General features: G+C 68.3%; 31 protein-coding genes, 3 tRNA genes and 2 pseudogenes. 14 read left to right on the top strand and 22 right to left on the bottom strand.

The window, feature by feature from the left end; translation table 11 throughout:
* The first annotated feature begins 248 nt into the window (after positions 1–248).
* From FG154_RS17005 to FG154_RS16970, 8 genes are all read left to right on the top strand, one after another.
* On the top strand, positions 249–950 hold the full coding sequence (locus FG154_RS17005; RefSeq protein WP_145110470.1) for an autoinducer binding domain-containing protein: 702 nt from the start codon (positions 249–251) through the stop codon (positions 948–950).
* 174 nt (positions 951–1124) lie between these two features.
* Positions 1125–1757, top strand: coding sequence for an acyl-homoserine-lactone synthase (locus FG154_RS17000; RefSeq protein ID WP_145110467.1), 633 nt, complete (start codon positions 1125–1127; stop codon positions 1755–1757).
* Between the two features lie 113 nt (positions 1758–1870).
* Positions 1871–2140 carry a hypothetical protein gene (locus FG154_RS16995; protein ID WP_145110464.1) on the top strand — a complete coding sequence of 90 codons (270 nt, stop codon included), beginning with the start codon at positions 1871–1873 and terminating at the stop codon, positions 2138–2140.
* A gap of 314 nt (positions 2141–2454) precedes the next feature.
* Positions 2455–4077, top strand: coding sequence for an OpgD/OpgG family glucan biosynthesis protein (locus FG154_RS16990; RefSeq protein ID WP_186312418.1), 1623 nt, complete (start codon positions 2455–2457; stop codon positions 4075–4077).
* On the top strand, positions 4077–4277 hold the full coding sequence (locus tag FG154_RS16985) for a hypothetical protein (RefSeq protein ID WP_145110460.1): 201 nt from the start codon (positions 4077–4079) through the stop codon (positions 4275–4277). Before FG154_RS16990 ends, FG154_RS16985 begins: the two co-directional genes overlap by 1 nt.
* 3 nt (positions 4278–4280) lie before the next feature.
* Positions 4281–6068, top strand: a complete 1788-nt coding sequence (gene mdoH, locus FG154_RS16980) for a glucans biosynthesis glucosyltransferase MdoH (protein ID WP_145110457.1) — start codon at positions 4281–4283, stop codon at positions 6066–6068.
* Positions 6061–7290 (top strand): OpgC family protein, encoded by a 1230-nt coding sequence (locus FG154_RS16975; RefSeq protein WP_145110453.1) that lies wholly within the window; start codon positions 6061–6063, stop codon positions 7288–7290. Before mdoH ends, FG154_RS16975 begins: the two co-directional genes overlap by 8 nt.
* A 17-nt stretch (positions 7291–7307) precedes the next feature.
* A tRNA-Gly gene (locus FG154_RS16970) sits at positions 7308–7382 on the top strand.
* Positions 7383–7726: 344 nt separating this feature from the next.
* Here FG154_RS16970 and FG154_RS16965 read toward each other — a convergent pair.
* The 5 genes from FG154_RS16965 to FG154_RS16945 form a co-directional block, all read right to left on the bottom strand.
* On the bottom strand, positions 7727–9268 hold the full coding sequence (locus FG154_RS16965; protein ID WP_145110450.1) for a trimethylamine methyltransferase family protein: 1542 nt from the start codon (positions 9266–9268) through the stop codon (positions 7727–7729).
* Positions 9269–9382: 114 nt separating this feature from the next.
* The gene (locus tag FG154_RS16960; RefSeq protein WP_145110447.1) at positions 9383–9988 is read right to left on the bottom strand and encodes an ABC-type transport auxiliary lipoprotein family protein; all 606 of its coding nucleotides are present in this window, start codon (positions 9986–9988) and stop codon (positions 9383–9385) included.
* 2 nt (positions 9989–9990) lie between these two features.
* Complete coding sequence (locus tag FG154_RS16955; RefSeq protein WP_145110444.1) at positions 9991–10956, bottom strand: MlaD family protein; 966 nt, start codon at positions 10954–10956, stop codon at positions 9991–9993.
* 3 nt (positions 10957–10959) lie between these two features.
* On the bottom strand, positions 10960–11733 hold the full coding sequence (locus tag FG154_RS16950; RefSeq protein WP_145110441.1) for an ABC transporter ATP-binding protein: 774 nt from the start codon (positions 11731–11733) through the stop codon (positions 10960–10962).
* Entirely contained in the window at positions 11733–12833 is a 1101-nt protein-coding gene (locus FG154_RS16945; protein ID WP_186312417.1) for an ABC transporter permease, read from the bottom strand. Before FG154_RS16945 ends, FG154_RS16950 begins: the two co-directional genes overlap by 1 nt.
* Before the next feature lie 389 nt (positions 12834–13222).
* Here FG154_RS16945 and FG154_RS16940 point away from each other — a divergent pair.
* Positions 13223–13298 (top strand) — tRNA-Val (locus FG154_RS16940).
* Positions 13299–13421: 123 nt separating this feature from the next.
* Positions 13422–13757 carry a hypothetical protein gene (locus tag FG154_RS16935; RefSeq protein ID WP_246100374.1) on the top strand — a complete coding sequence of 112 codons (336 nt, stop codon included), beginning with the start codon at positions 13422–13424 and terminating at the stop codon, positions 13755–13757.
* Between the two features lie 8 nt (positions 13758–13765).
* Here the strand turns inward: FG154_RS16935 and FG154_RS16930 are convergent, their stop codons facing one another.
* The 5 genes from FG154_RS16930 to FG154_RS16910 all read right to left on the bottom strand — a co-directional run bounded on the left by FG154_RS16930 (position 13766) and on the right by FG154_RS16910 (position 18117).
* Positions 13766–14353: a c-type cytochrome gene (locus tag FG154_RS16930; RefSeq protein ID WP_145110435.1), complete on the bottom strand. Its 588-nt coding sequence runs from the start codon at positions 14351–14353 to the stop codon at positions 13766–13768.
* Positions 14350–15606, bottom strand: a complete 1257-nt coding sequence (locus tag FG154_RS16925) for a PQQ-dependent sugar dehydrogenase (protein ID WP_145110432.1) — start codon at positions 15604–15606, stop codon at positions 14350–14352. Before FG154_RS16925 ends, FG154_RS16930 begins: the two co-directional genes overlap by 4 nt.
* A gap of 261 nt (positions 15607–15867) precedes the next feature.
* Positions 15868–16035, bottom strand: coding sequence for a hypothetical protein (locus FG154_RS16920; RefSeq protein ID WP_011908794.1), 168 nt, complete (start codon positions 16033–16035; stop codon positions 15868–15870).
* Entirely contained in the window at positions 16032–17159 is a 1128-nt protein-coding gene (locus FG154_RS16915; protein ID WP_145110429.1) for a YeeE/YedE thiosulfate transporter family protein, read from the bottom strand. The genes FG154_RS16920 and FG154_RS16915 overlap by 4 nt, the downstream gene beginning before the upstream one ends.
* Positions 17160–17169: 10 nt before the next feature.
* Entirely contained in the window at positions 17170–18117 is a 948-nt protein-coding gene (locus FG154_RS16910; RefSeq protein WP_145110426.1) for a sulfurtransferase, read from the bottom strand.
* A 343-nt stretch (positions 18118–18460) separates the two neighbouring features.
* Between FG154_RS16910 and FG154_RS16905 the strand changes: the two genes are divergently transcribed.
* Positions 18461–18808: a RidA family protein gene (locus FG154_RS16905; protein ID WP_145110423.1), complete on the top strand. Its 348-nt coding sequence runs from the start codon at positions 18461–18463 to the stop codon at positions 18806–18808.
* Between the two features lie 87 nt (positions 18809–18895).
* Here the strand turns inward: FG154_RS16905 and pgi are convergent, their stop codons facing one another.
* From pgi to FG154_RS16855, 10 genes are all read right to left on the bottom strand, one after another.
* On the bottom strand, positions 18896–20497 hold the full coding sequence (gene pgi, locus FG154_RS16900) for a glucose-6-phosphate isomerase (RefSeq protein WP_145110420.1): 1602 nt from the start codon (positions 20495–20497) through the stop codon (positions 18896–18898).
* An 11-nt stretch (positions 20498–20508) separates the two neighbouring features.
* Complete coding sequence (gene pgl, locus FG154_RS16895; RefSeq protein ID WP_145110418.1) at positions 20509–21180, bottom strand: 6-phosphogluconolactonase; 672 nt, start codon at positions 21178–21180, stop codon at positions 20509–20511.
* A 34-nt stretch (positions 21181–21214) separates the two neighbouring features.
* Positions 21215–22666 carry a glucose-6-phosphate dehydrogenase gene (gene zwf / locus FG154_RS16890; protein ID WP_145110415.1) on the bottom strand — a complete coding sequence of 484 codons (1452 nt, stop codon included), beginning with the start codon at positions 22664–22666 and terminating at the stop codon, positions 21215–21217.
* 78 nt (positions 22667–22744) lie between these two features.
* Positions 22745–25366 carry a malto-oligosyltrehalose synthase gene (locus tag FG154_RS16885; protein ID WP_145110412.1) on the bottom strand — a complete coding sequence of 874 codons (2622 nt, stop codon included), beginning with the start codon at positions 25364–25366 and terminating at the stop codon, positions 22745–22747.
* Positions 25363–27180: a 4-alpha-glucanotransferase gene (gene malQ / locus FG154_RS16880; RefSeq protein ID WP_145110409.1), complete on the bottom strand. Its 1818-nt coding sequence runs from the start codon at positions 27178–27180 to the stop codon at positions 25363–25365. Before malQ ends, FG154_RS16885 begins: the two co-directional genes overlap by 4 nt.
* The gene (treZ, locus tag FG154_RS16875; protein ID WP_145110406.1) at positions 27177–28955 is read right to left on the bottom strand and encodes a malto-oligosyltrehalose trehalohydrolase; all 1779 of its coding nucleotides are present in this window, start codon (positions 28953–28955) and stop codon (positions 27177–27179) included. The genes malQ and treZ overlap by 4 nt, the downstream gene beginning before the upstream one ends.
* Positions 28952–31018: a glycogen debranching protein GlgX gene (glgX, locus tag FG154_RS16870; RefSeq protein WP_145110402.1), complete on the bottom strand. Its 2067-nt coding sequence runs from the start codon at positions 31016–31018 to the stop codon at positions 28952–28954. The genes treZ and glgX overlap by 4 nt, the downstream gene beginning before the upstream one ends.
* On the bottom strand, positions 31015–33201 hold the full coding sequence (gene glgB, locus FG154_RS16865; RefSeq protein ID WP_145110399.1) for a 1,4-alpha-glucan branching protein GlgB: 2187 nt from the start codon (positions 33199–33201) through the stop codon (positions 31015–31017). The genes glgX and glgB overlap by 4 nt, the downstream gene beginning before the upstream one ends.
* On the bottom strand, positions 33198–36506 hold the full coding sequence (gene treS / locus FG154_RS16860; RefSeq protein ID WP_145110397.1) for a maltose alpha-D-glucosyltransferase: 3309 nt from the start codon (positions 36504–36506) through the stop codon (positions 33198–33200). The genes glgB and treS overlap by 4 nt, the downstream gene beginning before the upstream one ends.
* Complete coding sequence (locus FG154_RS16855) at positions 36503–38680, bottom strand: alpha-1,4-glucan--maltose-1-phosphate maltosyltransferase (RefSeq protein WP_425456858.1); 2178 nt, start codon at positions 38678–38680, stop codon at positions 36503–36505. Before FG154_RS16855 ends, treS begins: the two co-directional genes overlap by 4 nt.
* A gap of 138 nt (positions 38681–38818) precedes the next feature.
* Here FG154_RS16855 and FG154_RS16850 point away from each other — a divergent pair, with 138 nt between their 5' ends.
* Positions 38819–39151, top strand: a complete 333-nt coding sequence (locus FG154_RS16850) for an STAS domain-containing protein (protein WP_145110393.1) — start codon at positions 38819–38821, stop codon at positions 39149–39151.
* A pseudogene (locus FG154_RS16845) lies at positions 39148–39417 on the top strand (response regulator); the annotation flags it as partial. The gene FG154_RS16850 and the pseudogene FG154_RS16845, both read left to right, overlap by 4 nt.
* Positions 39418–39755: 338 nt before the next feature.
* Here FG154_RS16845 and FG154_RS16840 read toward each other — a convergent pair.
* Positions 39756–40039, bottom strand: a pseudogene (locus FG154_RS16840) (transposase); the annotation flags it as partial.
* 299 nt (positions 40040–40338) lie between these two features.
* The gene (locus FG154_RS16835) at positions 40339–41517 is read right to left on the bottom strand and encodes a BaiN/RdsA family NAD(P)/FAD-dependent oxidoreductase (protein ID WP_145110391.1); all 1179 of its coding nucleotides are present in this window, start codon (positions 41515–41517) and stop codon (positions 40339–40341) included.
* 97 nt (positions 41518–41614) lie between these two features.
* On the opposite strand from FG154_RS16835, the gene FG154_RS16830 reads away from it, so the two are divergent.
* Positions 41615–41689, top strand: a tRNA-Gln gene (locus FG154_RS16830).
* Positions 41690–41830 lie beyond the last annotated feature (141 nt).

The raw sequence follows: 41830 nt of genomic DNA, 5'->3' as shown, positions 1-41830 counted from the left end.
TCGCAGCCCAAACCGCAAACGCCTGAGTGTCCGGTGAAACGGGGGCAAAACCAAGGCCCGCCTGAAGGGCGCGGCGCAGCGGATGAACGCCAAGACGGCGGCGCAGGCCGCCTCGGTGGCCGCGAGCCGGGGCATCCTGTGAGACATTCGCGGATCTTGTGACGCAACGTCAGGCGCACCTCCCAAAGGCTGAAGGATCGTGCTAGATACTAAGGACGGCTGCGAGGACGGCCGGGGGGAGCCGGCTCATGGATATCATCGACCTCAGCGTGGTCGCTTCGGACGATGCGAATTTTCTGGAATATCTCGACCAGCTCTGCGCGCAGCTGGGGTTCGACTATGCCTCCTACGCCACGACAAGCCCGATGACCGGGGCCGTGCAGGGCTATGCGAACTATCCCGACAGCTGGAAGATGCACTACATGCGGCGCAACCTGCACCGTGTGGATCCCACCATCCACAAGTCCGCGCTGAGCATCGCGCCCGTGGACTGGGCCCGTTTCGAGCGGGACGAACGTTTCCGGGCGGTCTTCTTCGCGGCCGAGGATTTCGGCATCACGCCCCAGGGCCTGACAGTGCCGGTGCGGGGGCCCTACGGCGACCGGGGCCTCCTGTCGGTCACGCGGAGCTGCGCCCGCAGCGAGTGGGACAAGCTCAAGCGGGCGGCGATCGGCGATCTTCAGGTGGCCGCGGTCCATCTGCATGATGCCGTCATGCGATCGGACGTGATCTCGCGCGCGCTGCGCCAGCCGCGCCTGTCCACGCGCGAGATCGAGGTGCTGCAGTGGGTGGCGGCCGGCAAGTCGCAGATGGATATCGGCGACATCCTCGGGATCTCGCACCGCACCGTCGAGGTGCACCTGCGTTCGGCGCGGGAAAAATTGGGGACGCTCTCGACCGTGCAGGCGGTCGGCCGCGCGATCGGGCTCGGCCTCGTTTACCCAAGATGACAGGTTCTTCTCGCTGAGCGCATGACGCGGCGGAAATCCCGCGGCCCACAGGCCAGCGGATTTGCATCAAAAATGTCCAAGGCATGGCTATCGGCTACGGGATTTCCCCGATAGCCGAAACGGGTCGATGTGCGCAACTATAGCCGTATGTTACGCAACCTAAAGGACTGAAGAATGATCTTCATCGTCGACTCACTCAACCTACACGAGCATGCGGAGATCGTGAAGGACATGTTTCGGTTGCGCAAGCGGGTTTTTGCCGACCGTCTGGGCTGGGACGTTCAGGTCTCGCAGGGGATGGAGCGCGACCGCTTCGACGAGCTGGACCCGGCCCATGTCATCAGCGTCGATGACGAGGGGCGCGTGGTCGGCTGCATGCGGCTGCTGCAGACGACCGGTCCGCACATGCTGTCGGACGTGTTCAGCTCGATCCTGAACGGCGAACCCCCGCTGCGCAGCGCCACCTGCTGGGAAGCCACGCGCTTCTGCGTGGATACCGAGCGGCTGGTCAGCGGCCGGGCCCGGAACTCGATTTCCTATGTCACGAGCGAGGTGATGATCGGCGCGTTCGAGTTCGCCATGGCCTCGGGCGTCAGCGATGCGGTGGCCGTCATCGACCCGGTCATGGACCGCGTGCTGAAGCGGTCGGGCAACGCCCCGCACGGATACCTCGGCACGCCCAAGCCGATGGGCAAGGTCACGGCGCTCGCCGCCCTGATGGATTGTTCGGAGGACCGGGTGAAGCGGATTCGCGACTTTGCCGGGATTTACCATGACGTGACGCAACCACAGACTGTAATGGCCTGAAAACCGGCGGATATTCGCCGCTCAGGGCATTCTTCCGCTTGCAGGACAAGCATCTTGCAGGCAGTTCGGACGGGCGGCCCGTGCGGGCCGCCCGCCGCACCGGAGGGATGAGGATGGCGCAACCGGACCCGAGCAGGACCAATGTGACGGAATTTTCCGTCCGCCGGGCTCCGCGCGAGCCGAAGGGCGATCACGCGTGGCTGGTGGCGCACCTGATCTCGCTGATCGGCTATGCGGAACGTCACGGTCTGACCGAGGTGGAAGAGGCGCTGGCGCAAGCCGCAGAGCGCGTCGCTCCGGCCGTGAAGCCCGCCGCCGACGCCGAGCGGCGGCCCGATCCGCTGGTCTATCTCCGCCGCCCCTACCCCGAAAAGCGCGACTGAATCCGCCCAGGGTGCGATCGCGAACGGCTGGATGGCACTTTGGTTTCCCGCGTTGCCACCCTTCGCCGGATGCCTGTCTGCACCGCAGCATCGCAGGCGTTCTGCCCCCAGGAAGGCAGGGGTGAAGAACCACGCCACCGCTGCGCGGGAGAGTGCGTTCTTCTGCACACAAGTTCGGCGAATCCGCGCTCAGCCCGCCGGCTGCGGCATCGACCGACCTTGCAAGTCCGTCTGCCCCGACCATATTGCTGGACGGTGCGAATCCTGCATTTGCACCCCACAAGCCATTGAAAAACGGACGTCGTCTCTCCCTTATGCACGCACATTCCGCACCCTCTGCCCGTCTGAACCGCCGGCTGCTGCTTTCTGCGGCAAGTTCGACCCTTGCCCTTGCCGCCATGGGTCTCGTCGGGCTTCCCCTGCGCGCGCAGGAGGCGCCTGCGGAAGAGCCGCCGGCCTCGGTGCCGAGTGCTGCGCCGCAGCAGTTCAGCTTCGACTGGCTGACGGAAGAGATGCGGGTTGCCGCCACCCAGCCGCATGTCGAGCCGGCGAACCTGACCGGCTTCCTCGGCGATCTGCACTATGATGACTACCGCCTGATCAACTTCCGCAACGACCGCTCCCGCTGGGCGGATACGGACAGCATGTTCCGCATCCAGGCCTTCCATCTGGGCTGGCTGTTCGGCGCGCCCGTGCGGCTCTTCGACGTGACGGATGGCTTCATCCACGAGGTCCAGTTCTCGACCGACGACTTCGAATACCGCAACGAGCTTGCGACGCGGGTGGCGGCCCATGTGGATCTGCCCGGCGTGGCGGGCTTCCGGCTGAATTTCCCGCTCAACCGGCCCGACATCTACGACGAGCTGGTGGCCTTCCTCGGGGCGAGCTACTTCCGCGCCCTGGGCCGGGGCAACGCCTACGGGATCTCGGCGCGCGGGCTGGCCATCAACACCGCGACCTCCTCGCCCGAGGAGTTTCCGCGCTTCTCGCGCTTCTATCTCGAGCGTCCGCAGGCCGGCGGCCTCTCGACCGTCCTCTATGCCGCGATGGAGAGCCCGAGCGTCACCGGCGCCTATCGCTTCGTCATCACGCCGGGCATCGATACGGTGATGGATGTCACCGCGCGGCTCTTCTTCCGCAACGCCGTCACGCAGCTTGGCGTGGCGCCGCTGACCTCGATGTTCCTTTATGGCGAGAAGAACCGCGCCAGCTACGACGACTTCCGTCCGAACGTGCACGACAGCGACGGCCTGACCATCCGGCGGCGCGACGGGGATCTTCTGTGGCGCCCGCTGAACAATCCGCCCCGGCTGGCGAGCAGCTATTTCGGCGAGGAGAACCCGCAGTCCTTCGGGCTTCACCAGCGCAAGCGGGCGTTCGAGGATTACCAGGACGCCGAGGCGCACTACGAATTGCGTCCTTCGGTCGATGTCGAGCCGGTCGGCGACTGGGGCAAGGGGGTCGTCCGGCTGGTCGAGATCCCGACGCGCTACGAGACGAACGACAACATCGTGGCTTTCTGGGTGCCCGAAGGGAAGATCGCCGCCGGAGATGCGCGCGAATTCGCCTACCGGCTCCGGTGGGGCGCCCTGCCCGTCGAGGCGCCCTCGGACATGGCCCATGTGTGGGAGACACGGGCGGGTCACGGCGGCGTCTCCGGGGTGGAGAACACCGCGGGAACGCGCAAGTTCGTGGTTGATTTCAAGGGCGGACTGCTGGGCAACCTGCCGCGCAACGCCAAGGTCGAAGCCATCACGTCGGTGCAGCATGGCAAAATCGTCATGCAGACCCTTGAACGACTCGACGGGATGGACATATGGCGTCTCGTCCTGGACGTGGCCGCAGCCGAGGGGGCCACGGTGGAACTGGCAAGTCATATCGCCGGTTATGGACGCAAACTCTCGGAAACTTGGCTCTACCAGTGGATCAAAGCCTGATGCTGCACTCTGCCGACTCCCTGCGGACCGAGCCCCTTGAGGGTGCGCCGCTCCAGGATACCGCGGCTCTTGTCGACCGGCTTGGCGCGCCTCCGGCCGCGCCCTGTGCCATGCCCAAGCAGCAGCTCGAACCGGTGGCCGTGGGCCTCCTGTCGGTGCTGCGGCTGTTCGGGGTCCGCGCCCCGAGGCCGGGGCTCTGAGCCATGTCCGCGGAACGGCGCCTGCGCGCCGTCACGTTGGCCTCGCGTCTCGTTGCGGCGGCAATCAGCCTCACCGCGGCAGCCGGGGCCTTCTTTCTTTTCCTGCAGTTCGGTTCGTCGGACGGGCTCGACGCGATGGACATCACGCGCAGCGTGCTGATCCTCGTCTCGACGTCCTGGCTCGGCTGGGGTGCCGCCCATGCGGTGCTCGGCCTGTTCACGCGCCCCCGGCGTCCGGCCAACGTCGATCCCGACGCCCCGATCACGGGCCGCACGGTCATCCTCGTTCCGGTCTATAACGAGGATCCCGTCGCAACCTTCTCGCGCATCGCCGCGATGGATGCCTCGCTGGCGGCCACGCCCTGGCACCGGATGTTCGACTTTGCCATTCTGTCGGATACGCGCGACGAGGGCATCGCCGCGCGCGAGCGGTTCTGGTTCCTTCGCCTCCTGCGCGAGCGCGACGCCGAGGGGCGCATCTTCTACCGCCGCCGTGCGGTGAACCGCGGCCGCAAGGCGGGCAACATCGAGGATTTCTTCCAGAAGTCCGGCGCCGCCTACGACTTTGCCGTGATCCTCGATGCGGACAGCCTGATGGAAGGCGAGACGCTGGTCGAAATGGTCCGCCGTATGGAGGCCGAGCCGCGGCTGGGCCTTTTGCAGACGCTGCCCGTCGTGACCAAGGCGCGGGCCCGTTTCGGCCGGTCGATGCAGTTTTCGGCCGCGCTCCACGCGCCCGTCTTCGCCCGCGGTCTGGCCATGATGCAGGGCGAGACCGGGCCGTTCTGGGGCCACAACGCCATCGTCCGGGTGCGCGCCTTTGCCGAAAGCTGCGGCCTGCCCGAACTGTCGGGTCCGCCACCCTTCGGCGGGCCGGTCATGAGCCACGATTACGTCGAGGCGGCGCTGCTGGCGCGGGCCGGCTGGATCGTCCGGTTCGACGACGACATCCGGGGATCCTACGAGGAAGGGCCGGAGAATCTGGTCGATCACGCCAAGCGGGACCGTCGCTGGTGCCAGGGCAACCTGCAGCACGGGCGCATCCTGATGGCGCCGGGCCTGCGGGCGTGGAACCGCTTCGTCTTCGTCCAGGGCATCATGTCCTACATCGCCCCGCTCTTCTGGCTGGGGTTCATCGCGGCCTCGATCGCCGCGCCGTTCTTTGCGCCCCCGCTCGACTACTTCCCCGTGCCCTACTGGCCGTTCCCGGTCTTTCCGTCGGACGAGACCTGGAAGGCGATCGGTCTCGCCGTCGGCATCTTCGGGCTTCTGTTGCTGCCCAAGCTGATGATCGCCATCGAGGCGATCGCCTCGGGCCGCGCCGCCGGCTTCGGGGGGTCTGTCCGGGTGCTGGTCTCGACCCTGGCCGAGCTGGTCTTCTCCAGCGTCATCGCGCCGATTCTCATGGCCTTCCAGACCCGCTCGGTGCTGCAGGTGCTGCTTGGCCGCGACGGCGGCTGGCCCACGAACAACCGGGGCGACGGCAGCCTCTCGTTCGGACAGGCCTGGATGGCAAGCCACTGGATCGTGACCTGGGGCGTCGTCGGCCTTGGAGCCACCTATTACTTCGCACCCGGCCTCGTGCCCTGGCTGCTTCCGGTCGCCATTCCCATGATCCTGTCTCCTCTCGTGATCTCGGTCACTTCCAGACGCAGCCGCTCGGCGCTGTTCACCATGCCGCTCGAGCTGGCTCCGACGCCTGTGTTGCTGGCGCACCAGACGATCTTCGCCGACTGGGAGCAGGACCCTGCGCCGGAAGCCTCATCCTCGATGGCGGTGATCCATGCCTGACCAGCCACATGCCGCCCCGGGACGGGACAAGCGGCTCGACATGTTCCGAGGCCTCGCGCTGGTGATGATCTTCATCAACCATGTGCCGGGAACGGTGTGGGAGAAGTTCACCAACCGGAACTTCGGCTTCTCGGACGCCGCCGAGGGGTTCGTCCTGATGTCGGGCATTGCGGCGGGCCTCGCCTACTCCAAGGGGCTGCACCGGGCCAACTGGGCCGGGGCGCGCAGGATCTGGCGGCGGAGCTGGACCCTCTACCTCGTTCACCTGCTGACGACCGCCTGGGCGATCGCCATATCGGCGGCCTTTGCCCTCTGGTTCGCCGCCCCGCAGCTTCTGCATGAGAATCAGGTCTGGGTGCTGTTCCAGAAGCCTCTGGGCTTCCTGATCGGCGTGCCGGCGCTGACGCACCAGCTCGGCTACACCAACATCCTGCCGCTTTATGCGGTGCTGCTGCTGGCCACGCCGCTCCTCATCATCGGCGCGTTGCGCTGGCCGCGGGTCCTGCTGGCAGGCTCGATTCTCTTCTGGATCGTGACAGGGCAGTTCCGGCTGAACCTTCCCAACTTCCCGAACCCCGGCGGCTGGTTCTTCAATCCGCTGGCCTGGCAGGTGATCTTCGTTTTTGGCCTGCTGACAGGGGTGGCCATGAAGCAGGGCCGCCGGTTCGTTCCGATCCTGCCGTGGCTGCAGGCGCTTGCGGCGGGGTATCTGATCCTCGCGCTGCTCTGGCTGAAGGTGCCGGTCATCAAGGAGACGATGAACCACTTCATGTGGATCCTGAACCGGCAGGTCGGCCTGCCCTTCTACATCACGGCCTTCGACAAGACCTTTGCAAGCCTTCCGCGCCTGCTGCACGTTCTGGCGCTCGCCTACCTGTTGAGCACGCTGGTCTGGGTGCGGCGGGTCTCGGCGTCCAGCTGGGCCGAGCCCTTCGCGCTCCTGGGCCGGCACGCCCTGCAGGTCTTTGCCACCGGCACGATCCTGTGCTTCGTGCTGCAGGGGGTGAAGGATGTGGCGGGCAACCGCTTCCTTCTCGACACGTTCCTTCTGTCGGCCGGGCTCTCGATCCAGTTCTGCGTGGCGTGGCTCGCCGATCGCTGGAAGGGCCATGGGCGTCCCCATCCTGATTCGGACGCTGTGTCCCGAGCCTCCGGGATTTCCTCGCAAGGCGCGCTGCAGACACAGGAAAAACCTCTTGCAGCCGCCATGCCGCTCCGCTAATACCTGCCCCACGGAGCGCGGGCGTAGCTCAGGGGTAGAGCATTACCTTGCCAAGGTAAGGGTCGTGAGTTCGAATCTCATCGCCCGCTCCAGTAAATCGAAGGTCATGGTGTTGTCCGTACGACGCGCCAGACCTAGGGAAGAGTAGCCGACGCTCGCCTCGACTTCTTTACTATCTCGACATACTGGACTGGAAAAACAGCCCAGAGGATTGCTCGATACGGAGCCGCTGCCAATGCCCTTTGGCGTGGTCGGCCGGCGCTCGAGTTCGTGCCGAACAGGTGCCCATCGCAACAGGGTCCGGCAGCTGACGGGCGGCTGCGCCGAGGAGCCTCACGTCCCCTGCTCAGTCGGGACGCACGCACCGGCAAACCTCGCTCACGGGCTCTGCCCGACCCTGAGGCCGGGCAGAACCGTCAGCACCCGCCAGCGGGCGTCAGATGAAGGCGTCGGGCGTCGCTTCCTTCTTGCGCGCCACATAGGCGGAGAGGGATTCGGCCACCGCCTCGTCGAGCGCGGGCTTCTGGTAGTCGGCCAGAAGCTTCTTCACCCGGGCGGCCGCAAGCACTTCGGTGTCGCGCGCGCCCTCTTCCTCCCACGTCTCGAAGGGCTTGTAGTCGAACAGGTCCGAGCGCCAGAAGGCCGACTTGAAGTTGGCCTGCGTGTGGGCGCAGCCGAGATAGTGCCCGCCGGGGCCCACTTCGCGGATCGCATCCATCCCCTGCCCGTTCTCATCCATCGCGACGCCCTGCGCCAGGTGATGAAGCGTGCCCAGCTGGTCGGAGTCCATGACGAACTTCTCGTAGGACGAGACGAGCCCGCCCTCGAGCCACCCGCAGGCGTGGAGCATGAAGTTCACGCCCGACATCAGCGCCACGTTGAGCGAGTTGGCCGTCTCATAGGCGGCCTGCGCATCCGGCAGCTTCGAGCCGCAGAACGAGCCGCCCGAGCGGTAGGGCAGACCCAGCCGGCGGGCGAGCTGGCCGGCGCCGTAGGTGATGTGGGCGGCCTCGGGCGTGCCGAAGGTGGGGGCACCCGAGTTCATGTCGATCGAGGTGACGAAGGCGCCGAAGATCACCGGGGCACCGGGCCGGATGAGCTGGCTGTAGGCCACGCCGGCCAGCACCTCGGCCAACACCTGGGTCAGCGTCCCCGCCACCGTCACCGGGGCCATGGCACCGCCCACGATGAAGGGCGAGACGATGGCCGCCTGGTTGGCCGCCGCATAGACCTCGAGCGCGCCCATCATCGTCGCGTCGAAGGTAAGCGGCGAGTTGATGTTCACGAGCGAGGTCATCACCGTGTTCTGATCGACGAACTCCGCGCCGAACAGGAGCTTGGCCATCTCGACCGAGTCCTCGGCCCGCGACGGCTCGGTGACAGAGCCCATGAAAGGCTTGTCCGAGAGCGTCATGTGGGCGTGGAGCATGTCGAGGTGACGCTTGTTCACCGGCACGTCGGTCGGCTCGCAGACCGTGCCGCCGGAATGGTGCAGCCACTTCGACATGTAGCCGAGCTTCACGAAATTGCGGAAGTCCTCCATCGTGGCGTAGCGCCGCCCGCCCTCGTGGTCGCGCACGAAGGGCGGGCCGTAGACCGGCGCCAGCACGAGATTGCGCCCGCCGATCTCGACATTGCGGGCGGGGTTGCGGGCGTGCTGGGTAAAGCTCGACGGCGCCGTCGCGCAGAGCTTGCGCGCGAGCCCGCGGGGAATATGCACCCGCTCGCCGCGCACATCGGCGCCGGCGTCGCGCCACCGCTGCAAAGCCGCCGGATTTTCAAGGAAGTTGACGCCGATCTCCTCGAGGACCGTCTCGGCGTTCCACTCGATGATCTGGAGCGCCTCTTCGTTCAGGATCTCGAAGTTCGGGATGTTGCGGGTGATGAACTTCGCCGTCTCGAGGCTGACAGCCGTCCGCTCCGCCCGCCGCGCCGATCCGCCGCCACCCCGCGCCCTGCGTGCCGTGACCTCGTTCATCGCCCATCCTCCAAAAGCCGGCTGCCCTTTTGCGTCCTTATGACGCTTTTCGAGGCCGAGTCCGGCATCGATTCCGGCGCTTGCCGCCAGAAAACGACATGCGCCGGCGTGGGCTCAGCGCGCCTGCGCCCGCGCCCAGCCGATCGCCTGCCCCAGCGCCTGCGTCACCGCCGCCTCGAAGGCAACGACGACATCGCCCGTCGTGTCGGAGGCGGCTGGCGCAACGGCCTCGACGCGCCGGCTGGAGGCCACGCTCCGGTCGGATTCGCGGATCAGCGTCAGGACCATCGCCACCCTGACCACCGGCGTCGCTCCGGGAGGGGCCTCGGCCTGAAAGTCGCGCAGTTCGGTCATCAGCGTGTAGTCGGGCACCAGCCCCGCGGCCTCGCGCGCCACCAGCCGGAAGCCGCCGGCATTCTGGAGCGACCCCACCAGCAGCGTCTGCACCAGCGCCGGAGCCGGGTCCGACCAGCGCGCGTCGGGCAGATACTGGGCCTGCACGCGCGAGGGCTTGATCAGGATCCGGTCTGTCGCCAAGGCCCCGCCGGCCGTCACCGGCTCGACCACCACATGACGCGCGCCGCCGCCTCCCGGTCCGGGCAGGGGCGACAGGGTGTAGGTGTCAAGCTGCTCGGAGGCGCGCGAGAGCGACGAGACGGCACCGCAGCCCGCCAGCATCAGGGCCGCGACGAGGAGTGTGGAACGGGTCAGGGCGCGCATCGTCATCTCCTGTAGGATGGGGTCTGGTTGCCGAGGAAGAACCGTGCCGGATCGCGCGAGATCTGGGCGATCAGCGAGTTGAAGTTCGTGACCGTCCGGCGGGTCTCGGCGGCGAGGCTGGCGTATTGCGGCAGCCCGTTGTCGGCGAAGTTGCGGATGCCCGCAACGGATTGTTCGATCCCGGCAACGGCGCTGCGGATCTGGGCGAGCATTGGCGGCACGTCCTGACCCACGACCCGGTTGACCGATTCGAACGTGTCGCGGGCCGCCGAGGCCGCCCCTTGCCCTTCCTCGAGCGCGGTCTCGAGCGTGGCAAGCGCCCCCTCGGCGCGATCCGCCATCGTGTCGAGCCGGGCGGTGAAGTCGTTCAGCCGCGCGGTGGCCTCGGCCGCGTCGCGCGTGATGGCCGCGATGTTCTGCACCGAGGCGTCGGCGTTGGTCAGGATGCTTTCGACAGCGGCCCGGTTCTCGGGGCCGGTGAAGGTCTGGATGTCCTTCAGAAGCGCGATCGCCTCGGCCAGCAGCGTGGGCGCATCGGCGGTCAGCGCCTGCACGGCCGATCGTTCCGAGGGGATCACCGGAGGCCACTGGCCCTCTTCGGCCCGAAGCGGCTCCGGGGCCGCGCCGCCCGAGAGCGCGACATAGGAGACGCCCGTCACCCCCTGCGAAGCCACCTGCGCCCGCGTGTCGATCCGCACCGGGGTGGTGGCCGCGATCTGGATCCCCACCCGGACGAGAGAGGGATCCTCCTCGTCCACCTCGATCGTCAGCACCTCGCCCACATCCACACCGTTGTAGCGCACCGGGCTGGCACGCCCCAGACCCTCGACGCTGGTGAAGAGGATGTCGTATTCGGCGTAGGTGCGGTCCAGTTCGACCTTGGCAAGCCACAGCAGGAAGCCCAGCGTGGCGAGAATGCTCAGCAGCGTGAAGATCCCGATCAGCACATAGCGCGCGCGCGTCTCCATCGCTCAGCCCTCCGCCGCCAGCAGCGCCGCATGGGCGCGCGGCCCGTGGAAATAGTCGCGCACCCAGGGGTGGTCCACCTCCATCAGCTCGCGGATGGTTCCCGTCACCAGAACTTTCCTTTCTGCCAGAACCGCGATGCGGTCGCAGGTTGCATGCAGCGTATCGAGATCGTGCGTCACGAGAAACACCGTCAGTCCAAGGGATGTCTGCAGGTTGCGGATCAGCGCGTCGAACTCCGAGGCGCCGATCGGATCGAGGCCGGCCGTCGGCTCGTCGAGAAAGAGGATGTCGGGATCGAGCGCGAGCGCCCGCGCCAGCCCGGCCCGCTTGCGCATCCCCCCCGACAATTCGGACGGAAAGAGGGTGCGTGCCTTGGGCGGCAGCCCCACCATGGCGATCTTGAGGTCGGCGAGCGCCCGGCGGGTCTCGGGATCGAGGTCCGTCCGCTCGCGCATCGGCGCCTCGACATTCTCGCGCACCGTGAGCGAGGAGAAGAGAGCCCCGTCCTGGAACATCACGCCCCAGCGGTTCTCGACCCGCGCCATCTCGGCCCGCGGCGCCTGGCGCACATCCACGCCAAAGACCCGGACGCTGCCCGCCCGCGGCGCCTGCAGGCCCACGATCGAGCGCAGCAGCACCGACTTGCCCGTGCCCGAGCCGCCGACGATACCCAGCACCTCGCCCCGGTAGATGTCGAGATCCAGATCCTCGTGGATCACGTTCGGGCCGAACTGGTTCTTGAGCCCGCGCACCTCGATCACGACCTCCCGTTCCATCAGAGCCCCCAGACCGCGAAGAAGATCGAGAAGAGCGCGTCCACCACGATCACGAGGAAGATCGCCTGCACCACCGAGCGCGAGGTGTGGCTGCCGAGCGACTCGGCGTTGCCCGAGACCTGCATCCCCTGATGGCAGCCGATCACGGCGATGATCAGGGCGAAGAAGGGCGCCTTGACGAGGCCGATGATCGCGTGGCTCACGTCCGTGTCGGCCAGAAGCTGCGTGCGGAACATCCCCGGCGTGATGCCGAGGTCGATCCAGGCCATCAGCGCGCCCCCGACCAGCCCGGCCATCGAGGCGATGAAGCCGAGCACGGGCAGCAGGATCACCAGCGCGATCAGCCGCGGCAGCACCAGCCGGTCGATCGGATCGAGCCCGAGCACGCGCATCGCGTCGATCTCCTCGCGCATCTTCATCGAGCCGATGGCGGCGGTGAAGGCCGAGCCCGACCGGCCCGCCACGATGATCGCCGTCAGCAGGATCCCCAGCTCGCGCAGGATCGAGATGGCCACGAGATCCACGACATAGACCTCGGCCCCGAAGGGCTTGAGCTGGGTCGAGCCCTGGAAGGCCAGGACGATGCCGATCAGGAAGCCCATCAGCGTGACGATCGGCACGGCGTTCCAGCCCGCCTCCTGCATGTGATGCACGAGCGGCGTAAGGCGCAGCCGCCGCGGATGGATCAGAAGGGCTCCCAGATGAGCCACGACCTGGCCGAAGAAGGCCACGGAATCGAGGCTGCCCCGCAGCCCTCCGGCCACCTCCTGCCCGAGCTGCGCCAGCCCGTCCCCCGGCCGGCCCGGGATCGTCCGACGCCGCGGCTCGGGCTCGGGCATGGCGTCGGCAACGGTGGCCAGCAGGTGGCGGTGGGCCTCGCTCAGGTTCACGATCTCGAACGAACGCCCGCTGGCCTCGGCGCGCTTCTGCGCGCTGAGGATGGCCCAGGCGCCGGCCGTGTCGAGCGCCTCGACGGCCCCCATGTCGAGCCGCCCTTCCCGCTCGGCGGACGCGAGGTTGTGCCGCGTCCGGGCCAGAGTCTCGATGGTCAGCCGTCCGCTGATCCGCGCCGCCGACGGGGTGGTTCCTGTTGCGCCCAATGTCCTGTCAGCCCTGCTCCGACTCGCCTGTCACCTGCGCGATCCGGCCGAAGCGCCCGGCATTGCGCGATGGAACGCACCGCCGCAGCCTCCTGTTCCGCGCCGGGAGGTGCGGCCGCCGCCCGGCCCCTTCCCGATCCGTCCTCCCGCGACCGCCTGCCAACGCAGACAGGACGCCGCGACGGTTCGGCTCCGCCCCTTCAGCTTTCCCCAGTGCCTTCCGGGATACAACCGTTTTCCGTCCCCCGCGCGACGCAAGGCAGGCAGCACCGTTGCGCGTGTGCCGATCCGAGACCGCATCGGCCGCGTCTACGGACCGCGCAGATGCCACATCGCGCCGTTTGCGGACTTGCGGAACCGCCCCTGCCCGAGGTAGAGGGCGATCCGCGGGGTGGTTAGCTCAGTTGGTAGAGCGTCTCGTTTACACCGAGAATGTCGGGGGTTCGAGTCCCTCACCACCCACCAGACGTCTCGCAGCGGCCCGGCAGCGGCGGTCATCTCGCCTCATTGTGCGGTGACGGTTCCGGCGCTACGAGGGGCCTGCACCGGGGCGCGACCGGCGCCCCGGTGCGGGCAGAACGAAAGGATATGCGAGTGTTCCTCTTCATCACCCTCTCGCTGGCCGCCTCGCTGGCCCTTCTCTTCGGCGCGACCGAGATCGAGCGCCGCGCCATCGTCGGACGCTATACGGGCGTCAACGGCGCGGCGATCCTGATCACCTTCGTGGTCTCGTTCGTGGGCTCGCTCGTGGTGGTTGCGCTGGCCACGATCTGGGGCGGCTGGATCTATCTGTTCCACCTGCTGCCGATGACGGTCCTCTACCACTTCTTCATGGGCGTCTTCCTCGTCCACGGGCTGCAGAAGACGTCCGAGCGCGTGGCGCTCGAGGATCAGGCCGCGCGGCAACGGATGGCCGTGGCCTGATCGCGGGCTCAGGGCGGCGGCGCGATCTCGATCTCGACCGCCGCATACCAGTCCGCGGCGGCACGGATCTCGTCGTCGGTCAGCTCCGCGGCGATGGGCGACATGATCTCATGCACCCGCCGGCCGGTCCGAAAGGCCTTGAGCTGCGTCTCGATATAGATCGAGTTCTCGCCGGCGAGGTTCGGCGCATCCTCCAGCACCGCCAGCCCGTCGGCGCCGTGACAGAGCGCGCAAGCCTCGGGCGCGGCATGCGGATCGACCCCCGGCTTCAGCTCGGCCCGAATCCGCTGGATGGCGAACCAGGCGGCGAGATCGGCGATCTGGACATCGGTGAGCGAGGCGGCCACCACCGACATGATCTCATGCTCGCGCGCGCCCGAGCGGAAGGCCTCGAGCTGATGGCGGATGTAGGAAGGATGCTCGCCCCCGATATGGGGGGCGATGGGGATGCGGGCGAACCCGTTCAGCCCGTGGCAGGTGCGGCAGAGCCCGGCCGCCACCTTGCCCGCGGCGGGATTGCCGGCCGGCTCCTCGGCGGGCGCGGCCTGGGCGAGGAGAACCCCGCCCAGACCGGCCACAAGCGCAAACCGCCTCATTCCGGCTGATACCAGATGCGGTAGATCGCCCCCACGAGATCGTCCGACACGAGGATCGAGCCGTCGCGCAGCTGCGCCACATCCACGGGCCGGCCGAGATATTCGCCGTTCTCGTCGATCCAGCCTTCGGCGAAGGGTTTCGTCGTGGCGCTGCCATCCTCGGCGAGGGTGGTGACCATGACGCGCGCGCCGACCGGCGTCGTCCGGTTCCACGAGCCGTGCTGCGCCGAGAAGATGGCCCCGCGGTATTCCTCGGGGAACATCGAGCCGGTGTAGAACATCATGCCGAGATCGGCGGCATGGGCTTCCATCTCGACCACGGGCATCACCGCATCCGCAGGCGGCTCGTCGTCCTTGTATTCGACGGTGCGGACGCTGCCGCCGCCATACCAGGGGAAGCCGAAGTTCTGCCCCGGACCCGTCGCGCGGTTCAGTTCGCCCGGCGGGATGTCGTCGCCCATCCCGTCCACCTGATTGTCGGTGAACCAGACCTCGCCCGTCTCGGGGTGGATGTCCATGCCCACCGAGTTGCGGATGCCGCGGGCAAAGACCTCGCGGCCGCTGCCGTCCGTCTTCATGCGGATGATGCCGCCGATGCCCCACTTGTCGTAAAGTTCGCGCTTTTCGGGCGCCGGCACGTTGAAGGGCTGGCCGAGCGCGATGTAGATCATCCCGTCCGGCCCGATGTCGCAGACCCGCGCCGTGTGGTTGAAGCTCTCCTCCTCGACCGGGATCAGCTCGCCCTGCTTGACGAGGTTGAAGGCCGCCACGTCGCCCGACTCGTAGAAGAACTCGGCCGCGGGGAACAGGAGCACCCGGTTCTGCTCGGCGATGTAGAGGAAGCCGTCCTTCGAGAAGCAGGGCCCGTTCGGGATGGCAAAGCGCAGCGAGGGGGCGAAGTCCTTCACCTCGTCGGCGACCCGGTCCTTGTTGCGGTCGGTGACGGCCCAGACCTTGTCCTTGCGGGTGCCGACGAAGGTCACGATGCCCTGCGGCCCCACCGCCATGTGCCGCGCGTCGGGCACGACCGCGTAAAGGCCGATGCGGAAGCCCGGCGGCAGCGTGATCCGCTCGAGCGTGCGCTTGATGCCTTCGGCGAAGTCCCCGCCCTGCTCGATGAAGGTGAAGTCGGTCTTGCCCGTGCTCTGGAAATTCGAGAGCCTCTCGAGGTTGTCGGGCACGTCGGCACCCTGCGCATGGGCAAGTCCCGCGGTCAGGGAAAGTGCCGCGAGGGACGCTGTCAGTCGCTTCATGTCTTCCTCCCGTGTTGAACCGTCACGCCGGACTGGCCGCGGGCCAGAGACGCCGCGGAAGGGGTCCGGTCTGTCGTGCAGAAGCGGCCCGCCTCCCAACGGCGCCGCGCGGTCAGAATAGCTGACCAGTTCACGGTTCTGTCAACGAAAATCCTGAAGCGTTCCGCCCTGCGCCCTCCCGCGCGCGGGATGCTTGCGGCCGCCCGCGGCGGACCGTCCGGCAGCCGAAACGGAAAACGGCGCCCCGAGGGGCGCCGCGTGTCAGGAACCGGCCGCCGAGCAGTGCGCCCCGCCCGGCGCGAGCCCCGACCCGAGGGCGAGGATTGGCGGCGCCTGGTAGGGGTTGGGCGGCTCGCTGACCGCCGCATCGAGGGCCAGCACCCCCGCCACCGCCAACAGGACGAGGAGAGCCACGGGTTTCCTGGTCATCGCGGTCCCTCCAGCCCCAGGCCGGGCCGCATGCGGATGCCGACCCAGGAGCCTGCGAAGGCCGCCACGAACCAGACCCAGCCGTGCAGGCTGCCCGTCGAGATGCCGCTGAAGAAGGCGCCCACGTTGCAGCCAAAGGCCAGCCGCGACGAGTAGCCCAGAAGCAGCCCCGAGATCACGGCCGCAACCCAGGCCTTGGCCGGCAGGCCCGGAACCGCGGTGCCGAGGCCCCCCCGCCAGAGGCTCACCCCCACCGCCCCCGCGATCATCCCGATGTTGGTGAGCGAGGTCACGTCGGTCAGCACGCTCTCACGCAGCCGTTCGACCTGCGCGGGCGCGCTCCAGAAGGCGGAGGCCGAGAGGTCCGCGCCCATCGCGACGGCCCCCTTGGCGGCCCAGAGCCCGAGGCCATAGACCACGCCCCAGGGCTGCCCCGCCACCACAAGGTTGAGCAGCGCCAGCACCGCCAGCGCCGCCGCCGCCAGCCAGAGCCGCCGCGGAAGCCGCGCCCCGCCCGGCACGCCGAGCCAGATCGCCACCAGCGCCACGGCCGCAAGGGCCGCCAGCGTCACGCCCAGCCCCGAGAGGCCGTCGAGCACCACCACCGGCGCGAGACCGAACCCGTTCCACCAGTCGATGTGATAGGCCCCGAGGAAGCTGCCCACGGCAAAGAACGGCAGGGCCAGCGCCGCCACCGCGTTGCCGCTTCCGGCATTCACAAGCGTGCCAGAGCCGCAGCCCAGCACCAGCTGCATGCAGATGCCGAAGACGAAGGCTCCGCCCACCATGGCCCAGCCGACCGGCGCGTGCGCGCCGATCAGTTCCGAGGGATTGGCCCCGATGAGGGGGATCGCCACCACCGCGACCAGCGCGATGGCCAGCAGTTGCGCCAGAAGGCCCGCGGGCTCTCTGCGCAGGATCATCGCGCGCCACGGCCCGGCAAAGCCGAAGCGCAAGCCTTCCAGCGTGATCCCGAAGCCGAGCCCGATTGCAAGCAGCAGGCCGTAGCGTCCGCCCACCAGCGTCGCCACGGCCAGCACCGCAAGAAGGCCCGCCGCCATGAGGAGGCTCCGGCCCCCGAGGCCCGCCGGGACCGGCCCGGCGGTCGCCATCCTGTCCATCATCGTCCGATCCTCAGAAGACGCCGCTGATCTGGTTCCAGAGGTTCTGGAGCGGCCCCGGAACATTCTCCATCGGCAGGCCGGCGTTCGACCAGCCCACCATCGATTCGGGGTAGAGCTTGACGTTCTCGACGCCCGCCAGCTCGCTCAGCGCGAACCAGTTGGTCGCCGCCCAGTGGCCGGTGTTGCAGAAGGAGATAAGTTCTTCGCCGCCGGTGTAGCCCGCCTCGGCCGCAAGGCTCCGGGCGCGGTCCGCATCCATCACCGCAGGGTTCGAGCCGAACCAGCGGTCATGTGTGAAATATTCCGACTGCGGCAGCGTGCCGGGACGGGCGGCGGCCGGAGCGGCCTTCTTGCCTTCCCAGAACTCCTGCGGGCGCGCATCGACCAGCGTCGCCTGCCCTTCGCCCTCGACAACCTTCCGCACGTCCTGCTCGGTGGCCAGCCAGGCGTCCGAGAAGGCCACGGTGAAGTCGCTGGGGCTGGGGGTCACGGCCTCGGTGCTCAGCGGAAGACCCGCCTCCTGCCAGCCGCGCATGCCCCCGTTGATGATGGCCAGCTGGCTCACGCCGCTCGATTTCAGCGTCCAGTAAACCCGGGCGGCGGCGCCGAAGTCGGTGGCGTCCTTGCCCTCATGGACGATGACGGTCGGACGATCCGCCGTAACGCCGAGGCCCTGCAGGATCTCGGTCAGCCGGTCGGCCTCGGGCACCTTGCCGGGATTGTCGGCAGGCCCGCGGAACAGGCCGTAGGGAGCGGAAACGGCGCCCGCGATGTGACCCTCGGCGTAGGGCGAGGGCTTGCCCTCCTCACCGGCGCGGATGTCGATGAAGAGCGCCTTGCCCGACGCCTGCGCTGCGGCGGCCTGCTCGGGGGTCAGAAGCGGACCGAAGCCCTGCTGGGCGACGGCGGGCGCGGAGATGGCCATCAGAGCCGCGGTGGCAAGCGGAATCAGTCGCATGGCGTCACATGTCCTCAGGTTTGGATTGGGCTTCAGATCGAGCGTCGGGCGGGGAAAATCAAGAGAGGATATTCCTGCGGGCCCGCCCCCGAAGCCGCCGCAGCCGCCCCGATTTCCACGGGCATGCCGCCGCCGGGGACGAATTTCCCGATTTCGAGCCGAAGGACGAACAGGCGCACCGGCGGGGCACGCAGGGCGGAACGGACATGCTTATCGCCGAGGCCGGATCGGAGTAGCGGGTCACGGGCCGGTCCACGCGTCGCCAGGGACCGGCCCCCGCGCGGGGCGGCTTTTCCGCAGGATGCCGCTCGGTTAACAAGAGGCATCATTCAAGGAGACCTTCATGACCGAGATCACCCGATACGAAACCGGCGCACGCATGAGCCAGGCCGTCAGGGCCAATGGCCTGGTCTGGCTTGCGGGTCAGGTCGGCCATCCGGGCGAGTCCGTGGCCGCGCAGACCCGCACCTGTCTCGCCGAAGTGGACCGCCTGCTCGCGCTGGCCGGCAGCGACAAGACCCGCATCGTCTCGGCCCAGATCTGGCTGGCCGACATGGCCGATTTCGCCGAGATGAACGCGGTCTGGGACGAATGGGTGCCGCAGGGGCATTGCCCGGCCCGCGCGACCGGCGAGGCGAAGCTCGCAGCGCCGGGCTACCGGGTCGAGGTCATCGTGACCGCCGTGATCTGACCCGCGGCGGCGGCGGCCGAAGGCCGGGGGCTCTGCCCCCGGACCCCCGGGATATTTGGACAAGAGTGAAGGTGGGGGTGCCCCGCCTCAGCGGCGCAGGAAGTCGATGAGCTGGCGGGTGGAGCCGTCCTTGCCCTCGGTGCCGGCCCGGCCCTCGAGCATCGGCTGCAGCGCGAGCGCCAGTTCCTTGCCGAGTTCCACGCCCCACTGGTCGTAGGAGTTGATGCCGAGAATCACGCCCTCGACAAAGACCCTATGTTCGTAGAGCGCAATGATGCGGCCGAGCATCGCGGGCGTGAGCTTCGGATAGGCGAGCGTCGTGGAGGGGCGGTTGCCGGGGAAGACCCGGTGGCGCGCCTGCCGCTCGAGTTCGGTGCCGGTCAGGCCCTTCTTCGCCAGGATCGCGCGGGCCTCGTCGAGCGAGCGGCCGCGCAGGAGCGCCTCGGACTGGGCGAGGCAGTTCGAGACGAGAAGCAGGTGCTGGTGGGCCAGATCCGGCTCGTGGCCCTCGCGTGCGACGAGAAACTCGCACGGCACCACCCGCGTGCCCTGGTGGATCAGCTGGTAGAAGGCGTGCTGGCCGTTCGTGCCGGGCTCGCCCCAGACGATCGGGCCGGAGTGAAGCGCAAGCTCGTGCCCGTCCATGGCCACGCGCTTGCCGTTCGATTCCATCTCGAGCTGCTGGAGGTAGGCGGGCAGCCGGGCGAGCCGCTGGTCGTAGGGCAGCACGGCGCGGGTGGCATGGCCGCAGATCTGGTTGTGCCAGATGCCCACCAGCGCGAGCAGCACCGGCAGGTTCCCGGCGAAGGGCGCCTCGCGGAAGTGGCGGTCCATGGCGGCGCCACCCGAGAGGAAGGCGTCGAAATCCTCGGGGCCGATCGCGATCATCAGCGAAAGGCCGATGGGCCCCCACATCGAATAGCGCCCGCCGACCCAGTCCTCGAAGCCGAAGACGCGGGACGGGTCGATCCCGAAGGCCGCCGTCCGGTCGGCCGCGGTCGAGACGGCGGCGAACTGCGCCCCGGGATGGACGACGCGGCCCTCCATCCAGCGCCGTGCCGTCTCGGCGTTGGTCATGGTCTCGATGGTGGTGAAGGTCTTGGAGGCGACGATCACCAGCGTCGTGGCGGGATCGAGATCCTTCAGCGTGTCGTGAATATGGGCCCCATCGACGTTCGAGACGAAATGGCAGCGCGGCCCGTCGGCGTAGGGCGCCAGCGCAAGGCAGGCCATTGCGGGGCCAAGGTCCGAGCCGCCGATGCCGATATTGACCACGTCGGTGATGCGCCCGCCCTGCCCCGTGACGCGCCCCTCGCGCAGGTCGCGCGCGAAGGCCTGCATCCGGGCGTGCGTCTCACGCAAGCCCGCCGTCACGTCCTGCCCCTCGACCAGAACCGGCCGGTCCATGTTGCGCAGCGCGGTGTGGAGCACCGCGCGCCCCTCGGTCTCGTTGATCTTCCGGCCCGCAAACATCGCGTCGCGTTTCTCGGAGAGGCCCGCCGCGCCAGCCAGATCGATCAGAAGGTCGCGCGCCGTATGGTCGATGTTGGTCTTCGACCAGTCGAACAGCATATCGTCCATGCCGGTCGAAAAGCTCTCTGCCCGCCGCGGGTCCGCGAAAAGGTCGAGGATCGGGCGATGCTCGACCGCCTGTTGATGCGCCTTCAGCGCCTGCCAGATCTGCTTCATTCCAATGGTGCCTATTCCGCCCAATGCACGGTTGCGTTTGCCAGCAAAGCCTTGATCGGAGCCTCTCGGGGCGTCAACCCCTGGGCCCGTTCGAGCGCCGCGCGCTTCGCCGCGCCGGTGATGAGGACATGGATCGCCAGCGCCCCCTTGAGGGCGGGCGCGGTGAGCGTGATGCGCGGCTCGCCCGCGGCCTCGGCCCGCAGCGCCATGAGCAGGGGCGCGCTGTCGGACAGGGCCTCGTCGAGCCGGTCGGCGCCCGGAAAGAGCGAGGCGGTGTGCATGTCCTCGCCCATGCCCAGAAGCAGCACCGAAATCGGCAGATGCGGCTCGATGGCGGCGGCGAGGCCCTCGAGCGCCTCCTCGGGGGTCTCGGTGTCGGCCCGCAGCGGCAGGAACCCGGCGGCCGCGGCGCGTCCGGTCAGCAGCCGTTCGCGCAGAAGCCGGGTGTTCGAGCGCGGGCTCGTCTCGGGCACCCAGCGTTCGTCGTTGAGAAAGACCGTGATCCGCGGCCAGTCGATGTCCACGCCCGACAGGGTGTCGAACACCGGCCCCGGCGTGGTGCCGCCGGGAACGCAGAGGCTTGCGTGATCCTCGCGGCGCAGGAAGTCGGCCAGTTCGCCCGCGATCCGGTTCGCGAGCGACAGCATCAGGAACTCGCGATCGGGATATTCGACGAATTGCATGGTCATTCTCCTCGCAGGCAGGGCCTTGCGGCCGTCAGCGGATCTCGCGCCAGCGCCGGCCGTCGCGATGCATGAGCATCAGCGCATCCTCGGGGCCGGAGGTTCCGGGCTCGTAGCTCTTTGGCCGGTCGCCGCGACGCTCCCAGGCGGCGATGATCGGATCGACCCAGGCCCAGGCGGCCTCGACCTCGTCGCCGCGCATGAAGAGGGTCTGGTTGCCGCGGATCACATCCATGATCAGCCGCTCGTAGGCGTCGGGGATGTCCTCGCCGTCGGGCCCGAGTGCCTCGGCAAAGGACATGTCGAGCGGAACCTGCGTGAGACGCATCCCCCCCGGCCCCGGCTCCTTGATCATCACCTTGAGATTGATGCCCTCGTCCGGCTGCAACCGGATCACGAGGACGTTCTCGCGCCAGTCCTCGGCGTCGTCGAAGATCGAGTGCGGCGGCTCGCGGAAGGTGATGGCGATCTCGGAGGCGCGGCCGCGCAGCCGCTTGCCGGTGCGCAGGTAGAAGGGCGTGCCCTTCCAGCGCCAGTTGGAGATATGCACCTTCATGGCGATGTAGCTCTCGGTCCGGCTGCGTGGGTTGCCGGCATGGTCGAGATAGCCTTCCTGCCCGCCGCCCGCGAGATACTGGCCCCGCACGATGTCCTCGGGGGGCACCGGGTCGAGCGCGCGGATCACCTTGAGCTTCTCGTCGCGGACCGCGTTCGGATCGAAATGATACGGAGGCTCCATCGCGATCAGGCAGAGGAGTTGCATGAGGTGGTTCTGCACCATGTCCCGCATGGCGCCCGAGGTGTCGTAATAGGCCCCGCGCCCGCCCACGCCCACGGTTTCGGCCACCGTGATCTGCACGTGATCGATATATTGCGCCTTCCACAGCGGCTCGAACAGGATGTTGGCGAAGCGCACCGCCATCAGGTTCTGGACCGTCTCCTTGCCGAGATAGTGATCGATCCGGTAGATCTGCTCCTCGGCAAAATGCAGCGCCAGAACGCGGTTGAGCGCGCGGGCGGATTCGAGGTCGCGGCCGAAGGGCTTCTCGACGACGATGCGGCTCTGCGCGCCCGCGATGTCGTTCTCGTGCAGCCGTTCGGCCAGCGCGCCGAACAGCGAAGGCGCCACCGAGAAATAGAAGGCCCGCACGACGTCGGGGCGCATCATCTCCTTCAGCCGCGCCCAGCCCGAGGTGCCGGTCGCGTCGATGGCGACATAGTGGATGCGCTCGAGAAAGCCCTCGATCGCCTGATCGTCCCGTCGGGCCGGTGGCACGAACTCCTCGAGCGCGGCGCGGACCTGCGCCCGGAATGCCTCATCCTCCATCTCCGAGCGCGCCGCGGCGATGATCCGGCTTTCAAGCGGCATCTGCCCGGCGAGGAAGCGCCGGTAGAGGCCGGGCAGGATCTTGCGCCGGGCGAGGTCGCCCGTGCCGCCAAAGATGACCAGATCGAAGATATCCACGGGAATGACTCTCGAAACCATCGACCGTCCTGCTGTCTGTTAGCGCTAACGGCGTTCTAGCCACTGCCAGGGTCCATGTCCAGCGCGTCGCCTGCCCGGTCACTCGCCGTCGTCCACGAGAACCGCCACGGGAAGCCGGCCGAGGGTCAGGTCGCCCGACAGCGTCTCACCTGTCACCAGATCGCGCCAGCGGCCTGCTGGCAAGACGGCTTTTGCATTGCGCCCCTGCGAACGGTTCAGCCGGCAGGCCACCAGCATCCGGCGGCCCTCTGCCGCGCGCAGGAAGGCGCAGATCCCCTCCGGCATCTCCAACGGCTCGTAGCTGCCGCGGGCGAAGAGCGCGGGCGCCTCGGCCCGCAGCCGCAGGAGCCGCGCGGTCAGCGCCATCTTCACCGCCCCTCCCTGCGATGTGGCCTCGGCCGGCGGCTTGTCCACCAGTTCGGCCAGCAGCCGTTCACGAAGCGTGAAATCCACGTGCCGGCGGTTGTCGGGATCGACCAGGCTCTGCTCCCAGAGTTCGGCCCCCTGATAGATGTCCGGCATCCCCGGAACCGTCAGCTTCAGCACGGTCTGGGCGAGGATGTTGGCCGCGGCCTCAGGCCGGATCCGCGCGTGAAACTCCAGGAACGAGCGCAGGAAGGCGCTGTCGGGCGCGCCCAGCGCGCGGCCGATGAAGGCGCAGAAGGCCGCCTCATACTCCTCGTTGCCAAAGACCCAGCGGCTGTTCACCGCGGCCTCGCGGATCGACTTGAGCATCCCCGCCTCGACCCGCTCGCGCAGGGCGGCCAGATCCTCGGCCGGGGGCGGCCCGGCCCAATCCATCGGCCAGACCCCCAGAAGCAACTGGTAGAAGAAATATTCCTCGTTGCGGTCCACGGGCGCGTCTCCGGAGGCCAGCAGGCCGTGCCACTCCTCGACCTTCCTTGCCCATTCCCCGACATGACCGCTGATGGCGGCGATCCGCATCCGCGCATCCTCGCCGCGCTTGGTGTCGTGGGTCGAGGTGGTGAGCATGGCGCCCGGCTCACGCTCCAGCCGGTCGCGGTTGGCGCGGTGAAAGGTCTCGAGGCTCACGCCGAAATGGCCGGGCTCGCTGCCGACCTCGTTGAGCGCGATGAAGCGCGCATAGCGGTAGAGCGCCCGGTCCTCGAGCCCCTTGGCCATCACCGGCCCCGTGAACTGCTGAAGGCGCAGGACGAGGGCCAGGATCTCGTCGCGCTTGTCGGGCTGCTCCTCGCCGAGGTCGAGCGTCATCACATCGGCGATGAAGTCGTAGATGCCCGGATCGATCTCGGGCGCGCGGGCCCGTGCCCGTTCCACCGCCCCTTCGATCCGGGCCCGGTCGCTTGGCGACAGCCCGTCCTGATCGGCATAGGTGCGGTAGACGTCGAGCGCGGCCACCACCTGCGACAGGCCCGACCGCACCGCCGCCCGGCCGAAGTCGCGCCGCCTCGGATCGTCGGCCACCAGCGCCAGAAGCCGGTCCGACAGGCTCTCCAGCTCGGCCGCCATCGGCTGGGCCATGATCTCGAGCTTGGCCTGATGGACCAAGTCCTCGGGCGCGGTTGTGTGGCCGGTGAAGTCGGTGTGAACCTGCGTGAGCGCCTCGCATCCCGCGGGATCGGCCAGCAGCCCCACGGCCAGATTGGCAAACTCGTAGCCCGTGGTCCCGTCCGCCTGCCAGCTTTCCGGCAGGATCTCGTCCGGGGCGAGGATCTTCTCGACATAGAGCGGGAACGGCCGGTCGAGCGAGCCGCGCAGGCGCAGGCAATAGCCCTTGGGATCGACCAGCCCGTCGATATGGTCGATGCGGATGCCCTCGACGACGCCCTCTTCCATCAGCCGCAGGACCAGCCGGTGCACGCCCGCGAAGACCTCGGCCTTCTCGACCCGCACACCGGCCAGGTCGCTCATGGTGAAGAAGCGCCGGTAGTTGATCGCGTCGCTGTCCATCGAGAACTTGGCCGCGCGCCAGTTCTGCGCCTCGGCCAGCCGGTCGAGCGCGGCCCAGCTTTCGAGATCGCCGGTGGTGCCGCGGAAGGCGGCCAGCGCGGGCGTCGGGTCGGTCTGGCGCAGGCGCCGGCGCAGATCGGCCCAGACGGGATCGGAGGGCCCGGCGTCGCCCGCCGCCTCGAACTCGGCGGCCAGCTCCTCAAAGCCGGGGGCCGCCTGCAGGATCATAGCATAGGTCTGCGGGCAGACCGGCAGCTTGTGCGTGTCGTGCGCCCAGACCGCGAAGGCGCCGCGATCGGCGTCGTAGCGCAGCTCCAGCTCGCCCCGCGCCAGCACCTCGCCATACTGATCCCCAAGGAACGGCATCAGCACCTTGCCGGCAAGGCCCGGTGTCGGGCTCTCCCAGTCGATGTCGAACCAGCCCGCGACCGGGCTCTGCCGGCCCCATTCCAGCACCGAGAGCCAGAAGACATTGTCCGCGCCCCCTACCCCCATGTGGTTCGGCACGAAATCGACGATCACCCCCATCCCGTGCTGCCGGAAGGTCGCGGCCATGGCGCGGAACTCGTCCTCGCCGCCCAGCTCGGGGCTGATGAGGCTGTAGTGAACCCCGTCATAGCCGTGGGTCGAGCCCTCGCGCGCGGCAAGGATGGGCGAGGCGTAGAGGTGGCTGATCCCCAGCCGGGCGAGGTAGGGCGCAAGCCGCGCCGCATCCGCAAACCGGAAGTCGGAGGTGAACTGGATGCGGTAGGTCGCGCGGACGCTCATGTGGGCTCCCTGGGTCTCTCGGCGGCAACGGCCCCGGCGATGCCGCGGAAGAGCGCGGTGTCGGCGAGAGCCTCCAGCGGCACGCCGAGCCTGCGCCGCCAGTTGGGATGTTCGTCCACGGTCGAGGGCACGTTCACCGGCGCGACCTCACCCGCCATGTCCTCGATCCGCACGGCAAAGAGCCGCGAGGGCGTGCGCGCAAGATGGCGGTGCACCGCCACCACCAGCGCCTCGGGCGGATCCTCGGGGCCGATCCGGTCGATCTCGTCCCAGCCCATCAGGCGCGCCCGCGCCAGATCCTCGAGCAGCTGGCGCCGCTCGGTCCAGCGGAACTCACCCTGCTGGCGGGCGGCCTCATCCGAGATCAGGTGGAAGTCGCGCCGGATCGCCACGTCGTCGCCCCGCCACCAGCCGCGGAAGGTGGGCAGGTCATGGGTCGAGAGGCAGACGAGCGCCTCACGCGGATAATGCTCGGGGGCGATGTAGCCGTGGTCGTGCCGCTCGAAGAGCAGGATGCGGTAGGAGAGGATGTTCATCCGCGCCATCACCTCGCGGAACCCCTCGGGCACGTTGCCCAGATCCTCGCCGATCACGATCGTCCGGTTGCGGCGCGAGGCCTCGGCCAGGGCGCGGAGCATGTCCTCGATCGGGTAGCGGACGTAGGTGCCCTGCGGCGCGCCCATCCCGTCGGGGATGAGGAAAAGCTGCCAGACCCCCATCGCATGGTCGATCCGCAGCGCGCCCGCCCGCCGCGTCGCATCCTGCATCAGCGCCCCGAAGGGGGCCGCATGGAGATCGGCGAGCTTGACGGGCGACAGCGGCGCAAGGCCCCAGTCCTGCCCCTGCGCGTTGAACCAGTCGGGCGAGGCGCCGATGCGCAGGCCCGGCACGGCAAGACTCGGGTCCGACCAGGTGCTCGATCCGTCCGGCACCTCGCCCACGGCGAAGTCGAGATAGAGGCCGATCTTCATGCCCTCCGCCCGGCAGGCATCGCGCGCCTCGCCGAGCTGCCGGTCGGCGATCCATTGCAGCCAGAGGTGGAACCCCACCTCATCGGCCCGCGCGTCCGCGAACTCCGCCACCTCGGGGCTTTCGGCGTCATGGAAGCCCTCGGGCCAGCCGCGCCAGCCGGCCCCGTGCCCGTCGGCCACCATCTGCGCCGAGATGACCTCGAACAGCGCGTGCCGCCGCAGAAGCTCGCCGCCTTCGGTGCAGAAGCGCATGAAGGCCAGCGGATCGTCCGGCCCTTCGCGCCAGAGGATCCGCAGGGCATCCAGCTTGGCCGCGGCCACAGCCGGATAATCCACCAGATCGGGCGCGCGCAGTTGGTCGAGCCCCTCGGGCGCAAGCTCGTCGCGGTAGCCCGGCACGCGGTCCACCGCGATGTAGAGCGGGTTCAGGAAGCGCCGGTTCGAGGGCGAGAAGGGGCTCGTGTGAGCGGGATTGGCCAGAAAGAGCGCGTGCAGAGGGTTCAGCCCGATGAAGTCCGCCCCCGCGGCGCCCGCGATCCGCGCCAGCGCGCAGAGGTCGGCAAAGTCGCCGATCCCCCAGTTGCGCCCGGAGCGCAGCTGGTAGAGTTGCGCCGCGATCCCCCAGAGCCGCATCTCGCCCTCAGGCAGGAAGCAGGCTTCGCCCTCGGGCGCGCGCATCTCGGGCGGGGCGCGGTCGGGCGGCGGACCCTCCGGCGGGATGCCGAAGGCGTCCAGCAGCGCGCGCAGGGTCTCGACCGGCGGGCGGACAAACTCGCCCCCGAGCGCGTGGTAGCTGGGCTGGATGGCGAACTCTGCCGCCCTTTCTTCAATGGTCTGGCTCATGCGGGCTCCTCGAGCGTGACCAGCACCGAACAGGCCGGCAGCGGAGCGCCGGGCGCGGCGCCGGGTGAGGCATGGATCACACGCCCCTCCGCGTGGGGCAAGTCCTGCGGCCGGTCGTCGAGGTTGGCACGCAGCCGCAGCACCGCCCCCTCGAGCTGCCAGTCCACCGCCACCCGATCGTCCGCAACGGCGACCACGCGGCCGCCGTTGCCCGGCGCGCGCTCAAGCCGCGGGGCGATCTCTCGCGCGCGGGTGGCCAGCAAAGCGCGGACAAACGCCATCCAGGACCGGCCGCGCCCGGTGTCGCGGTGGTCCCAGTCGAGCCTGGAGGAGAGGAAGGTGCCTTCGGCGTTCGGGTCGGGCACGGTCCGTTCAAGGTCGAGCCCCTGAAAGGCCGAGAAATGCGCGAACTCCTTGCGCCGCCCCTCGCGCACCGCATCGGCCAGCTCTCCGGTGAAGTCGGTGAAGAAGGTGAAGGGGCGCGTCTCGCCCCATTCCTCGCCCATGAACAGGAGCGGCACATGCGGCGAGAGCAGCAGGATCGCCATCATGGCCCGCAGCCGCGCCTCGGGCGCCAGCGTCGTCAGCCGCTCGCCGAAGGCGCGGTTGCCGATCTGGTCGTGGTTCTGGAGGAAATCGACGAAGGCCAGCGGCGGCAGATGGCCCGAAGGCACCCCGCGCGGCGCCCCCTCATGCTCGGACTGTTCGCCCTGATAGACGAAGCCCTCGGCCAGCGCGCGGGCGTATTTGCGCCAGTGATCCTTCACGAAGTCGCAGTAATAGCCCTCGGTCTCGCCCGTCAGCAGGACATGCGCGACATTGTGCAGGTCGTCGTTCCACTCGGCCGTATGCAGCACCACCTCGCCCTGCGGGCCCCGTTCATGGAGGCGGGTGATGTTGCGGTTGTCCTCGGTCGTGAGATGGATGGGCCGGTCCGGGATCGCCTGCCGGATGGAGCGGGCCAGATCCACCAGCACCTCGGGATCGGATTCGGGATCGCGGATATGGTCGGCCGCGTCGATCCGAAGCCCGTCGAAGCGGAATTCGGTCAGCCAGTAGAGCGCGTTCTCGATGAAGAAGCTGCGCACGGCCGGCAGGTGATAGGCGATGGCGCTGCCCCAGGGGGTGTGCCGCTCGGGGTCGAAGAACTCGGCCGCATAGGCGCCGAGATAATTCCCTTCGGGCCCGAAGTGGTTGTAGACCACGTCGAGCACCACGCTCATCCCCAGCCCGTGCGCGGCATCGACCAGCGCCTTCAGATCATCGGGCGTGCCGTAGGCGGGATGCGGCGCATAGAGCAGGACGCCGTCATAGCCCCAGCCCCGGTTGCCGGCGAACTGCGCCACGGGCATCAGCTCGATCATGGTGATGCCGATCTCGGCCAGATGCGGCAGGCGTTCAATGGCCGCGCGGAAGGTGCCCTCCGGGGTGAAGGTGCCGATGTGCAGCTCCATCACGACGGTCTCGGCCCAGGGGCGGCCCGTCCAGTCGGTCTTCCAGTCGTAGCTGTCCGCGACCAGCCGTGAGAGGCCATGGACATCGCCCGCCTGCGCGCGGGCCGCGGGATCGGGCACCACCTGCCCGCTGGCCAGCACGAAGCCGTAGTCCATGCCCACCTGCGCCGGAAGCCGGACCTCGAACCAGCCGCCCTCCTGCCGCTCCATCGGGTGATCCTGCCCGTCCAGCCGCAGCCCGAGCCGCTCTTCGGACGGCGCCCACAGGCGGAAGCGGACGGAGCCATCCTCGATCCGCGGTCCCCAGGTCCAATCGCTCATTCATGCTCCTCCAGCACCATCAGTCCCCGCGGCGGCACGGCAAAGCCCGCCGCCCGGATGGGCACCGGCCGCTCGCGCACCCGTCCGGCCGCCGTGTCGAGGATCATCCGCCACCAGCCGCCGCAGTGCGGCAACGTGAACGGCACCTCCTCGTAGTGGCTGTCGAAAAGCGCGAGCACCGCCGGCTTGTTCCGGATCAACAGGCCCAAGGTGCGCGCGGCCGGGTTGTGCCAGTCCTCGGGCATCATCTCCTCGCCGTCGGGGCGCAACCAGCAGACCTCGACCGGCCGCTGCCCCACGGCCGCCTTGTGCAGGAAGGACGGGTGCCGGAAGAACGGCCGCCCCTTCCGCAGGGCGATCAGCCGCCGGGTGAAGTCGAGAAAGGCCGCGTCCCGCGCCGACAGATCGTCGAGCTTCAGCCAGTTCATCTCGTTGTCCTGGCAATAGGCGTTGTTGTTGCCGCCCTGGCTGCGGCCCACCTCGTCGCCCATCAGGATCATCGGCGTGCCCTGCGAGATCAGGAGCGTGCCCATCATCGCCCGGCGCATCCGGTCGCGAAGATCGAGCACCTCCTCGTCCTCGGAGGGCCCCTCCTCGCCGCAGTTCCAGCTGCGATTGTCGGAATGGCCGTCGCGGTTGTCCTCCTGGTTCGCCGCATTGTGCTTGTCGTTGTAGGAGACCGTGTCGGACAGGGTGAAACCGTCATGGGCCGTGACGAAATTTATGCTGGCCCAGGGCCGCCTCCCCCGCCGGTCGAAGAGGCCCGCCGTGCCCAGAAGGTGCGAGGCCAGGCCCGGCAGCTCGCCCTCGTCGCCCTTCCAGTAGGAGCGCACGGTGTCGCGGTACTGGTCGTTCCACTCGGCCCAGCCCGGAGGGAAATTGCCCAGCTGGTAGCCGACGTGGCCGGTGTCCCACGGCTCGGCGATCAGCTTGACCCGGCCCAGCACCGGGTCCTGCCGCACGGCATCGAGAAAGACCGCGTTCGCGTTGAACCCCTGTCGGTCGCGCCCGAGCGAGGTCGCCAGATCGAAGCGGAAGCCATCGACGTGGCAGGCCTCGACCCAGTAGCGCAAGCTGTCCATCACCATCTGCAGCACCCGCTGGTGCCCGAGGTTCACCGTGTTCCCGCAACCCGTGGTGTCGTAGTAATAGCGCGGATCGTCGCCGAGCATGTAGTAGCTGGCGTTGTCGATGCCCTTGAAGGACAGCGTGGGCCCCAGATGGTTGCCCTCGGCCGTGTGGTTGTAGACCACGTCGAGGATCACCTCGATCCCGGCCTCGTGCAGGCGGCGCACCATCAGCTTGAACTCATGCACGCCGCCGCCGGGCGAGATGTAGCGGGTGGCCGGCGCGAAGAAGCCGATGGTGTTGTAGCCCCAGTAGTTCGTGAGCCCCTTCTCGATCAGGTAGCGGTCGTCGAAGAAGGCCTGCGTGGGCATCAGCTCGACCGCCGTCACGCCGAGCTTCACCAGATGGTCGATGGCGCGCGGATCGGCGAGCGCGGCAAAGCTGCCGCGCACCCGGTCCGGGATCTCGGGGTTGAGCGCCGTCATCCCCTTCACATGCGCCTCGTAGATGATCGTCTCGGACCAGGGCGTCCGCGGGGAATAGTCCGGCCCCCAGGTCACCGCGGGATCGACCACCACGCATTTCGGCATCACGAAGGCCGAGTCCCGCCGGTCGAACGAGAGGTCGGCGCGGGCGTTGCCCATCCGGTAGCCGAAGACCGCGTCATGCCAGACGATCTCGCCCTGCAGCATCAGCGCATAGGGGTCGATCAGCAGCTTGTTGGGGTTGAAGCGCAGGCCGTTGTGCGGCTCGTAGGGGCCATGCACGCGGTAGCCGTAAAGCTGCCCCGGCCGCACCTCGGGCAGGTAACCGTGCCAGACCTCGTGCGTATATTCCGGCAGGGCCACGCGGGCGATCTCGCGCCGCCCGCGCGCGTCGAAGAGGCAAAGTTCGACCTTGCTCGCATTGGCCGAGAAGATCGCGAAATTGGTGCCCGACCCGTCCCAGGTGGCCCCGAGCGGGAACGGGCTGCCCTCGCGGAGCGCAAAGCTCATGCAGGCATGACCAGGATGGTGGCGAGCGGCGGCAATGTCAGGCGGAGCGAGAACGGACGCCCGTGCCATGAGACCTCCTCGGCCTGCAACGAGCCGGGATTTCCCACGTCCGACCCGCCGTAGATCGCCGCGTCGGAATTGAGGATCTCGCGCCACTCGCCGCCCTGCGGCACCCCGATGCGGTAGTCGGAGCGCACGACGGGCGTCAGGTTGCAGACCGCCAGAACCGGCTTTTCCCCCGGCGCCTTGCGCAGGAAGCTGAGCACGCTGTTCTCGGTGTCGCCCGCGTCGATCCACTCGAAGCCCTCGGGGTCGCAATCCATCCGGTGCAGCGCCGGCAGCCGGCGGTATTCGCGGTTCAGGTCAGCCACCAGCCGCTTCATGCCCGAATGGGCCGGATCGTCGAGCAGGTGCCAGTCCAGCGAGGCGTCGTGGTTCCACTCGCGCTCCTGCGCGAACTCGCCGCCCATGAAGAGCAGCTTCTTGCCGGGATGGGCCCACATGAAGCCGAAATAGGCCCGGAGGTTCGCGAACTTCTGCCAGCGGTCGCCCGCCATCTGCCCGATGAGCGAGCCCTTGCCGTGCACCACCTCGTCGTGGGAGAGCGGCAGCACGAAATCCTCGGAAAAGGCATAGACCATGCCGAAGGTCAGGTCGTTCTGGTGGTGCCTGCGGTGGATCGGATCGCGCCGGAAATAACCCAGCGTATCGTGCATCCAGCCCATGTTCCACTTGAAGCCGAAGCCGAGCCCGCCCTCCTCCACCGGGCGGCTGACCTGCGGGAACGCCGTGGATTCCTCGGCGATGGTGATGCAGCCGGGATGGTCGATCCGCACCCGCTCGTTCACGGCGCGCAGGAAGTCGATCGCCTCGAGATTTTCGCGGCCGCCGTGGCGGTTGGGCACCCATTCGCCCGCGTTGCGCGAATAGTCGAGGTAGAGCATCGAGGCCACCGCATCGACCCGCAGCGCATCGACATGGTAGCGGTCAAGCCAGAAGAGCGCCGAGGCCTGAAGGAAGTTCGCCACCTCCTGCCGGCCGAAATTGTAGATCTGGGTGTTCCAGTCGCGGTGGAAGCCCTGCCGCGGGTCGGCGTGGTCGTAAAGGTGGGTGCCGTCGAAATTGGCCAGCCCGTGCGCGTCCGAGGGGAAATGCGCCGGCACCCAGTCGAGGATGACGCCGATCCCCTCGCGGTGCAGCCGGTCCACCAGCCGCGCAAAGCCCTCTGGCGGACCGAAGCGCGCGGTGGGGGCAAAGAGGCCGATGGGCTGGTATCCCCACGAGCCGGTAAAGGGATGTTCGCTGATCGGCAGGAACTCGACATGGGTGAAGCCCATCTCGCGCACATAAGCTGCCAGCTCCTCGGCCAGCGCGTCGTAGTCGAGACCAAGCTTCCACGAGCCCGCATGGACCTCGTAGATCGAGATCGGCGCGCTGCGGTCCTGCCGGCTCGCGCGCTCCTGCATCCAGCCGGCGTCGTGCCAGTCGGGTTCGGGCAGGCCGTGGACCAGCGAGGCCGTCGCGGGCGGCGCCTCCTGCGCGAAGGAAAGCGGGTCGGACTTGAGCGGCAGCCGCTCGCCCGACGGCCCGAGGATCTCGTACTTGTAGAGATCCCCGACCTGCAGGCCGGGAATGAACAGTTCCCACACGCCGACGCCGATCCGCTTGCGCATCGGGTGGCGGCGGCCGTCCCAGGCGTTGAAGGCCCCCACGACCGACACACGCCGGGCGCTCGGGGCCCAGACGGCAAAGCTGACGCCCTCGACCCCCTCCAGCGTCACGGGATGGGCGCCGAGCCGGGTGTAGAGCTGGTAGTGCCGCCCCTCGCCCATGAGATATTCATCCAGCTCGCCCAGCACGGCCGGGAAGCGGTAGGGATCCTCGGCCTCCCACTCGTGCGGGCCCGAGCAGAAGCGGAGCCGGTAGGCGAAGGGCTCGTCCCCCGGCACGACGCCGGCAAAGAAGCCCTCGGCGCCGATCCGCTCGAGCGTGGCGACAGGCTGGCCCGCGCCGTCCAGCACCCGGACCTCGGCCGCCTGCGGGGCAAAGACCCGCACCGAGAGGGGCGTCCCCCCTCCGCCATGCATCCCCAGCACGCCGAACGGGTCGCCGTGCGTGCCGCGCATGATGGCGGCCACGTCGCTTTCGGGAACGAGATCCTCGGGCTTCGGTGTCGGGTTCATGCAGGCTCCCTGTCCAGCAGTTCCAGAAGGCCGCGCAGCGGGATGCCGACCCAGGCCGGCCGGCTGCCCAGTTCGTAGGAGGTCTCGTAGACCGCCTTCTGCACGAGGAAGAGGTCGAGCAGCGCGCCGCGCAGGCCGGCATCCTCCGGCAGACTCGCCACGCCCTCGGCGGCGGCCTCGTAGGCGGCGAGGAACTCGTCCACCGCGCGCTGCCGCCAGCCCTCGGCCCGTGCCAGCGCCTCTTCGTTGGCGGGCCCGAAGGCCTCGGCATGGCGCGCCAGCGCGGCCGCGGCCGCATAGTCGAACGAGCGCAGCATCCCGGCCACGTCGCGCAGCGGCGAGGACTTCTGCCGACGCTCGTCCAGCGAGCGGCGGGGTTCGCCCTCGAAGTCGATGATGGCCACGTCATCCTGCGCCAGCAGCACCTGCCCCAGATGATAGTCGCCGTGGATCCGGCTGAGCGCGCCCGACGCCTCGAAGCCCCGGACCCGGTCGAGACGGGCCAGCAGCGCGTCGCGCCGCGCAAGCAGCGTCTCGGCCAGCGGCTGAACCTCCTCGGGCAGGGTCATGCGCTGCCGCTCGAGCACCGAGAGCATGGCCTCGGCCTCGCCCCGCGCCCCTTCGGCCCACCGCGACAGCAGATCGCCCGTCAGCGGCTCCAGCCGGAAGGCGGGATCGTCCGTTTCGGTGGCGAAGGCGCGGTGCAGTTCCGCCGTCCGCTGGCCCAGGAGCCCCGCGATGGTGAGCGGGAAAGTGAAGCCGTCCGCGTCCGCCGGCGGCGCCTCGGAGGCGGCCCAGCCGCCATGCTCGCCCAGATCGCGCACGAGGGCATCAAACAGGCCGCGCCAGGCGTCGCCCATGTTGGCCACGAAGGCGAAGGCCGCCGCCACGACCGTGGCCTCGCCCTCCGGCGGCTGGAGGCTGACCACGCCGAGGAACCGCGGTGTGTGCGCGTAGCCTGCGACTTCGGTCAGGAAGCGCGCCACCTCGACATCCGGCTGCTCGCCCGCCCGAAGGCGGCGGTAGAGCTTGAGGATGATCCGGTCGCCGAAGGCGATCGAGATGTTCGACTGTTCGGCCCCCAGATAGCGCGGCTCGCCCGGATCGGTGATCTCGGCCAGACACGAGCCCGGGTCGAACAGGACATCGCCCGCCGGCCCCTTGAGGCGCCGCGCCTGCCGCAGCGCATCGAGCATCGCCTGCGCCAGACGTTCGTCATAGGCGCCGTCGATCAGCGCACCCACCTGCGGGCCGCGCCGCACCTTGGCGAGCGTGTAGCTCAGTTTCGGAGCACCCGAGCGGAGCTGGTCCTCGCCCCAGAGGGTCGAGGCCGGCAGGAAATACTGGTGCGCCTCGCCGCCCACCTCGGCATCGAGCCGCACGAGCGCATGGGCCTCGGACAGGGAGCCCAGAACCCGAAGCCGGACCGAGCGGATCCGTTCCTCCTTGGCGCCGAACCACCGCTGCAGCGGCAGCCAGTTCGGCAGGACATCCGCCTCGAGCTGGCCCTTTTCGCGCCCGTTGAGCGCCGTTTCGGCGCGCCCGTCGCGGGTGGTGAGCGTGATGAAATCGGGCAGGATCTCGGGCATCGGCTGGTGCCAGCTGGGCAGGGTCTGCTGATCGGACAGGACGAACCAGTAGAACCCGTAGGGCGGCAGGGTGAGCATGTAGGGCAGATCGCCCACCGGCGGAAATTCGGACCGGCCCGTCAGTTCCACCGGCACCGCCCCGCGGAAACGGCCCAGATCCAGCTCGACCGCCTGCGCCGTGTCCGACAGGTTCGCCACGCACAGGATGTCGGTCCCCTCGTGGCTGCGCACATAGGCCAGCACCTTGCGGTTGCGCGGATAGAGCAGGCTCATCGTTCCCCGCCCGAAGGCCGGATGCTGCTTGCGCACCGCGATCAGCCGCCGCATCCAGTTCAGCAGGGAGGACGGGTCGGCCGCCTGCGCCTCGACGTTGATGGCCTGATGGCCGTAGATCGGGTCGAGGATCACCGGCAGGTAAAGCTGTTGAGGGTTGGAGCGTGAAAAGCCCCCGTTGCGGTCGGCCGACCATTGCATCGGCGTGCGCACCCCGTCGCGGTCTCCGAGGTAGTAGTTGTCGCCCATGCCGATCTCGTCGCCGTAATAGACGATGGGCGTGCCCGGCATCGACATGAGCATCTGGTTCAGCAGCTCGATCTTGCGCCGGTCGTTCTTCATCAGCGGCGCCAGCCTGCGCCGGATGCCGAGGTTGATCCGGGCCCGCGCATCGTCGGCGTAGAAGCGCCACATGTAGTCGCGTTCCTCGGCCGTCACCATCTCCAGCGTCAGCTCGTCATGGTTGCGCAGGAAGATGCCCCACTGGCAGCTTTCGGGGATCTCGGGCGTCTGGCGGATGATGTCGGTGATCGGATGCCGGTCGGCCTGCGCCAGCGCCATGTACATCCGCGGCATCAGCGGGAAGTGAAAGCCCATGTGGCACTCGTCGCCGTCTCCGAAATAGGGGCGCGTGTCCTCGGGCCACTGGTTCGCCTCGGCCAGCAGCATCCGGTCGGGGAAGTGGGCATCCAGATCGGCGCGGATCTTCTTCAGGACATCGTGCGTCTCGGGGAGGTTCTCGTTGTTGGTGCCCTCGCGCTCGACCAGATAGGGGATCGCGTCGAGCCTGAGGCCGTCCACCCCCATGTCGAGCCACATCCGCATCACCTTGAGAACTTCCTCGAGCACCCGCGGGTTGTCGAAGTTCAGGTCGGGCTGGTGCGAGTAGAAGCGATGCCAGTAATAGGCGCCGGCCACAGGGTCCCAGGTCCAGTTGGACTTTTCCGTATCGAGGAAGATGATCCGCGTCTCGGGGAACTTCTGGTCGGTGTCGCTCCAGACATACCAGTCGCGCGCGGCCGAGCCCTTCTTGGCCCGGCGCGCCCGCTGGAACCAGGGATGCTGGTCCGACGTGTGGTTGATGACCAGCTCGGTGATGACGCGCAGACCGCGCTTGTGGGCTTCCTGCACGAAGAGCTTGAAGTCCCGCATCGTGCCGTAGGACGGGTTGATCGAGCGGTAGTCCGAGATGTCGTAGCCGTCATCGCGCAGCGGCGAGGGATAGAAGGGCAAGAGCCAGATCGCCGTCACGCCCAGCGCCTGCACATAGTCGAGCCGCTGCATCAGTCCGGCAAAGTCGCCGATCCCGTCGCCGTTCGCGTCCTGGAAGGCCTTGATGTGCAACTGATAGATGATCGCATCCTTGTACCAGTCGCTCTGGCTGCGATCGATCCCGTCGGTCCGGCGCACGGCGACGGTTGCGGGGGGCACGTTCTGGTTCATCTGGGCATTCCCGGCGCGTAGAGCCGCCAGATCGCATAGGGGCGCGACTGGGGGTCAAGCTCCAGCCACTGCCACTTGCCGTGCCAGGTGAAGCGGTTTCCGTTCAGCAGATCCTCGACCTCGACCGAGGCGTCATCGGGCAGCCCGAACTCCCACAGGGGGACCTCGAACTGGAAGGTCTGCGCATGGTGCGGATCGAGATTGACGTGGAACAACAGGAAGTCCGATCGGTCCTCGGTGCTCTTGCCATAGGCGAGCACCGCGTCGTTGTGGGCGTCGTAGAAGCGCAGCCGCGTGAAGTCCCGCATCGCCGGATGGGTCCGGCGGATATGGTTCATCAGCCGGATGTCGTCCTGGATGTGGCCCGGCTGGTCGAAATCCCACGCACGAAGCTGGTATTTCTCGGAGTTGAAATATTCCTCCTTGCCCGGCACCGGCGTCGCCTCGCAGATCTCGTAGCCGTTGTAGATCCCGTAATTGCCGCCGAGCGTCGCCGCGAGGGCCAGCCGCACCCGGAACCCCGGCCGCCCCGAATGCTGGAGGTAAACCGGATTGATGTCCGGCGTGTTGGCGAAGAAGTTCGGCCGCATGTAGTGCCGGCAATCTTCGGTCGTGAGTTCGGTCAGATACTCGATCAGCTCGGCCTTGGTGTTGCGCCAGGTGAAGTAGGAGTAGCTCTGCGAGTAGCCGACCTTGGCCAGCCGCTTCATCACCTTCGGCCGCGTGAAGGCCTCAGCGAGGAAGATGACGTCGGGATGTTCGGCGCGCACCTCCTCGATCATCCATTCCCAGAAGGGGAAGGGCTTGGTGTGGGGATTGTCCACCCGGAAGATCTTCACCCCCTTGCCCACCCAGAACAGGACCACGTCGCGCAACGCATGCCAGAGATCCGGGATCGCGCCGCGGTAGAAGTGGACGTTGACGATGTCCTCGTATTTCTTCGGCGGATTCTCGGCGAACTTGATCGTCCCGTCGGGGCGCCAGTCGAACCACTCGGGATGCTCTCGGATCCAGGGATGATCCGGCGCGCACTGGATTGCGAAATCCAGCGCAATCTCCAGATCATGCGCGCGCGCCGCCTCGACCAGCCGCGCAAAGCTCTCGAAATCGCCAAGCTCGGGATGGATCGCATCATGCCCGCCCTCGTCCGAGCCGATGGCATAGGGCGAGCCGGGATCGTTCGGCTCGGGCGTCAGCGAATTGTTGCGCCCCTTGCGGTTCACCCGCCCGATCGGATGGATCGGCGTGAAATAGAGCACGTCAAAACCCATATCCCGCACATAGGCGAGCTTGCGGATCACGTCATCGAAGGTGCCGTGCCGCTCGGGGTCGCCGGACTGCGAGCGCGGCATCATCTCGTACCAGGCCGAGAAGGCTGCGGCTTCGCGGTCGGCAAAGACCGGGAGGATCTTGTAGCAGGTCAGGTTGGTGCGCGGACCCGAGCGGCGCACCGCCGCGGCCACGTCCGGCGCGTTCAGACGGGCGAAGCGGTGACCCTGCTCCTCGGCCTCGTCGTCTTCGGCCAGCGTCCGGTCGATCAGCGCGCGATCCTCGGGCTCGCCCTCCTCGACCGCCTGCAACAGCCGTCGGCCCTCCTCCAGCTCCAGCCCGATGTTCTGGCCGGCCGCGAGCTTCTTGGCCACCTCCTTCCGCCAGGTCGTGAAGAGGTCGCGCCAGGCGAGGAACGTCAACTCGTGCGCGTCGTTCTCGGGAAAGGTGACACGCGCGCGCCAGCGATCGTTCGCGAGGAACTCCATCGGCACCTCGGCCCAGCCCTCGGCCCCGCGCCGCCGGTGCAGGACCGCCGCGTCGATGCTGTCGTGGCCATCGCAGAAGATGTCGGCCTCGACCGTCACCGGCCGACCCGAAACCACCTTCGCCGGAAAGCGCCCGCCGTCGATCTCGAGGTTCACGCCCTCGATCGCCAGGCGCGCGTTGGCCAGCAGCATGAGCCGATCATCCACGCCGGCGCGGCTCGGGGCAGCAGAGCCCCGTTGCACCGGAGCGCGCCTCTGTTCCTTCGCATCCGCCACTGTCGGCCGCTTGACCTCGGACTCCGGTCCCTTCGGAGCGCGCAAGGCACGGGCGGCCCGCTTGCGGCCGCTCTCGCCATCCCTGTCCGTCACGCCTGATCCCCATTCTCGTCCAATGTGGGGGGTCAACAGGCGCCTCAGGGGTTTTGTTCCCTCTCCGGTTGAGGGCCTGGCCCACCGATGAGCATTTTAGACATTCGAGGCCGCGCATTAGGAAAGGCTTATGGGTTGAGGCTTCAGAAGGAAGACAACGGATCCATTTACCTGAGGCTTTCTCCCATGCCCGCTTCCCCCGTTGTTCTCGCGCTTCCCGAACGTGCCAGTCTCGCCGATGCCGGCGGGCTAGTGGCGGATCTTCTGCGCAGCCTCTCCTCGCCCCTCACGGTCAGGATCGAGACAGAGGGTGCGCGTGACGTGAGCCTCGCGACCCTGCAGGTGCTGGTGGCCGCTCACCGTCACGCCGCCGCCGCGGGCGCGCGGCTCGAGGTGTCGGCCGCACCCGGATCGGCCGTGGCTGAGGCGCTGGCCCTCCATGCGCTCGGGCAAGACAGCGGCATCGTCATCGACAACGGGCTCTGGACTGGGGTCTCCGGCGCGGAGGCGCGGCAATGAGCAAGACGATCCTCGCGGTGGATGATTCCCCCTCGGTTCGCCAGATGGTGCGCCTTACGCTCATGGGGGCGGGCTACACGGTCGTCGAGGCCGTCGATGGGCAGGATGCGCTGGAAAAGGCAGGCTCTCAACGTTTCGACGCCATCCTGACCGACCAGAACATGCCCCGCCTCGACGGGATCGGCTTCATCCGCAAGCTCCGCACGCTGCCCGAAGGCAAGGGCGTGCCGATCGTCTTCCTCTCGACCGAGTCGCAGGACACGCTGACCGGTGTTCGCCCCCTCGATCTCCACCGGCAGGAACGTTGCTGTCTCCGAATGCGGCCAGAGAAGCTTCCGCCGCAACTCACGCCGCCACTGGTAGATGGTAAGCTGACGCCGAGGGCCGTCTTGACTTACCTGCTTTTCTCATCGGCCATGATGCGCTCGATGATGTCGCGTTAACGAACTTTCGGGCGTCGTCGTCAACGCGGAGATCGTGACCGGCGAGGAGTGAGGGCGGACCATGGCCGCGGTACGGCCGCGTAAGCCGCTCGAACGACAGGGGCCGGTGCTGGAGTGAGGCGCAGAACACAGCCATCCCGTGAATCGATGCGCCGCCGAACGGTCTCGCCGGTGAAGTGCTGGTAGTAGAGGTTATCGACCCACGCGCGACCACCGCCGTCCGACAGCCGGAACGCGTGCTGCAGGTAAAGCAGCCCCGCCACGAGCCGCGGCGACGTCGCGGGCCGACCGGTCGCGGACGGGAAGAAGCCCGCCCATTCGCGTTCAAAGAACTCCCAGTCGATCAGCACCGGCAGCGCCACCAGTGGTGGCGCCGGTCGATCATGTCGACGAGACGCGGCCGGAAGAGGTCGTTCTGCTCGGGCAGGCCGGAAGAGTGCTTCATGCGGCGGGCCGTAATTGCAGGGTTCCGGGCCCAACCCTAGGAAATCCTGAAGACCATGGCGACTGAAACCTGGGGTTCGAGGCCGCCACTTCGCCATTGTCCAGGCCGAACCTAAGTGAATTCAATCAAGCGTTTGACCAAACGGCCTCAGCCACCAGCACGTCGACCTGCCGAAGCATGGCGTCGATCTCCCTCGGCTTGTGCTTCTTGTAGCGCATTCCTGCTCCCTCCCGTATTCCTTGGCGCGGATCTCGATCTCCCCGCCTGATGCGCGCGGACCGGCCCTGGGGTCGAGAGCCTCAGACGCTCTGGCCTGCCGCCCAGCCCGAGGACCAGGCCCACTGGAAATTGTAGCCGCCAAGCCAGCCGGTGACATCGACGGCCTCGCCGATGAAATGCAGGCCCCGCACGGACTTTGCCGCAAGGGTGCGTGCATCGAGATGATCGGTGCTGACGCCGCCGAGGGTGACCTCGGCCGTGCGGTATCCTTCGGTGCCCACCGGCCGCAACTCCCACTGGCGGAGAAGCTGCGCGAGGCGCTCGAGCGTGGCGTTCGACTGCGCTCCGATCGGCCCCTCGATGCCCGCCACGCTCTCCATGTGCCGCGCGAGGCGCTCGGGAAGGTGCCGGGCCAGAACGGTGCGCACGGCGCTTTTCGGACCCGCGTCCCGCGCGGCGCGCAGCGCGGCCGACAGATCGGCGCCGGGCGTGAGGTTCACGCCAAGCGGCATCCCCTCGCGCCAGTAGGAGCTCGCCTGCAGGATCGCGGGCCCCGAGAGACCCCTGTGGGTGAAGAGCAGCGCCTCGTCGAAGCTTGCCCCGTCCGCCGTGACGCGTGCGGGGACGGAAAGACCGGCAAGCTCCTTCAACCGCTCGAGTTCCTGCGCGGCGAAGGTGAGCGGCACGAGGCCCGGCCGCGTCTCGACCACCGGCAGGCCAAAGCTCTCGGCCACGCGGTAGGCATAGCCCGTGGCCCCCATCTTCGGGATCGACTTGCCCCCGGTCGCCACCACGACCGACGCCGCCCGCACCGGCCCGCGCGAGGTTGCCACCTCGAATCCGTCCGGCACGGCCCGGATCTCGCCGGGTTCCACGCCCAGCCGCAGTTCGACCCCGGCCTCGCGCATCTGGCGCACCAGCATGTCCACGATCTGCGTCGCCGGCCCGTCGCAGAAGAGCTGGCCCAGCGTCTTCTCGTGCCAGGTGATGCCCTCGGCATCCAGCCGGGCGATGAAGTCCCACTGGGTGAACCGCTTGAGGGCCGAGAGCGCAAAGCGCGGGTTGCGCGACAGGAACCGCTCGGGCGCGATGCCGAGGTTGGTGAAGTTGCACCGCCCGCCCCCCGAGATGCGGATCTTCTCGCCGGGGGCGCGGGCGTGATCCAGCACCAGCGTGCGGCGTCCGCGCCGGCCCGCCTCGATGGCGCAGAACATGCCCGCGGCCCCTGCCCCAAGGATCAAGACGTCGGTTTTTTCCATGCGTCTCCATAACTTGCACCGATCTTCGGGACAATGCGAGAAATCTTCGACCTGCCCCTTGCGGAGGTCCGGAGGCTTCGCTAAACACCGCCGCAGTTGGGGCGTCGCCAAGTGGTAAGGCAGCGGTTTTTGGTACCGCCATTCGTTGGTTCGAATCCAGCCGCCCCAGCCACTCCTGCATTCGGAGGCCGCAGGCCACCGGTGCGGAGGGCCGGTTGCTCTTGCGGCCCAGAGCAGCCTTTGCTAGAACCGGCCGCACAGTTGGGGCGTCGCCAAGTGGTAAGGCAGCGGTTTTTGGTACCGCCATTCGTTG

Origin of the sequence: Cereibacter sediminicola (assembly GCF_007668225.1) — a bacterium.
Classification (GTDB): Bacteria; Pseudomonadota; Alphaproteobacteria; order Rhodobacterales; family Rhodobacteraceae; genus Cereibacter_A; species Cereibacter_A azotoformans.
This window is presented reverse-complemented; position numbering and strand designations above follow the sequence as displayed.

Excerpts from the sequence above, each read along its gene's own strand:
- FG154_RS17005 (WP_145110470.1), top strand. The coding sequence starts at position 249 with ATGGATATCATCGACCTCAGCGTGGTCGCTTCGGACGATGCGAATTTT.
- FG154_RS17000 (WP_145110467.1), top strand. The coding sequence starts at position 1,125 with ATGATCTTCATCGTCGACTCACTCAACCTACACGAGCATGCGGAGATC.
- FG154_RS16995 (WP_145110464.1), top strand. The coding sequence starts at position 1,871 with ATGGCGCAACCGGACCCGAGCAGGACCAATGTGACGGAATTTTCCGTC.
- FG154_RS16990 (WP_186312418.1), top strand. The coding sequence starts at position 2,455 with ATGCACGCACATTCCGCACCCTCTGCCCGTCTGAACCGCCGGCTGCTG.
- FG154_RS16985 (WP_145110460.1), top strand. The coding sequence starts at position 4,077 with ATGCTGCACTCTGCCGACTCCCTGCGGACCGAGCCCCTTGAGGGTGCG.
- mdoH (WP_145110457.1), top strand. The coding sequence starts at position 4,281 with ATGTCCGCGGAACGGCGCCTGCGCGCCGTCACGTTGGCCTCGCGTCTC.
- FG154_RS16975 (WP_145110453.1), top strand. The coding sequence starts at position 6,061 with ATGCCTGACCAGCCACATGCCGCCCCGGGACGGGACAAGCGGCTCGAC.
- FG154_RS16965 (WP_145110450.1), bottom strand. The coding sequence starts at position 9,268 with ATGAACGAGGTCACGGCACGCAGGGCGCGGGGTGGCGGCGGATCGGCG.
- FG154_RS16960 (WP_145110447.1), bottom strand. The coding sequence starts at position 9,988 with ATGCGCGCCCTGACCCGTTCCACACTCCTCGTCGCGGCCCTGATGCTG.
- FG154_RS16955 (WP_145110444.1), bottom strand. The coding sequence starts at position 10,956 with ATGGAGACGCGCGCGCGCTATGTGCTGATCGGGATCTTCACGCTGCTG.
- FG154_RS16950 (WP_145110441.1), bottom strand. The coding sequence starts at position 11,733 with ATGGAACGGGAGGTCGTGATCGAGGTGCGCGGGCTCAAGAACCAGTTC.
- FG154_RS16935 (WP_246100374.1), top strand. The coding sequence starts at position 13,422 with ATGCGAGTGTTCCTCTTCATCACCCTCTCGCTGGCCGCCTCGCTGGCC.
- FG154_RS16930 (WP_145110435.1), bottom strand. The coding sequence starts at position 14,353 with ATGAGGCGGTTTGCGCTTGTGGCCGGTCTGGGCGGGGTTCTCCTCGCC.
- FG154_RS16925 (WP_145110432.1), bottom strand. The coding sequence starts at position 15,606 with ATGAAGCGACTGACAGCGTCCCTCGCGGCACTTTCCCTGACCGCGGGA.
- FG154_RS16920 (WP_011908794.1), bottom strand. The coding sequence starts at position 16,035 with ATGACCAGGAAACCCGTGGCTCTCCTCGTCCTGTTGGCGGTGGCGGGG.
- FG154_RS16915 (WP_145110429.1), bottom strand. The coding sequence starts at position 17,159 with ATGATGGACAGGATGGCGACCGCCGGGCCGGTCCCGGCGGGCCTCGGG.
- FG154_RS16910 (WP_145110426.1), bottom strand. The coding sequence starts at position 18,117 with ATGCGACTGATTCCGCTTGCCACCGCGGCTCTGATGGCCATCTCCGCG.
- FG154_RS16905 (WP_145110423.1), top strand. The coding sequence starts at position 18,461 with ATGACCGAGATCACCCGATACGAAACCGGCGCACGCATGAGCCAGGCC.
- pgi (WP_145110420.1), bottom strand. The coding sequence starts at position 20,497 with ATGAAGCAGATCTGGCAGGCGCTGAAGGCGCATCAACAGGCGGTCGAG.
- pgl (WP_145110418.1), bottom strand. The coding sequence starts at position 21,180 with ATGCAATTCGTCGAATATCCCGATCGCGAGTTCCTGATGCTGTCGCTC.
- zwf (WP_145110415.1), bottom strand. The coding sequence starts at position 22,666 with ATGGTTTCGAGAGTCATTCCCGTGGATATCTTCGATCTGGTCATCTTT.
- FG154_RS16885 (WP_145110412.1), bottom strand. The coding sequence starts at position 25,366 with ATGAGCGTCCGCGCGACCTACCGCATCCAGTTCACCTCCGACTTCCGG.
- malQ (WP_145110409.1), bottom strand. The coding sequence starts at position 27,180 with ATGAGCCAGACCATTGAAGAAAGGGCGGCAGAGTTCGCCATCCAGCCC.
- treZ (WP_145110406.1), bottom strand. The coding sequence starts at position 28,955 with ATGAGCGATTGGACCTGGGGACCGCGGATCGAGGATGGCTCCGTCCGC.
- glgX (WP_145110402.1), bottom strand. The coding sequence starts at position 31,018 with ATGAGCTTTGCGCTCCGCGAGGGCAGCCCGTTCCCGCTCGGGGCCACC.
- glgB (WP_145110399.1), bottom strand. The coding sequence starts at position 33,201 with ATGAACCCGACACCGAAGCCCGAGGATCTCGTTCCCGAAAGCGACGTG.
- treS (WP_145110397.1), bottom strand. The coding sequence starts at position 36,506 with ATGAACCAGAACGTGCCCCCCGCAACCGTCGCCGTGCGCCGGACCGAC.
- FG154_RS16850 (WP_145110393.1), top strand. The coding sequence starts at position 38,819 with ATGCCCGCTTCCCCCGTTGTTCTCGCGCTTCCCGAACGTGCCAGTCTC.
- FG154_RS16835 (WP_145110391.1), bottom strand. The coding sequence starts at position 41,517 with ATGGAAAAAACCGACGTCTTGATCCTTGGGGCAGGGGCCGCGGGCATG.